Annotated in this window: 40 protein-coding genes, 1 other RNA gene and 2 pseudogenes; 24 read left to right on the top strand and 19 right to left on the bottom strand. The window is 63.7% G+C overall.

Annotated elements, in window-relative coordinates; genetic code table 11:
* Positions 1-424: 424 nt before the first annotated feature.
* Positions 425-1624, bottom strand: a complete 1200-nt coding sequence (locus N5D91_RS18150) for an MFS transporter (RefSeq protein WP_164162773.1) — start codon at positions 1622-1624, stop codon at positions 425-427.
* Positions 1625-1696: 72 nt separating this feature from the next.
* On the opposite strand from N5D91_RS18150, the gene N5D91_RS18145 reads away from it, so the two are divergent.
* Positions 1697-2494: a helix-turn-helix transcriptional regulator gene (locus N5D91_RS18145; RefSeq protein WP_180854959.1), complete on the top strand. Its 798-nt coding sequence runs from the start codon at positions 1697-1699 to the stop codon at positions 2492-2494.
* A 100-nt stretch (positions 2495-2594) separates the two neighbouring features.
* Here the strand turns inward: N5D91_RS18145 and dnaJ are convergent, their stop codons facing one another.
* The 4 genes from dnaJ to hrcA form a co-directional block, all read right to left on the bottom strand.
* The gene (dnaJ, locus tag N5D91_RS18140; protein ID WP_014036853.1) at positions 2595-3719 is read right to left on the bottom strand and encodes a molecular chaperone DnaJ; all 1125 of its coding nucleotides are present in this window, start codon (positions 3717-3719) and stop codon (positions 2595-2597) included.
* A gap of 154 nt (positions 3720-3873) precedes the next feature.
* Complete coding sequence (gene dnaK, locus N5D91_RS18135) at positions 3874-5799, bottom strand: molecular chaperone DnaK (RefSeq protein WP_110711990.1); 1926 nt, start codon at positions 5797-5799, stop codon at positions 3874-3876.
* A 182-nt stretch (positions 5800-5981) separates the two neighbouring features.
* Positions 5982-6497 carry a nucleotide exchange factor GrpE gene (gene grpE, locus N5D91_RS18130; protein WP_180847157.1) on the bottom strand — a complete coding sequence of 172 codons (516 nt, stop codon included), beginning with the start codon at positions 6495-6497 and terminating at the stop codon, positions 5982-5984.
* A 63-nt stretch (positions 6498-6560) separates the two neighbouring features.
* Entirely contained in the window at positions 6561-7625 is a 1065-nt protein-coding gene (gene hrcA / locus N5D91_RS18125; protein WP_008266321.1) for a heat-inducible transcriptional repressor HrcA, read from the bottom strand.
* Between the two features lie 115 nt (positions 7626-7740).
* Here hrcA and recN point away from each other — a divergent pair, with 115 nt between their 5' ends.
* A complete protein-coding gene (gene recN / locus N5D91_RS18120) occupies positions 7741-9402 on the top strand; it encodes a DNA repair protein RecN (RefSeq protein ID WP_180854958.1) in 1662 nt (553 codons plus the stop codon).
* A gap of 125 nt (positions 9403-9527) precedes the next feature.
* Here the strand turns inward: recN and N5D91_RS18115 are convergent.
* A pseudogene (locus tag N5D91_RS18115) lies at positions 9528-10442 on the bottom strand (LysR family transcriptional regulator); the annotation flags it as partial.
* A 97-nt stretch (positions 10443-10539) separates the two neighbouring features.
* On the opposite strand from N5D91_RS18115, the gene N5D91_RS18110 reads away from it, so the two are divergent.
* Positions 10540-11805, top strand: coding sequence for an SGNH/GDSL hydrolase family protein (locus tag N5D91_RS18110; protein ID WP_279907323.1), 1266 nt, complete (start codon positions 10540-10542; stop codon positions 11803-11805).
* Between the two features lie 64 nt (positions 11806-11869).
* On the opposite strand, the gene fur is transcribed toward N5D91_RS18110, so the two are convergent.
* Positions 11870-12277 carry a ferric iron uptake transcriptional regulator gene (fur, locus tag N5D91_RS18105; RefSeq protein ID WP_005409235.1) on the bottom strand — a complete coding sequence of 136 codons (408 nt, stop codon included), beginning with the start codon at positions 12275-12277 and terminating at the stop codon, positions 11870-11872.
* Positions 12278-12380: 103 nt separating this feature from the next.
* Here fur and bamE point away from each other — a divergent pair, with 103 nt between their 5' ends.
* On the top strand, positions 12381-12773 hold the full coding sequence (gene bamE, locus N5D91_RS18100; protein WP_010484453.1) for an outer membrane protein assembly factor BamE: 393 nt from the start codon (positions 12381-12383) through the stop codon (positions 12771-12773).
* A gap of 36 nt (positions 12774-12809) precedes the next feature.
* On the opposite strand, the gene N5D91_RS18095 is transcribed toward bamE, so the two are convergent.
* Together N5D91_RS18095 and N5D91_RS18090 are read right to left on the bottom strand one after the other, a co-directional pair.
* On the bottom strand, positions 12810-13067 hold the full coding sequence (locus N5D91_RS18095; RefSeq protein ID WP_110711986.1) for an RnfH family protein: 258 nt from the start codon (positions 13065-13067) through the stop codon (positions 12810-12812).
* A gap of 3 nt (positions 13068-13070) precedes the next feature.
* Complete coding sequence (locus N5D91_RS18090; RefSeq protein ID WP_087922269.1) at positions 13071-13496, bottom strand: type II toxin-antitoxin system RatA family toxin; 426 nt, start codon at positions 13494-13496, stop codon at positions 13071-13073.
* 57 nt (positions 13497-13553) lie between these two features.
* Between N5D91_RS18090 and smpB the strand changes: the two genes are divergently transcribed.
* On the top strand, positions 13554-14057 hold the full coding sequence (gene smpB, locus N5D91_RS18085; protein ID WP_005409231.1) for an SsrA-binding protein SmpB: 504 nt from the start codon (positions 13554-13556) through the stop codon (positions 14055-14057).
* 125 nt (positions 14058-14182) lie between these two features.
* On the opposite strand, the gene N5D91_RS18080 is transcribed toward smpB, so the two are convergent.
* Complete coding sequence (locus N5D91_RS18080) at positions 14183-14755, bottom strand: hypothetical protein (protein ID WP_164162780.1); 573 nt, start codon at positions 14753-14755, stop codon at positions 14183-14185.
* Between the two features lie 219 nt (positions 14756-14974).
* Between N5D91_RS18080 and ssrA the strand changes: the two genes are divergently transcribed.
* The 3 genes from ssrA (at position 14975) to N5D91_RS18065 (ending at position 16585) form a co-directional block, all read left to right on the top strand.
* Positions 14975-15328, top strand: a transfer-messenger RNA (tmRNA) gene (gene ssrA, locus N5D91_RS18075).
* 304 nt (positions 15329-15632) lie between these two features.
* Entirely contained in the window at positions 15633-16112 is a 480-nt protein-coding gene (locus N5D91_RS18070) for a hypothetical protein (protein WP_239496547.1), read from the top strand.
* A 62-nt stretch (positions 16113-16174) separates the two neighbouring features.
* On the top strand, positions 16175-16585 hold the full coding sequence (locus N5D91_RS18065) for a hypothetical protein (RefSeq protein ID WP_153855106.1): 411 nt from the start codon (positions 16175-16177) through the stop codon (positions 16583-16585).
* A gap of 1571 nt (positions 16586-18156) precedes the next feature.
* On the opposite strand, the gene N5D91_RS18060 is transcribed toward N5D91_RS18065, so the two are convergent.
* Positions 18157-19068 carry a hypothetical protein gene (locus tag N5D91_RS18060; protein ID WP_110711965.1) on the bottom strand — a complete coding sequence of 304 codons (912 nt, stop codon included), beginning with the start codon at positions 19066-19068 and terminating at the stop codon, positions 18157-18159.
* Positions 19069-19287: 219 nt separating this feature from the next.
* Positions 19288-21006 carry a MobA/MobL family protein gene (locus N5D91_RS18055; RefSeq protein WP_180854956.1) on the bottom strand — a complete coding sequence of 573 codons (1719 nt, stop codon included), beginning with the start codon at positions 21004-21006 and terminating at the stop codon, positions 19288-19290.
* A gap of 353 nt (positions 21007-21359) precedes the next feature.
* Here N5D91_RS18055 and N5D91_RS18050 point away from each other — a divergent pair, with 353 nt between their 5' ends.
* Together N5D91_RS18050 and N5D91_RS18045 are read left to right on the top strand one after the other, a co-directional pair.
* The gene (locus N5D91_RS18050; protein ID WP_180854955.1) at positions 21360-21689 is read left to right on the top strand and encodes a conjugal transfer protein TraD; all 330 of its coding nucleotides are present in this window, start codon (positions 21360-21362) and stop codon (positions 21687-21689) included.
* Between the two features lie 2 nt (positions 21690-21691).
* On the top strand, positions 21692-23431 hold the full coding sequence (locus N5D91_RS18045; RefSeq protein ID WP_180854954.1) for a type 4 pilus major pilin: 1740 nt from the start codon (positions 21692-21694) through the stop codon (positions 23429-23431).
* Positions 23432-23634: 203 nt separating this feature from the next.
* On the opposite strand, the gene N5D91_RS18040 is transcribed toward N5D91_RS18045, so the two are convergent.
* Positions 23635-24216 carry a hypothetical protein gene (locus N5D91_RS18040; RefSeq protein ID WP_110711961.1) on the bottom strand — a complete coding sequence of 194 codons (582 nt, stop codon included), beginning with the start codon at positions 24214-24216 and terminating at the stop codon, positions 23635-23637.
* Positions 24217-24527: 311 nt separating this feature from the next.
* Here N5D91_RS18040 and N5D91_RS18035 point away from each other — a divergent pair, with 311 nt between their 5' ends.
* Positions 24528-24689 carry an integrase arm-type DNA-binding domain-containing protein gene (locus N5D91_RS18035; RefSeq protein WP_219635146.1) on the top strand — a complete coding sequence of 54 codons (162 nt, stop codon included), beginning with the start codon at positions 24528-24530 and terminating at the stop codon, positions 24687-24689.
* Between the two features lie 566 nt (positions 24690-25255).
* Here the strand turns inward: N5D91_RS18035 and N5D91_RS18030 are convergent.
* Positions 25256-25642 carry a hypothetical protein gene (locus N5D91_RS18030; RefSeq protein WP_228756329.1) on the bottom strand — a complete coding sequence of 129 codons (387 nt, stop codon included), beginning with the start codon at positions 25640-25642 and terminating at the stop codon, positions 25256-25258.
* Here N5D91_RS18030 and N5D91_RS18025 point away from each other — a divergent pair.
* The 3 genes and pseudogenes from N5D91_RS18025 (at position 25641) to N5D91_RS18015 (ending at position 28524) form a co-directional block, all read left to right on the top strand.
* Positions 25641-26168: a CPBP family glutamic-type intramembrane protease gene (locus tag N5D91_RS18025; RefSeq protein WP_258011590.1), complete on the top strand. Its 528-nt coding sequence runs from the start codon at positions 25641-25643 to the stop codon at positions 26166-26168. The two genes, N5D91_RS18030 and N5D91_RS18025, sit on opposite strands and share 2 nt — an antisense overlap.
* 256 nt (positions 26169-26424) lie before the next feature.
* Positions 26425-26646 (top strand): annotated as a pseudogene (locus tag N5D91_RS18020) (hemolysin D); the annotation flags it as partial.
* A gap of 372 nt (positions 26647-27018) precedes the next feature.
* Complete coding sequence (locus N5D91_RS18015; RefSeq protein ID WP_232528308.1) at positions 27019-28524, top strand: S8 family serine peptidase; 1506 nt, start codon at positions 27019-27021, stop codon at positions 28522-28524.
* Between the two features lie 48 nt (positions 28525-28572).
* Here N5D91_RS18015 and N5D91_RS18010 read toward each other — a convergent pair whose 3' ends face one another.
* Complete coding sequence (locus N5D91_RS18010) at positions 28573-30006, bottom strand: MFS transporter (RefSeq protein ID WP_279907309.1); 1434 nt, start codon at positions 30004-30006, stop codon at positions 28573-28575.
* A gap of 108 nt (positions 30007-30114) precedes the next feature.
* On the opposite strand from N5D91_RS18010, the gene soxR reads away from it, so the two are divergent.
* Both soxR and N5D91_RS18000 read left to right on the top strand, forming a co-directional pair.
* A complete protein-coding gene (gene soxR / locus N5D91_RS18005; protein ID WP_032128280.1) occupies positions 30115-30585 on the top strand; it encodes a redox-sensitive transcriptional activator SoxR in 471 nt (156 codons plus the stop codon).
* Between the two features lie 93 nt (positions 30586-30678).
* A complete protein-coding gene (locus tag N5D91_RS18000) occupies positions 30679-31164 on the top strand; it encodes a hypothetical protein (protein ID WP_125895152.1) in 486 nt (161 codons plus the stop codon).
* A 14-nt stretch (positions 31165-31178) separates the two neighbouring features.
* Here N5D91_RS18000 and N5D91_RS17995 read toward each other — a convergent pair whose 3' ends face one another.
* The gene (locus N5D91_RS17995; protein ID WP_164162386.1) at positions 31179-31640 is read right to left on the bottom strand and encodes an isoprenylcysteine carboxylmethyltransferase family protein; all 462 of its coding nucleotides are present in this window, start codon (positions 31638-31640) and stop codon (positions 31179-31181) included.
* A 153-nt stretch (positions 31641-31793) separates the two neighbouring features.
* Here N5D91_RS17995 and N5D91_RS17990 point away from each other — a divergent pair, with 153 nt between their 5' ends.
* The 6 genes from N5D91_RS17990 (at position 31794) to N5D91_RS17965 (ending at position 37858) form a co-directional block, all read left to right on the top strand.
* Entirely contained in the window at positions 31794-33809 is a 2016-nt protein-coding gene (locus N5D91_RS17990; RefSeq protein ID WP_180854951.1) for an alpha/beta fold hydrolase, read from the top strand.
* Between the two features lie 62 nt (positions 33810-33871).
* On the top strand, positions 33872-34855 hold the full coding sequence (locus N5D91_RS17985; protein WP_180854950.1) for a hypothetical protein: 984 nt from the start codon (positions 33872-33874) through the stop codon (positions 34853-34855).
* A gap of 105 nt (positions 34856-34960) precedes the next feature.
* Complete coding sequence (gene hchA, locus N5D91_RS17980; protein WP_110711953.1) at positions 34961-35833, top strand: glyoxalase III HchA; 873 nt, start codon at positions 34961-34963, stop codon at positions 35831-35833.
* Positions 35834-35838: 5 nt separating this feature from the next.
* On the top strand, positions 35839-36543 hold the full coding sequence (locus N5D91_RS17975; RefSeq protein ID WP_180854949.1) for a PA1136 family autoinducer-binding transcriptional regulator: 705 nt from the start codon (positions 35839-35841) through the stop codon (positions 36541-36543).
* A gap of 108 nt (positions 36544-36651) precedes the next feature.
* Entirely contained in the window at positions 36652-36864 is a 213-nt protein-coding gene (locus N5D91_RS17970) for a hypothetical protein (RefSeq protein ID WP_306308741.1), read from the top strand.
* A gap of 139 nt (positions 36865-37003) precedes the next feature.
* The gene (locus N5D91_RS17965) at positions 37004-37858 is read left to right on the top strand and encodes an endonuclease/exonuclease/phosphatase family protein (RefSeq protein WP_180854948.1); all 855 of its coding nucleotides are present in this window, start codon (positions 37004-37006) and stop codon (positions 37856-37858) included.
* 19 nt (positions 37859-37877) lie between these two features.
* On the opposite strand, the gene N5D91_RS17960 is transcribed toward N5D91_RS17965, so the two are convergent.
* Positions 37878-38141, bottom strand: coding sequence for a hypothetical protein (locus N5D91_RS17960; protein WP_110711949.1), 264 nt, complete (start codon positions 38139-38141; stop codon positions 37878-37880).
* 247 nt (positions 38142-38388) lie between these two features.
* Between N5D91_RS17960 and N5D91_RS17955 the strand changes: the two genes are divergently transcribed.
* Positions 38389-39597: a PAAR domain-containing protein gene (locus N5D91_RS17955; RefSeq protein ID WP_219635140.1), complete on the top strand. Its 1209-nt coding sequence runs from the start codon at positions 38389-38391 to the stop codon at positions 39595-39597.
* 4 nt (positions 39598-39601) lie between these two features.
* A complete protein-coding gene (locus tag N5D91_RS17950; protein WP_180854947.1) occupies positions 39602-40078 on the top strand; it encodes a hypothetical protein in 477 nt (158 codons plus the stop codon).
* A gap of 78 nt (positions 40079-40156) precedes the next feature.
* Here N5D91_RS17950 and N5D91_RS17945 read toward each other — a convergent pair whose 3' ends face one another.
* On the bottom strand, positions 40157-41581 hold the full coding sequence (locus N5D91_RS17945) for an efflux transporter outer membrane subunit (RefSeq protein ID WP_110711946.1): 1425 nt from the start codon (positions 41579-41581) through the stop codon (positions 40157-40159).
* Positions 41575-42285, bottom strand: coding sequence for an SDR family oxidoreductase (locus tag N5D91_RS17940; RefSeq protein WP_279922719.1), 711 nt, complete (start codon positions 42283-42285; stop codon positions 41575-41577). The genes N5D91_RS17945 and N5D91_RS17940 overlap by 7 nt, the downstream gene beginning before the upstream one ends.
* Between the last annotated feature and the right edge of the window lie 2 nt (positions 42286-42287).

Genomic DNA, 42287 nt, shown 5'->3' with positions numbered 1-42287 from the left:
GGCATCCATGCCGCTGACACCCCGCAATCCGACACCGCCCCACCTTCGACAGGTTCACACGGCTGTTGGTAACTGCGGCTGTTGTTCCGCGCGGCTGTTGGTAGGTGTCGACCTTGGTCGACACATCTGTCAGACATCGAATGAGTCATCCACGCATGGCGTGGATCTACCGTGTCGACCAAGGTCGACACCTACCAGAGCAGTAAGCCGTTCCGGCAGATCACGGAAAACTGTCGAAGGCGGGGTGGGTCCGGTTGCAGGGGTGTCCGCGGCATGGATGCCGCGGCCAAGCCCCCAGGGATGGGTTTACGGCGTCCCCTGCAACCGGACCCACCCCGCCAACCCACGGATAGCCCGCTTCTGCTGTTGACGTTGAAGTTGCCTCTGCGGGTGCAGGGCTGCAAGCCCTGCAAACCCAACCCCCTCAGTGAGCAGCAGGCCGCGACGGTGGCAGCCAGGCCGCCACGATGCCGAGCAGCGGCAGGAACGCGGTCAACTGGTAGACGTACTCGATGCTGGTCTTGTCCGCCAGCAGGCCCAGCACAGCAGCGCCCAGCCCGCCCATGCCGAATGCGAAACCAAAGAACAGGCCGGACACCATGCCGATGCGGTGCGGCATCATCTCCTGCGCGTACACCACGATCGCCGAGAACGCCGACGACAGCACGAAGCCGATCAGCACCGCCAGCACGGTCGTCCACAGCAGATCGGCATGCGGCAGCATCAACGCGAACGGGGCCACGCCCAGGATCGAGGTCCAGATGATCGGCTTGCGGCCGATGCGGTCACCCAGCGGGCCACCAAGGAAGCCGCCGGCGGCGGACGCTACCAGGAACGCGAACAGATGCAGCTGGGCCTGCGCCACCGGGATGCCGAAGTGGTGGATCAGGTAGAAGGTGAAGTAGCTGCCGATGCTGGCCATGTAGAAGTACTTGCTGAAGATCAGCACCAGCAGGATCGCCAGTACCTTGGCCACGGTGCGCGGCGGATGCCGCGGCGCCATCGCAGCCGTGCTGACCGGTCGAGGCGTACCCAGATGCAACGCGTACCAGCGACCGACATAGGTCAGCAATGCGATGCCGATCAGGGCAGCACCGGCAAACCACGATGCAGCGTGCTGGCCATACGGCACGATCACTGCGGCGGCGATCAACGGGCCAAGCGCTGTTCCGAAATTGCCACCCACCTGGAACACCGACTGCGCGAAGCCGTGACGGCCGCCCGAGGCCAGTCGCGCGATGCGCGAGGCTTCCGGATGGAAGATGGCCGAGCCAATGCCGACCATCGCCGCCGCCATCAGCACCACCGCGTAGTTCGGTGCGAAGCCGAGCAGCAGCATGCCGCACAGGGTCGAGGCCATGCCGATCGGCAGCGAGTACGGGGCTGGGCGACGGTCGGTGGCCATGCCGATCAAGGGCTGGAAGATCGAGGCGGTAAGCTGGTAGGTCAGCGTGATCAGGCCGATCTGGGTGAAGCTGAGATTGAAACCGCCCTTGATCACCGGATAGATGGCCAGGATCAGCGACTGCATCATGTCGTTGACGACATGCGAGGTGGAGATGGCGGCCAGCACGCCGGGGGCCACCGGGCGTGAGGTCGTTGCGGGAGAAGCCAGGGTCGACATGGACACAGTCAGGTTGGGGGCGAGCCACGCATGCTACGGTGGGCTCCTCCTCCCTTCTGCCGCGTTCGGGTCATGGCATATCGCAAAAAGGACACTCCCTGCCCGGTCCGCGAGACTGCGCCGTGGAACGAGGTTCCGGTGCACCGTCCGGTGACCTGCCGCGCCCGCCACTACAAACCCGGCACCCACATCGCGCCCCACCGGCATCGCCGTCACCAGCTGGTGTTCGCCATGTCCGGACTGATGGTGGTGCGTGCGGATGGCGGCCGCTGGGTCGTACCCTCGACCCGCGCGATCTGGGTGCCGGCCGGCATGGCGCATGCGGTGGACTGCATTGCCGAAGTACACATGCGCAGCCTGTACGTGGAGCCGGATTTCGCGCCCCATCTACCGGACGAAGCGTTCGCGGTGCAGGTGGCGCCGCTGCTGCGCGAACTGCTGCTGGCCGCCAGCCTGATCGAGAGCGCACACGAAGAGGACAGCCGGGATGGCCGCGTGGTGCGCCTGCTGCTGGACGAGCTGCACCGCATGGACGTGCTGCCGCTGCACCTGCCCTCGCCCACCGACCCGCGCCTGCAGCGGATCTGCCAGCACATCCAGAAGCATCCCGGCGACGACGCCACCCTGCAGGACTGGGCGCAGGCGCTGCAGGTGGACGTGAAAACCATCCAGCGTCATTTCGCCAGCGAACTGGGCATGACCTTCGGGCAGTGGCGGCAGCAGGCGCGGCTGCTGGCCGCCCTGGAGCGACTGGCGGTCGGCGACAAAGTCATCGATGTCGCGCTGGCGATGGGTTACGACAGCCCCAGCGCGTTCACCAGCATGTTCAAGCGGCAGCTGGGGCAGACGCCAGCGGCGTTCTTCCGCTGATCCTTTGAACGGCATCCACGCATGGCCTGGATCTACTGCACCACAAACGACAACGCCGGGCATGGCCCGGCGCTATCGTTCATCGCTTCCGTCGAAAAACTCAGGACGTCATCCGGTCCCAGAAGCCCTTCACGCCATCCATGAAAGTGGCCGACTTCGGCGAATGCTTGCGCGCTTCCTCACCGACGAAGGTGGCTTCGAACTGCTCCAGCAGCTTGCGCTGTTCGTTGGTGAGGTTGACCGGGGTCTCCACCACCACACGGCAGTACAGGTCGCCCTCGCTGCGGCTGCGCACCGAACGTACGCCCTTGCCACGCAGGCGGAACAGCTTGCCGGTCTGGGTCTCGGCCGGGATGCGGATTTCCGCTTCGCCGCCGAGGGTCGCCACGCGCACGGTGTCACCCAGCGCCGCCTGCGAGATGCGGATCGGCACTTCGCAGTGCAGGTCGTCGCCATCGCGCTGGAAGATCGCATGCTCGCGCACGCGCACTTCCACGTACAGGTCACCCGGCGGCGTACCGGCCGGGCCGGCCTCGCCCTCGCCCTGCAGGCGGATGCGATCGCCGGTATCGACGCCCGCCGGCACCTTCACCGACAGCACCTTGTCTTCCTCGACACGGCCATTGCCGTGGCAGGTCTTGCAGGGCTTGGCGATGATCTGGCCGCGGCCGCCGCAGTTGTGGCAGGCCTGCTGCATGGCGAAGATGCCGCGCTGGATGCGCACCTGGCCGCGGCCATGGCACACGTTGCAGGTCTCGACCTTGCCGTCTTCGGAGCCACTGCCATCGCAGTCGCCGCACTCGGCCAGGGTCGGGATCTCGATCCGGCGCTCGACGCCGCGCACGGCCTCTTCCAGGTCCAGTTCCATCACGTAGCCGATGTCGGCGCCGCGACGGGCCTGGCGCGGACCACCGCCACCACCGCCAAAGATGTTGCCGAAGATATCGCCAAAGATATCGTTCATGTCCGGGCCGCCCGGACCGCCACCGCCCATGCCGTGCTCGAACGCGGCGTGGCCGTGGCTGTCGTACATGCGGCGCTTGTTGCCGTCGGACAGCACTTCGTAGGCTTCCTTGCACTCCTTGAAGGAGGCTTCGGCCGCCGCATCACCCGGGTTGCGGTCCGGGTGGAACTTCATCGCGCAGCGACGGTAGGCCTTCTTCAGCTCGTCGTCGGTGGCGGTGCGGGCAACGCCCAGCACTTCGTAGTAATCGCGCTTGCTCATATCGTGAATCGGGTTCCGGAAAGTCGGGATTCGTCAAAGCGGAAGAGCGGAACCAGGTCCGCTCTTGCGTCGGGCGCCCCGACACGCCGGTGGGCGGTCAGGACCCTGATGCGACAACGGGACGCTGATGGCCAGCGTCCCGTGTCGGTCCGGATCAGGACTTCTTGTCGTCCTTGACTTCGGTGAACTCGGCGTCCACCACGTCATCCTGCGGCTTGCCCGCATTGCCGGCGTCGGCACCCGGGGCGGCACCGCCCTGGTCGGCCGAAGCGGCCGCGAACAGCGACTGGCCGGCTTCTTCCAGTGCCTTCGACTTGGCTTCGATCTGCGCCTTGTCGTCACCCTTCATCGCGGTTTCCAGGTCGGCCAGCGCCGCCTCGACCTTGCCGATCACTTCGCCGCCGACCTTGCTGCCGTGCTCGGTGATGGCGCTACGGGTGCCGTGGATCAGGGCGTCGGCCTGGTTGCGGGCCTGCACCAGCTCCTGGAACTTCTTGTCTTCTTCGCGGTTGGCTTCCGCGTCGGCGACCATGCGCGCGATCTCTTCCTCGGACAGGCCCGAACCGGCCTTGATCTCGACCTTCTGTTCCTTGTTGGTCTTCTTGTCCTTGGCCGACACGTGCAGGATGCCGTTGGCGTCGATGTCGAAGGACACTTCCACCTGCGGCAGGCCACGCGGGGCCGGTTCGATGCCGGACAGGTCGAACTTGGCCAGCGACTTGTTGAAGCGGGCCTGTTCGCGCTCACCCTGCAGCACGTGCACGGTCACGGCCGACTGGTTGTCCTCGGCGGTGGAGAACACCTGCGAAGCCTTGGTCGGGATGGTGGTGTTCTTCTCGATGATCTTGGTGAACACGCCACCCATGGTCTCGATGCCCAGCGACAGCGGGGTCACGTCCAGCAGCAGCACGTCCTTGACGTCGCCGCCCAGCACGCCGCCCTGGATCGCAGCACCCAGTGCCACGGCTTCGTCCGGGTTGACGTCCTTGCGCGGTTCCTTGCCGAAGAACTCGGTCACCGCCTGCTGCACCTTCGGCATGCGGGTCTGGCCACCGACCAGGATCACTTCGCTGATGTCGCTCGAACGCAGGCCGGCATCATTCAGAGCGACGCGGCACGGCTCGATCGACTTCTTGATCAGGTCTTCCACCAGCGCTTCCAGCTTGGCGCGGGTCAGCTTGATGTTCAGGTGCTTCGGACCCGAAGCATCGGCAGTGACGTACGGCAGGTTCACTTCGGTCTGCTGGGCGCTGGACAGCTCGATCTTGGCGCGCTCGGCGGCGTCCTTCAGGCGCTGCAGGGCCAGCGGATCCTTGCGCAGGTCGATGCCCTGGTCCTTGTTGAACTCTTCAACCAGGTACTCGATGACGCGGTTGTCGAAGTCTTCGCCGCCCAGGAAGGTGTCGCCGTTGGTGGCCAGCACTTCGAACTGCTTCTCGCCGTCGACGTTGGCGATCTCGATCACCGAGACGTCGAAGGTGCCGCCGCCCAGGTCGTACACCACGATCTTGCGATCCTTGTTGTCACCCTTGTCCAGGCCATAGGCCAGCGCAGCCGCGGTCGGCTCGTTGATGATGCGCTTGACGTCCAGGCCGGCGATGCGGCCGGCGTCCTTGGTCGCCTGGCGCTGGCTGTCGTTGAAGTAGGCCGGCACGGTGATGACCGCTTCGGTGACCTTCTCACCGAGGAAGTCCTCGGCGGTCTTCTTCATCTTCTCCAGCACCTTGGCCGAGATTTCCTGCGGGGCCATCTTCTTGCCGTCGCTGGTGGCCACCCAGGCGTCGCCATTGTCATGGGCCAGGATGCTGTACGGGACGTGGGCGATGTCCTTCTGCACTTCGGCGTCGGTGAACTTGCGGCCGATCAGGCGCTTCACCGCATAGAAGGTGTTCTTCGGGTTGGTCACGGCCTGGCGCTTGGCCGAGGCGCCGACCAGGACTTCGCCGTCCTTGGTGTAGGCGACGATCGACGGGGTGGTGCGATCGCCTTCCGAATTCTCGATGACGCGGGCCTTGCCGCCGTCCATGATCGCCACGCACGAGTTGGTGGTGCCGAGGTCGATACCAATGATCTTGCCCATGGGGGAGACTCCTGAGGATGCTTGTTGGGGTCAGTCCGGCCGCTCGGCCGGTGGATGAATACGATGTGGGGGAGGCTCGTGGAACATTCAAGCCATCTCCCGAACGCTGTGTTCAGCGCCTGGAAAACCTTGCCAGGCATGGCCTGGCACGACCGGGACCGGGCATCGCCCGGCCCGGCCGATCAATCGGCGGCCACCACCACCAGCGCCGGCCGCAGCAGGCGCTCGTTGAGCAGGTAGCCCTTCTGGAACACGGTCACCACGCTGCCCGGGGCGGCGCCCGGGGTCGGCACCTGGCTGATCGCCTGGTGGTGTTCCGGGTTGAACGGCTGGCCGATCGGGTCCAGCAGGACCAGGCCATTGTCGGCGGCGACCTTCAGCAGCTGCTTGTAGGTCAGCTCCAGGCCTTCGCGCAGCGGATGCGGGTCGTCGCCCGCGGCCTTCAGGCCGGCATCCAGGCTGTCGAACACCGGCAGCAGCTCGCCCAGCAGCTTCTCGTTGGCGAACTTGCGGGCCTGCTCGATGTCACGGGCAACGCGCTTGCGCTGGTTCTCGAGGTCGGCGCGCTCACGCAGCGCATCGGCCTTGATCTGCTCGACTTCGGCGCGCAGGCGCTCCACTTCGTCGTTGACGCTGGCGGCGGCGGCCGCATCGGCGGCCGTCTGCTGGGATTCGATATCTGGATGTTCGTGGTTCATGTCTGGGTCCCTGGCGGTCAATCTCCGCCTCCACCCACCCTAGTGTGGGCGGGATGCTGCGTTTCAAGCGTCGGATGTTCCGGGAGTGCGCCCGGCCGGTGAAAAGGCCGCGCCGAGCACATCGGCGGTGGCCTGGACCAGCGGAATCATGCGGTCGTAGGCCATCCGCTTGGGGCCGATCACGCCCAGCACGCCCAGTACCTGGCCATTGGCGGTGTACGGGGCGGTGACCAGCGAGACCCCCTGCAGCGGCATCATCCCGGTCTCCTCGCCGATGAAGATGCGCACGCCCGGGGCCTGGATGGTCCGTTCCAGCAGCTGCAGGATCTCGCGCTTGCTGGAGAACAGCTCGAACAGCTCGCGCAGGCGCTCCAGGTCGGACAGGTCCTGCACCCCCATCAAGCGGGTCTGGCCGGCCACCAGCATGTCGTCAGCGGCCGGCTGCAGGGCCTGCTCGGCCAGTTCGATGCTGTGTGCCAGCAACTGCTCCAGTTCCGAACGGGCATCACGCAGCTCCAGCAGCAGACGGGTGCGGATCTCGGCCATCGGCAGGCCAGCGAAATGGGCATTGAGGTAGTTGGCGACCTGCTCCAGCTGGCCTGGCGCGAACTCCTGGCGGGTCTCGATGACGCGGTTCTGCACCTCGTTGTCGGCAAACACCAGGATCGCCAGCACCCGGCGCCCGTCCAGCGCCACGAAATCGATCTGGCGGAACGCGAACTGCTCGCGCCGCGGCGCGCTGACCACGCCGACGAAATGGCTCATCGCCGACAGCAGCTCCGAGGCGCTGCCGAGCAGGGCCTGGGTGCTGCCGCCGCCGGCCAGTTCCTGGCGCAACCGGGCCAGCTCGCCCTCGCCCGGCGGCTGCATCTGCAGCAGGCTGTCGACGAATACCCGGTAACCATGCGCGGTCGGGATGCGCCCGGCCGAGGTGTGCGGCGAGGCCAGCAGCCCCAGGTCTTCCAGGTCGCCGAGGATGTTGCGGATGGTGGCCGGGCTGACCTCCAGGCCAGCCACGCGCGCCAGCGTCTGCGAGCCGACCGGCTCACCGTCCTGGATGTAACGCGCGATCAGCGTGCGCAGCAGATGGCGCGCACGCGGGGCAAGCTGGTCGGGAGAACCGTGCATGGAATCAACCTGTGAGACACGGACACTAGATAATGGCGGCGCATCACCTTGGCAAGTCATTGGACCTCCCTCGCCCGCGTGCTAGCGTTGCGCGGCTGCTGATACCCCCTTACCCATGCTCAGACATCTTTCGATCAAGGATTTCGCCGTCGTCCGCGCCACCGAACTGGAGTTCGGGCCAGGCATGACCGTGGTTTCAGGCGAGACCGGCGCCGGCAAGTCGCTGATGGTCGACGCGCTGGGCTTCCTGTCCGGCCTGCGCGCCGACAGCGGCGTGGTCCGCCATGGCGCCGCGCGCGCCGAGCTTTCCGCCGAATTCGCGCTGGACCAGCTGCAGGCCGCGCGCCAGTGGCTGGCCGACAACGAGCTGGACGACGAGGAACAGTGCCAGCTGCGCCGCGTGATCCGCGCCGATGGCGGTTCGCGGGCGTGGATCAATGGCCGCCCGGTGACCCTGGCCCAGCTGGGCGACCTGGCCTCGCTGCTGGTGGAGATCCACGGCCAGCACGAACAGCAGGCCCTGCTGACGCGCCCGTCGCAGCTGGCCCTGCTGGATGCTTATGCCGGCAACGAGAACGAGCGCCGCCAGGTGCGTCGCGCCGCTGCGGCCTGGCAGGCCCTGGTCGACGAATCACTGGCGCTGTCGCAACAGGGCGACGTCAGTGACCGGATCGGCTTCCTGGAGCACCAGCTGCGCGAACTGGACCGCGAGGACCTGGAACCGGAGTCGATCGCCGCGCTCGGCGCCAGCCACCGCCGCCAGGCCCACGCCAGCGCCCTGCTGAGCGCCTGCCAGGCGGCCAGCAACCAGCTCAATGGCGACGACGGCAGTTCCGCGCTGGACCTGCTGCAGCAGGTGCGCCATGAGCTGTCGCGCCTGATCGAACACGACCCGCGCCTGGGCGAGGTGGACGGCCTGATCGAGAATGCCTCCATCCAGCTGCACGAAGCCCTGTCGCTGCTGGACCGGGTGCACGACGACCTTGATGCCGACCCGGAGCAGTTCGAGGAGAACGAGCGTCGCCTCGGCCGCCTGCACGACCTGGCCCGCAAGCACCGCGTGCCGATGGACGAGCTGGGCGCGCAGCGCGAGCGCATGCATGCCGAAGTGGAACAGCTGCGCGGCGCCGACGAACGCCTGCAGCGCCTGGCCGGCGAGATCGACAAGGCCGCCGCCGCCTGGCGCGTACAGGCCGAGGTGCTGACCGCCAGCCGTCGCAGCGCCGCTGCCGAACTGTCGGCCACCACCACCGGCATCATCGCCGAGCTCGGCATGGGCGGCGGCCAGTTCCTGATCGAGCTGGAACCGCAGGACGCCGGCAAGCCCGATCCGCAGGGTGCCGAACGCGTGGAATTCCTCGTCGCGGCCAACGCCGGCCAGCCGCCGCGCGCCCTGCGCAAGGTCGCCTCGGGCGGCGAACTGTCGCGCATCTCGCTGGCCATCGAAGTGGCCGCGCTGGACCTGGATGCAGTACCGACCATGGTGTTCGACGAAGTCGACTCCGGCATCGGTGGCGCGGTGGCGGACATCGTCGGCCAGAAGCTGCGCGCCCTTGGCGAGAAGCGCCAGGTGCTGTGCGTGACACACCTGCCGCAGGTCGCCTCCAAGGGCCATGCCCACTACCGGGTCAGCAAGGCGCCGGTGGACGGCATGACCCAGAGCGCAGTGGAGAAGCTGGACAGCAAGGCACGCGAGGAAGAACTGGCGCGCATGCTCGGCGGCGTGGAAGTGAGCAAGGAAGCGCGCGCCGCCGCACGCAAGCTGCTGCAGGTCTGAGGCCTGTTCGCGGTTATCCACGCATGGCGTGGATCTACAACGCGCGAGGTAGTACCGGCCGCTGGCCGGCAACGCAACACAGGTGAACGAAGATCATGAGGTTGCCGGCCAGCGGCCGGCACTACCCCCTGTGGCCGCGCCAGATCCACCGTTTCCACCAGAAAATCAAGGAAGGCGCGCACCCGCAGCGGCAGGTAGCCGCCCTGCCCCAGGAACACCGCATGCACCTCTTCCAGGTCACCGGGGTTGGCGTCTTCCAGCACCGGCAACAGGCGCCCGGCAGCGATGTCCTCCTGCACCTGGTAGGTCGCCAGCCGCGCCATGCCCAGCCCACCCAGCACCAGCTGGCGCAGCGCATCGCCGTTGCTGGCGCGAGCATTGCCACTGGGCAGCAGCATGCGTTCGCGACCGTCCTGCAACAGCGGCCAACCCTGCATCGCACGTGCGTGGCCGATGTCCAGCCGGTTGTGCGACTGCAGCTCCTCGGCGTTGCGCGGCAGGCCGTGCCGCTGCGCATAGGCCGGCGCGGCCACGATCATCATCCGCGTCGCGCCCAGCCGTCGCGCCACCAGGCTGGAGCTCTTCAGCGGGCCGGCCCGCACCGCCACGTCGGTGCGCTGCTCAAGCAGGTCGATCACCTCGTCGTTCAAGGTCAGATCCACCCCCACCTGCGGATTGCGCTCCAGGAATGCCGGCAGCAGCGGCAACAGGAAGTGCTGGCCGAACGGCACGTTGGAGTTGACCCGCAGCCGTCCGCGCGGCTCGGCATGGGCGCTGGCACAGCGCTCGGCCTCTTCCAGGTCGGCCAGCACGCGCAGGCCGCGCTCGTAGAACGCGCAGCCTTCCGGGGTCAGCTGCAGCTGGCGGGTGGAGCGTTGCAGCAGGCGCGTACCCAGCCGCTGCTCCAGCCGGGCCACCAGCTTGCTCACCGCTGATGGCGTCATGTCCAGGGTGCGTGCGGCGGCGGAGAAGCCACCGGTCTCGATCACCCGCACGAACACTTCCAGTTCGCCGGATCGGTTGATGTCAGGCCGCGCCATGATGATGAATCCGATTCATAGATGATTATCCATGCGCAGTCTAGTTCACAGATGAGCGGGAAATCACCATGGCGCTCCCTCCTCCCGGGATTGCCCGATGAACCGCTTCAACCAGCTCACCACCACCGCATTGATCGTCCTGTCCAGCGCAGCCAGCGCCGCCCCGGCCCCGCACTGGGTCGCCAGCTGGCAGGCCAGCCCGCAACCTGTCTGGGGCGCCGAATTCCTGTTCCCGACCCTGGTCCCGGCCACGCTGCAGGACCAGACGTTCCGGCAGACCGCGCGCATCAGCCTGGGCGGGCCCCGGCTGCGGGTGCGGCTGAGCAATGCCTACGGCACCCAGCCGCTGCGGATCGGGGCGGCCAGCGTGGCCGCACACGCGGGTGCCACCCCGCAGCCGCTCAGTTTCGACGGCCAGCCCGGCGTATCGATCGAGCCCGGTCAGGAACGGCTGAGCGATCCGCTGCCACTGGCCACGGAAGACCGCCAGGCGTTGCAGGTCAGTGTCTTTGTGCCGAGGCCGACGCCACTGCAGACCTTCCATTGGGAGGGCCGCCAGACCAGCTGGATCGCCGGCGCTGACCAGACCCGGGCACGCGACCTGCAGGGGGCCAGTTCCACTACCACCCGCCTGTTGCTGACCGGGATCGAGGTCGAGGCCGCCCACAGCGCACGCAGCGTGGTGGTGATCGGCGACTCGATTACCGATGGCGCCACCGCCAGCCTCGATCAGGACCAGCGCTGGACCGACCACCTGGCCGTACGCCTGGCTCCGCGCGGTGTAGCCGTGGTCAACGCCGGTATTTCCGGGGGGCGGCTGCTGCGCGATGGCATGGGCGAATCCGCCCTGGCCCGCTTCCGGCGTGACGTGCTGGATCAACCAGGCGTGGTCAGCGTAGTCGTGCTGATCGGCATCAATGACATCAGCTGGCCCGGCACCGCCTTCGCCCGGAACCAGGCCCGGCCCACGCTGGCCGAACTGCAGGCGGGGTATCGCACCCTGGCCGAACAGGCCCATCGACGGGGTCTACGCATCCTCGGTGCCACCCTGACGCCGTTCGCCGGCGCCCTGCCCGGCACGCCGCTGGACGACTACTACCAGCCGGAGAAGGAAGCACTGCGCCAACAGCTCAATGCCTGGCTGCGCAGCGACAGCCCGTTCGATGCGGTGATCGACCTGGATGCGGCGCTGCGTGACCCGTCCGACCCGTCACGGATGGCTGCCGCCTACGATTCAGGCGACCACCTGCACCCGGGCGATGCGGGCAACCGGGCGATGGCCGAGGCGGTGGATCTGGAGGTGTTGCTGGGTGCATCCGAAACCCCTGGGGTCAGAGCCCTTTCCCAGGGGAAAGGGCTCTGACCCCACCCAATGAAAAACCCCGGGCAAGCCCGGGGTTTCGTCGCATCCAGCTGGCTGGAACGGCTTACTTGCGCTTCTTGCGCACGTACAGCACCAGCGAGTGCTCTTCCAGCTCGTAGCCGTGGTCGGCCGCGATCTTGCGCTGCAGCTCTTCGATCTCGTGGCTTTCGAACTCGATGATCTTGCCGCTGTCCACGTCGACCATGTGGTCGTGGTGGCCGCCACGGTCCAGCTCGTAGACGGCCTGGCCGCCTTCGAAATTGTGCTTGAGCACGAGGCCGGCGGCCTCGAACTGGGTCAGCACCCGGTACACCGTGGCCAGGCCGATCTCGTCGCCGTGCTCCAGCAGCTGGCGGTAGATGTCTTCGGCGGTCATGTGGTGCTGGGCATTGCGCTGCTCGAGCAGCGCCAGGATCCGCATCCGCGGATGGGTCACCTTCAGGCCGACTTTACGCAGGTCGTGGGTTTCCATAGGTCTCCGTTCATTGGCGATTTAGCGCCAGCTGCCTCGGATTGGGTCGCGGTGGCACGCCGGGAGTGTATCATCGGTTTGATTTCCCCAACCGCCAGTCCCGATGCGCAATCTCCTGTTGGTCGCCGCCGTCGCCCTGTCCACCACCGGGTGCGGCATCATCTACAAGCAACCCATCTATCAGGGCAACCTGATCCGGGAAGATGCCGTGGCCAAGCTGCAGGTCGGGCAGAGCAAGCAGCAGGTCACTGCGCTGCTGGGCACCCCGTCCATTCCAGACCCGTTCCACGCCCAGCGCTGGGACTACACCTCCAGCCAGCGCGTGAACCGCCTGGGCCGTACCGAGGTGAAGAACTTCACCGTGTTCTTCGACAATGACAACGTGACCCGCTGGGAAGGCGATTACTTCCCGGGCAACGACAAGGCCCTGGCCCAGCAGACCGTGCGCCAGTTCGGCCGCAACCTGCCGAAGGACAAGAAGAAGAAGGGCCGCTGAGGCCCCCTGCCCGTCCTCGCGGACGGGTCGCGGGAATCAACCGCCGAGCGCGCGTCGCCGGCGGTTGTCCTTGGGGTCGGCCAGCAACGGGCGTAGCAGTTCGATACGGTCGCCATCCAACAAGGCCTGCTGCGGACGTGCCAATACGCCATGCACGGCCACCGCCGGGCAGTCGGCAGTGCCGTCCAGCGCGGCAGCAGCAATGGCATCGGCCACGGTCGCGCCCTCGTCCAGCTGCAGCCGGCACGACAGCACCCGCTGCGGCCAGGCCAGCACCACCTCGACCTCGATCATCGCTCAGGCCTCGTCGGCGACGCGGACGAAATCATTGACCATCCGATCGGCCAATCCCTGGAAGCCGATCGCCAGGGCCGGACCGAGCAGGCGCGAGCTGGGTTCGAATTCCAGGGTGAGGGTGACCTTGCAGGCATCTTCGGCCAGCGCATGGAATTCCCAGCGACCGTGCAACTGCTTGAACGGGCCGTCGCGCAGCTGCATATCGATGCTGTGCGGGCGCTGCAGGGTGTTCTCCGTCTGGAACCAGGTGCTGAACGAACCCAGGCCCAGGTCCAGGCGCGCCACCAGGCGGTCCTCGCCCTGCTCCAGGATCTGGGCAGCCGAGCACCAGCGGAAGCGGCGCGGATAGGCCTGGACGTCGTTGACCAGGTCGAACATGCGCGCGGCCGAATGTTCGACCAGGGCGCTGCGGCGGATAGTAGGCATGAATACAGGACGTTTCGGCAATCGACCGGGCGGGCCCGAATCGGAGACAATACGGAAATGAGCAAGAACAGCGGCAAGGATAAAGCAAAGAGCGCGACGGCCAACAAAACCATCGCGTTGAACAAGCGTGCCCGCCACGAGTACCACATCGAAGAGCGCTTCGAGGCCGGCCTGGCCCTGCAGGGCTGGGAGGTGAAGTCGATCCGTGCTGGCCGCGGCAACATCATCGACGCCTACGCCTATGTGAAGCACGGCGAGATCTTCCTGATCGGCGCGCAGATCACCCCGTTGATCCAGGCCTCGACCCATGTGGTGGCCAATGACCGGCGCGAGCGCAAACTGCTGCTGCACCGGAGCGAGATCGACAAGCTGGTCGGCAAGGTCGAGCGCGATGGCTATACGATCGTGCCGACGGCGATGTACTGGAGCAAGAACAAGATCAAGCTCGAAGTCGCGCTGGCCAAGGGCAAGCAGACCCACGACAAGCGCGATGCCGCCAAGGACCGCGACTGGGCGATCGAGAAACAGCGTGTGATGCGTCGCGGGAACCGCGACGCATAAGGCGGCTGCACACGACCATGTAGAGTCGAGCCATGCTCGACTGCCTTGGCTTTCTGTAGAGCCGAGCCATGCTCGGCTTCGGTAAGAAAAGCAGTCGAGCATGGCTCGACGCTACAAAAGGCAGGTCACCCCGCCAGCATGCCCTGCCTGCGCATCCGCGGCGCCAGCGCCGCGTGCATCACTGCCAGGTGCATCACCACCGCCAGTTCCGGCGCATAACGGTCATCGCCCGCCCGCCACTTCCGGGCCAGTTCGGCCGCATCGGCCGGCAGCAGCGCCAGCAACTGGGCGTCATCCAGCGAATCCGCCGCGCCCTGCAGCTGTCGGGCCATCTGCCGCGACTGCCAGACGTGCACACCGATACTGAGACTGGCCAGCGACATCAGGACCACGGCCAATCCGTGCTCGAACCACTGCGACAGCACTTCCGGCCCCCATAGCAGGGCCGCCAGCACCGCCAGACCCGGCAGGCGCCACCCCAGCCAATGGATGCGGCCGCGCTGCGACCAATGCACCACCACCGCGCTGGCCACCAACGCGGCGGCGGCGGTGGCCGGCAGCTCGGTCAGCCACGTGGCCGCCAGCAGCACCGCCAGCACCGCCCAGACCCAGCCGGGCGGCAGCGCACGCCGCTGGTAGTCGGCACCGACCGGCCCGATCAGCTGTCGCAGGCTGCGTTGTTGGCTTGCATCGGTCACCCACAGTCTCCGTGTCTGTCCTGGCCCGGATGGTCGTCGCCAGTGTGTCGCAAATTCGTGCCAATGACGTTACCAATCCGCTATGGCGGTGGCTCTACGACTTACTGCGGATTGCCGGGGTGACTGTTCAGCTGTTTTACCGTAGCATTGCAACCGTTGGGCAGGCCCCGACCGTGGCGACACGGGAATGGCCCTGTACCTTGCAGCGCTGTAGAAACCGGGGGTGCATTGGTTTCGACGGGGGTTGTGAAGTCGCCTGGCGCATGCCGAGGGGGTAGCTTTCCTCGTAAATCCAGCTGCAAAACTCTAGTTGCCAACGACGACAACTACGCTCTGGCCGCTTAAGGCCTAAGCCTCGAAACCGCTTGTGTCCATGCTCGCGGTGTAGAGTCACTATCATGGAATCGCGCTGGGTGGCTGCCTGTCAGTCCGGCACTAGAACACAACAGGCTGGTTCCCGGATGCGCTTTGCGCACCGTGCTGTTCGGGGACGAGATCCAACGGTGAGCTAAGCATGTAGTGCTGGGGATGGAGTGCCTTCGGACGGCGGTTCAATTCCGCCCACCTCCACCAACTGCTTGCAAAATCTATCACTAAGTGGCTGATTTTGCAAGGGTTTTGGCATCGGAGTGATACACGAACTGAGCCTGTCTGCAGGTATCAAAGTAGGTATCACTCCGTGCCAAAGCCATTTTTTCTGCGCAGACCGAGCGGGCTATACGTCCGTTTTTTTGTGCCTACGGATCTGCAGCCTCTTGTCGGCTCCCGTTATCTGGTGCGACGCCTGCCCCCTGCTTCAATCGATCTGATGCGGCTTACAGCGGCGAGCGCCGCTGTGGCACTCTCTCAGGCATTCGACCGCATGAGACGCAGTCCAATGACCGAGAAGGATCGGGACGCCCTGCTGAGAGCGTTGGCCGGAACCATTGACCGCTGGACCGGCAACATCGAGCTGCCCAACGGCACCAAACTGACTGACCTCCAGGTCAATGGCCAGGATGATGCCCAAGCACTGCTCCACACCATCAATGGCTTGTCCTCCACCCAATTTGCAACTCGCGGCGCCGCACTGCCCTCGATCATCGAGCCAGTCCCAAACGACAGCCTCGCTACGCGAATTGACTTGTATCTGCAGGATCTGAGGAATGCGAAGACCTCTAGCGGCAACCTGCTGGACAGCGAAAATACGCTGACAATCTTCAAGGAAATTGCTGGCCCAGATGTTCCAATGTCGCAGCTGAGCCAGACGCATGTGCGTGCGTTTCTTAGTGGGCTTCACGACTGGCCCAGCAACGCAAGGAAAAAGACAGCCTACAAGGACCTGTCAGCGCTTCAAATCATCGCCATGGTCAAGTGACGCGCACCGAACGGCCTGGCGACTTCCTACGCTATGCCTAGGTGCCAGCAAGGAAGACCCTAATGGCAAGCCTCGCCTACGACCTCCTGATGGCATTGATTCCCGGCACGGCCGCTGGATACTACTCGGGCTTGCTGATGGCCAAGCTCTCAAAGTTCAATGCGCTGAAATACGAGGCACTTCGAGCTATTCGATCAATCAACTACATGGGCGATGCCAGTAACACACAGATCATCAGTTCAGATAAGAGTGAAGAGCTTCACCTGATAGCATCCGAGCTCTTCCTTCTCAAGCACAAGCGCGCCGGAGTTTCTTTGATGGAAGTTAACAATGAGCTTCTAAATTCAATAGCAGCATGCAAGCACTCGGCGTATCCCGTCGATACCTTCATAAAGCAGATCAGTGACTGGCAAGCCCGAATTCGCGCCCTGAAGGTAGGGCGACGCTTCTTCCTTCCTTGGGGTCAGATCTGATGTCTCTTTGAACCAGCATTGAAAAATTCACCGGCGCCCGAAAATTCTCGGCGCGCTCCGTTTTTCTGCTGAAGAACTCCAAGTGCTCTTTTACCGACAAGGCCACCTCCGGCATCTAATTCAGGACACATCCTCCTGCTGACTCAGGACACTATGGGCCCGCTGTTTTGCCTCGGTCTTTGCTTCTAACCGCCGACCGACCGAGGCAAAGTCTCCCCCGACCCACAATAAGCGAGTCTGGGGACCTTTGCCGGGTCGGTCTACTCTTGCCTGGGCAGAGGACCATCGTCGGCGCTGTGATCACTGTCAATGCACAGCTACGGCAGGTTCACGCCTGACATGGCGCCGGGGCTGGGGTCCTGCCACCAGCATTCACTGGCGTCTCTCCCATGGGCTTTGACCCGTGATCAGGCTGTCGCCTGACGCTATCCAATCTTGCCCTTCGCATACATGGCCAACCCGAGACGGGGCACACAATCCAAGACCAGCTAGGGAACCCATGCCTTGGAACCTCCGCGACGCAGAAGCCATGCTGCCGGATGTGGACGTATTCCTCCACGGTTCAAGGCCGCCACCCGCGTCCTACGGATAGCCCCGGATTGTCACCGGGCGCGAACTAATCGGACCTCCGTGCGATAGCCATTGCTTCTAGCTGGGTTGCGAGGGGTTGCGCTCTTCCCGATGTCGGCTATGTTGTTGCTTGGGGCCGATGCCTGGGCGTGTAGAGCTGCTTTCTACCTACTCGCAGCCGTTGCTGTTAACAACGCGCTGCCGCTAAAAAACAGCATGAGGCCAACGCCAATTCTGTCAATGCCCCCGAAGAATATTCGGGGGCATTGTTTTCCAGCTCCAGAGGCATGAAACGTCAATCGCGCCTTAACTATCCGGGGGGCAGCTCTGCCATAAAAAAGGCCCCAGTGCACAGGGGCCAACCCGATGAAAATGAAAAGAGGAAGGAATTTGCTATTAACCAGGATGAAACACGAGAATTGCCGGGACGCGCGCGTTGATTAAGACACCGCAGGCAGCTCGGAAGCTACCGCCAGCACTCTTCGGATCTTGTAAATCATTGGACCATCGTTGGCGGGTCTACAGTTACTCTGCCACAGCAAGACCCGCCACCGCCGCCGGTACCGCCACCAATCCATCCACCACCACCACCACCGCCACCGCCACCGCCACCGCCTCGTGCGGGGGGCGGAAGGATGTTCGACACTTCCTTGCCGGAGTCGAATTGCTCACCGCGCCAAGTATACTCAACACAGGAAATGCCATTGCAGACGGTAACGATGTCGCCCACCAGAATTCGGTCGGGCCGTGAGACATTCCAGACTTTCCCTCTTGTGGGGTTGCGACGATCTATCTCATCGGCAAGAAGTTTACTTGTCCCCTCATCTGGATTTGGAGTGCTTAAAGTGCAACCTATAGCGCACTGAATTACTCCTGGGTGTTTTCTCGCCAGGAGGTCTCCAGATGCCAGCAGCAGCGCGACCCCGAACAGCGTGGAAATGGACGCATTGCTAACACGGAAAATACCCCCCACACTCATGGCTTGCATAGATCATCCTTTATCATGGGACACAACAGTTATGGAAGATTTTTTCAGACAACGCTAGCGCATCGGCTCGCTCCCTACTGCTGAGATCGCTCTCCGCTTTGATAACGTCGTCGCTGGTGTAAAGTCGAGGATTGATGCGACTAAGCACACGGGTATAGGCCGTTGCTGCGACCGGGTCTCTTTCTCGGGTCCGCCCATAGGTGTAGGCTCTTTTTAAACTTCCCAGCGCGGCAAAATTTCCTTGGCTTTCCATCTCATTGAGATATCTAGATGAATTCTCTTTCCATTGAGCAAGCTTCTCTGGATCATGAATAACGTCATCGAGCGATCCGATAACTTCCTGTGGCGATACTGAATAAGCGAGCATCGCCTCCTGCGACCCCATGGCCGCGGCCTTTGAGAGCCAATCGGCCCGGTAAATTTTTTGATCCAGCACCAATGATTCACACTCCTTGAGAAGCCGCTCTGATCTTTCAAGGAACCAACCGCCTGATCCGAGACTCGAGGCAGAATCGGCCAACTCGTCGGCCCGATCTGATGTGAAGGTTCGGCACTGATCAATGGTTAGATATATTTCGTAGGTTGCCGTGGCGTCGCCCGATTCGGATCGTTGAATCAACTGCTTAACATGGGCCAGTGCGTCGCCGGGAGGACGGAATTCACGACCACGGATGATCTCGTAGGCTTTAGGGCCCAGAGCCTTATATGATCCGGGCGGGATCTTTTTCTCCAGTTCCAATTTACGTGCGCTTGTTGCGGGAAAGGCGGGTGAATCGCCCCTTCCAATTGGTGCATTCTCTTGGACCTCCTTCTCCTCAGATTTTCGCTGCGCATCATTTGCTTGCAGTCGGTGGCCGAAAACTGCACCAATCACGACAGCCCCTGCTGCTGCGGCTACAAAGATTCCAATTAGCTTCTTCTTCATCTATCGATCTCACTTCTCCGTCGAAACGGAACAATTACAAGGGAAGGAAGGCAAGGTTCTAGGTCTTCCGCCGCCTTGTACAGAGCAAAAACGCTGAACGAAGCGCATCACCCCCGGTGCAACCCGAGGCCATATTCATCATTCATTCATAATTTTGCGTGGAGCTGAGAAAGCGCGTGCCACTTCACTTGGTGCTCGGCCACCCAAGGATCCTAGGTATCAGAGGCAAGGCCCGCGCTGTTTGCCTTGGCTCACCTGCTGCCCGCTCCTTGTCAGTTGCTCCGTAAGCGTGCGCGTTGGGGTCGTTCCAGGGCGCTGCGATTTGTGCGGCTGTGCTGTATCGGCAGTGATGGGATAGCGCTTCAGCATTGATGCTGCGAGCTTATCCAAAGCTTCTACACTCGTAGCTGCCTGTGCCGCATACTTCACCTGTGCTGCCAGGCCTGTCGCTAGACGCGCAGCATCGCGCCGCGTCCGGCGTCGCTCAATGCGCTCTTCACCACTCCGACGCCGCTGCGCCCAATCGCGCCTGCTACCGCTCCAGAGCGACGGCTTGGGATTCTTCCTCTCCCATGTCTCCAATTTCATTTTGGCTTCCGTGAGTGAAATGTCTGCCTTAACTTCGGCCTGTAACCTGCGCTCCCATCGAGTGGTGTCACGAGCCACCTGTTTCAATGAACTGTGAAGCTCGCGCATATCGTTTCGATATGACGCCCTCTGGGGGTAGGCGCCCGCCCTGCTCGACATGTCAAAGAGCTTGGCGACCGTCGAAAGGCTCCGCCGAACGGTCGCATCTATACCCTCCAGCCACACCCGCCTTGCTTCCATCTCCAGCTGCTCTATTTCGGCTTCGTAACGAGCCATGGCCTCGTCTGCTTGCTTGTTCGCAACCTTGCTACGAAGGCGGCTAGCCGCCTTCATCAAGGCTGGCTTGAGACTTGGCGGAAAGCGCGAGGCGCCCGACCCCATTCGCCCAGCGCGGTGCGCTACTGATACTGGTCCTGTTCGCGCTCGTGGGGGCGCCACCGCAAACTGCCCGAGGTGTGGTTGCCGCACTTCTTTTCCAACCGCTGCAAGCCTCTCACGTTGAGCTGCTTCTTGCGTATGGGAGCGTGGCGTCGCCATCACCCTTCCCTCTTTCTCCAAGCGTTCCAGGTAGTCGCGCAGTTCAACGCGATTGGCGTTTTGGATTTGGTTGTTTACCGTGCCCCGCTCGCTATCTTCACCCCTCCTACGCATCGCGGTTGCTGCCTTACCCTCGTGCTGGGCGGCTTCACGAGCCAACACGGCTGCGAACCCAATATGGCCATCAGCTTCGGCGGCATGCGCTTGCTTAGCCAGACTGCGATGATCGACACGTTCAGCGACCTGTGCTCGTTCCAGATGCGAATTGATACGTTCAGCAACCGCTTCACGAAGAATGCGGATAGCCTCCGGACCTGCACCACCACGCGCATCAAATTCAGCACATGCACGTGCACCCAGGCCTTCAGGACCGATCTGACGCGGTGTCATCAGGAGATGCACATGATGATTGCGCTCATCCCCCTTCTTATCGGGCTCATGGACTGCAACAAGCACCGCAACCTGATAGCGGTCAACCAACATCTGACCCAGATCGCACGCGAGCGCACGACGCTGCGCTTCGTTCAGTTCTGCAGGCAGAGCAACTTCAAGCTCTCGCGCCGTCCTGGCGTTTAGCCGGGTCTCGGCCATTTCCGAGCGATTGAAACAGGCGACCGGATCTCGCGCCCATTCGGGGGCATTTTGCGGAGCCAACATATCAACCGAGGCAACGCCACTGCGCCTTGTGTAGTCGTGTTTGATACCGGTCAACTCGTCATTAATCACAATGCCCGCACGATACGCCGCAGCGGCAGTAGAGGAATGACCCTTGCCGCGCGAAAAGGCTTTGACGGTGGCGTGATGAATGGCCATTTCGATTTTTGTCCTTGCTCCTATTCTTGTTTTTGGCGACGCCCCCAAGGGGGCTAGCATCGGGGCGGCCTGCGAAGCGGGCCGGGGTCTGGGGCGGAGCCCCGGCGCACGGTTTCCCGCAGGGAAACCATAAGTGCGCTCCTGCTTTGATCCTTGCCGCCACTATTCGTGACGGCTTCGGGCAAGAGACCGGGGCTCGCTTCGCTCGCGTTTCCCGCTGGGGCTGGCTCGCTCTCGCTCGCCTGTGCCCCTCTAATTCAGGATGACAGGGAATTGCAATATGACAAGTCGATGACTTGCCAATAGCCGATTTTCTGTTTGCATGAGGTGTAGGACATTACGAGAACTCAACAATGGCAACACGCTCTATACAAGAACAAATCACCGCCGCTACTGAGCGTCTCGCAAAATTGAAAGCACGGGAGATGCTGGCCGAGCAAAGATCAAAAGCAAAGACAAGAGCTAGCGAACGCAAAGCAGACGCGCACCGCAAGATTCTCCTGGGCGGCGCGGTCATCGCCGCTGGGGCTGATTCACTGGATGAGACTGAGCTTGTTGGCCTACTACTTGGGTATCGAGAGCACATCTCAAAGCCGGCCTTCGTTCAACAACGAAATGAGATGCGCACGCGCGGGCGAATGCATCTAGCCGAGCGAGAAGCATCCCGCGCAAAGAAGCGCTAACCATGAAGCCATCAAGCCGCCCACATCCGCAACGTGGCATCTCATTGATCGAGCTGATGTTTACGGCGAGTGCTATGACACTTCTTTCCGGTGCGGCTTTCGCTATCTATCATTCATCGGCAAACAACGCAGATGTTCGCGCAGAACAAGCGAATATTCACACCATCGCTCGCAATGCAGACATGACGTATGGAGCGCTCGGCTCCTATGCGGGACTGACAACCGCTCAGGCTATTGCCGACCGCGTTCCACCCGTTTCAATGAACTCTGGCGTTGGCCTAACGAGCCGATGGGCGCAACCCGTTATTCTTGAGCCTGCCACTATTGATGACCGCCCCAACGCAGGGTTGAAGATTGTTTACCACGCGGTTCCAACGCGTGCGTGCCTAAAGCTAGCTGCTGCGGCGAGTGGAGGCATGTATGACCTCGAAATAGACGACACATCGGTCTTCAATCGCGGCAATAATCATCGTCCGACCCAATTGGACATCCAGGCCGCGACTCAACGATGCAGGAATCCAGCACGGCTCGCGTTCACATACTACGGCGGCGCTACTGGCCTGTCTGCGCAAGTTCTCACACCCGTTGCACTGCCACCGCCCCCTCCAACATCAGCTCCGCCACCACCGGCCCCGGTGGTGGCGCCACCGCCCGTAGCTGTTACTCCACCTGCTCCATCTCCTGGCTGCGGAGCGGCTCCCACGGCTCCAGCCACAGGAACGGCACCTGCGGGTCAAACGTGTTCGTTTATTTGGAATTCGGTAGCTGCTCCTGCTTGCTGGTCTCCGCTGGCGTTATGCGTGCCAATCGCCGCTCAACCTCCAATTCCAACCGCACCACCGGCGCCACCCGCCGTCACTCTTCCTATTGTCCCTCCCGTCATCACACCCGCCTGCTCAGCGCCATTACCGTTGAGCGAAAGCGCGGCGCAAACGGGCGTTTGTCCTTCAGGCACTCTCACCATCAGTGGCGCCACTTCTTTTCCGCAGACCCGCACCCGCACTACGACGTATTCATGCCCCGACCCGTTCGCAAGCCCAATCGCGCTGACGGGACCATGGTCAGCCTGGTTACCGGCAGCAGCGAGTATCTGTGCTCCCGCATGCACGTCTGCGCCGCCAACCAGCGTTGCAATCACGCGCGCCGCGCCAGCAGAGAGCCAGAACGTGGGTTGCCCGGCTGGGCAGGCAGGTCAGCACTGGCAACAACGCAACCGCATTGAGAACGGCACGCGCACCACGTCCTGGTCCTGCCCGGCCGCGACCGGGTCCCCGGTGTCGAGCACCTCAGAGAGCTGGAGTGGCACCTACACGGCATCCAGTGGCTGGGTTACCACCTCCAACACCTGCACGCCTCCGGCAAGAACCTATCCGACCTACACCGGAAAATCGTGGATTTCCTGGGGCGACGGTGGGCTTTACGGCTGGGGCGTGTTCTGCTCGGTGTCGCAGTTCCTCGCTGACCAATTTCACTGCACGCAGAGCGTTAATACCAACGATGACGCGACGTTTTCGGGCGGCCTCGCGAGGCCTCAAGAACAGACATTGACGCCAGAGCGCCGGACCTGCGTCGCCGCACTTAAACAGAAACTGACTCCAATGCCTGGATTTGGTTCCCCAAGCACCGGACCAGTCAATTGGCCAACAGAGTGCGCCTGTGATGTGGTCGGGAATGGCTCGGCGTTCTACTGGCAAACCGTGGGCGCATCGGACTGGTCAGCCTTCGAGTTCCAATGCCAGTAAACGGCCATTGGTTCACTCCGTGGAGAGGGAGACCAGGCCAAGCCGCGCCAAGCCAAAAAAGCAAAGCCCCCGCGTGAGCGAGGGCTTTGGGTATCGGCGGGCAAAGCAATTTCTCTAATTTTTCTAAGCTGCCCATAGGGCAGTGAACTGCCGACGTTCCAAATCTAAGGCAGCTCAAGGCGTTGTCAAGCCATCGACCTGCATCACTCCGTGGAGAGGAAGACCGGGCCAAGGCGCTCGGTCTTTCCGTTGACCAGATGCAGCAACTGCCCGCCAGCAATCAGCCAACCGTCTCCGTTAGCGCGGTCGGCTCTGCTAAACCCTACTGCTCCGTCGTTGCGCAGGGTCGGGGCCCCGGCATTGCCGTCCTTGTAGAAATGGCTCCACGCCCTGGCGGCCGGTGTCATCGTCAGCACCTTCTGCCAAGGATGGCTGTGGATGGTTTCGCCGGTGAAAGCAGAACCTTCCATCACCTCGCTGGTCCGTATGGCACAGCCGTGTGGCACACCATCTGTGTAGAGGCGCAGGGAAAAACGCTGGCCGTCGCTGGCAATCGCGCCACAGGCCTCGTTCCCGCTCTGGCGGGTGTAGTCATGAAGCACTCGCCCGGTGCGCCGGAGGAAGTCCGGTAAAGCCTCGCCGGGTTCGCTGACATGGTCGCCCAGATGCTGGCGCTCCCAACCCTGTTTGGTTCCGGCGGGCGGAACTGAACCGGCCTGCGCCACGGCCTCACCACACGCTCCAAGCCAAATGGTCAACACCACCATCACCGATGCAATGCGCACAACTGCTCCTAAGCAGTTGTGCTTTGCACCTCGGCCCCATGCCGGGTATCATCAGAGGCATCAAAATTTGCACCTTTTGGAAGCCAAATATCTTTTGCTTTCAATAGGTTGCAAATAGGCGCAAATGGCTCCGCCCACCTCCACCAACGAACGGTTCGTCAAGGACCGGAGAAGCCCGGAAACCCCCGCATCACAAGGGTTTCCGGGCTTTTTTCTTGTCCGCAGCAGACCGGGGCAATCCGTTTCAATCCATGAGACGGTGGGGGTATATCAGGGGGTATCCGACCGCACCCACTGAAGCGATACCCCCAATGCCTCTGACCGACGCAGCCATCAGGCGCGCCAAGCCGCAGAAGATCACCGACGGCGGCGGCCTGTACCTGTACCTCTACCTCACCCCGACCGATGCACGCAGCGGGCGCTGGAAGTACCGCATCGCGGGCAAGGAGAAGCTGCCGTCGATTGGCCTGTAGCCGGACCAATTTCTGAATCGGTTGCCCGCCTCCAGCTGGTCAATCCCTACGACCATTGCACCAGCTTCGGTCGCTCTCACGCACCCTCCCACTTCACGCCCGGCGGGAGGTCTGCACTTCGTTAGCCGGGGAGATCCAGTACCCGACCCCGTCGTTGCACACCACGGCATAGTTCAGCTCGAAAGTGACGTCTTTGGCCCAGACTGGCCGGACAATGTCGCTAAAATTCATGATCTCCGACATCAATTCTGACCCAAGGCGCGCCTACTAATTGGGCTGCAGAACAATTTGGTGTCGCCTTCGACCACATCCACCCTGCCGCCCCAACGAGGATTCAGCACTAAAGTCGCTGCATCTCGAATTCCATCGAGCATCGTAGAACTGGAACTCGCCCCATATTCTGAAGCCATCGCTGCGGAGATTTCAGATCATTTTTTTGGCGAAGTTCACGTCTCGGCGGCGGCGCTGCGAGAAACGAAATCTCACAACACGGTTGACAGGTCCAGAGGGGGCTCGCAAGGATGACCACCCCAACAACGGGGAAACAAGGATTCCATATCCGTGATCTAAATAGAACTGAAGTTGCAGAGATTTCGGGTGGTTCGGGTAGCATTCAATTCCAGATTGGTCGGAGCAACGGCACTCACGTGCGCGGAAACTCCGAGAAAATCGGAGAAATGGCGTACCGCTATGGCCGAATCGCACCATTCAGTGGAATCGGCGCTGCAGGGATGATCTGGAAGCACATCATGATGAAGTGATGCAGTAACCAAAGCCCCGACCTGAGTCGGGGCCTGGAACATGGGAACAACATTTGTGATCAACAAGATAGCGCTCTGGAAGCCTCGCCCCATCGCAGAAAACAAAATATTCGCGGCGGCGATCGCAATAGTCAGCGTCGGTGCGGCGCAAGGAATTCTAAACCATTTCGACGTTTTCGGATCGAAAGCCATGACCGAACTTCTAGCCTTCCTTGTCTGCGTTTGGCTTTTCCCCAATGAGCCGGGGAGAAAGTGGACATTCCCCCTTGGATTGAGCTTGGTGACTATCGGGCTATTGGGAGGGGCAATTTGGGTTTTTTTCATTGGATTCCCCCAGAGGCACGAAACCAACTTCCCCCTCCTATCGGACGTGCCCTTGAAGTTCTATATCCTCGGTCTAGTGACAAGCTGCATCGTAGCTCCACTATTTGAGGAGAAGACTGTGAGGCATCTCCTTTGGGATGGAGCCTCCCATTACTTTGGGAAACTGGCAGCCACCATCGGCGTAAGCGCGCTATTTGCAGCGGTTCATGTCGATGGAATGATTTCGGCCTTCCTCGTCTCGGTAACCCTCTGCATCGGAACGCAATTCTTCAATCTCAACTCAGCGCAGCGATCAATAATTCACGGCATCATCAATTTATCTATGCTGCATTGGGTTCTTCTGTATCCGACACTCCGTGAATCTATTCAGTCAACCTTTGGTTCGTCATCGTAACCACAGGAGCGGGGTTGGCGCTTTTTTAGAATAATTTATCGCTAAAGCATGGGGAACGGGAACCATCAATTGCCTCCCCTGCTTCTGCCCGCTTGGCGATTCTGACAGCACCATCGCTTTGCGTCTCCGCTGCCTTCTCTTTCCATCCCAAGATCACATTATTGAGGGTCTAGCCCATTGAAGTCGTGATTCAATCCGAGGCAGCTGAATGCGGGCTCGCCTGCCTGGCCATGGTCGCCTCGCATCATGGCAACACTCTCGCAGCGCCTTGACGGGGAACCAGAAGGACGGCGACACGAAGCAGTCTCTATATCGAGTCCTGGTCTCGTTGGATCAGCAGGGAGTGCTGGCATACGGGAGGATGGAGCCGCTTCGCCCTGGCATGCAACTCGAGGCAGATATCATGGGGGAGCGTCGCAAGCTTTATGAATGGCTGCTGGAACCGCTCTATTCTGTGTCCGGAAGGCTGAAGGGCTAGTACGCGATGGCTCGATTGGACCGGCAGCAGTAAACGGTTCGTCACGAACCGAAGAAGCCCTGAAATTCCACCAGCGTGGGTTTCCGGGCTTTTTCATTTCCCGACCAGCTTCGCTGTGAAACTCCCTGAAAAGGCGCCACATAGATCGAAGTCCGACAGGACATGTCGGCATCGGTCATCTTCTCTCGCTTTCGACATCACTAAACCACTTCAGAAATTTCCTACCCTCTCCTTGGGGGGGATGTGTCCGCGAAGCCGTTCGTCCTTGGTCGCCATCAAAAGGAGACCACGGGACACCTGCACCCTTCACATCCAAGCCGAGCCCGAAGGGCACGGCCTGTTCGACACATCTTCCACAAAGGAACTGTATCCATGCGTACGTCGCTTCGGGTTTCCCTTGCCAGCGCCATCACCCTGGTCCTGGCCAGCGCCCCCGCCTTCGCCCAACCCACCGAACGGGTATGGACGCGAGGCATGGCCAGCAACGAGCAGTACAGCAGTTTCATCGTCAAGTACCGGGACGGCAGCAGCAAGCGCGTCTCCGCCACCACCGCGCAGGATGCGCTGAAGAAACGCCTCGGCGTCCAGCAGCGCAGCAAGCGTTCGATCGGAAGCGCACCGCCAGCAGCCGCGTCCGTAACCCATCAACGCCGCATGGGCGGCGGGGCCGACGTCGTTACTACGGACAAGCCACTGGACCTCCCGGAAGCGCAGATCCTGATGCAGCGCATCGCCGACGATCCGGATGTCGAGTATGTGCAGCCGAACTACATGATGAGCGCATTCGCCACACCGAACGACCCACGCTACGGCGAGCAGTGGCACTACAGCAATCCGACCAGTGGCGCGCGCCTGCCCGGCGCGTGGGATCGCTCCACTGGCCAGGGCGTGGTGGTGGCTGTGGTCGATTCGGGCTACCTCAACAACAACGACCTGCAGGCCAACCTGCTGCCGGGCTACGACATGATCTCGTCGACCCGTCCGTTCAGTGATTGGCAGTGCATCATCGGCGGAATGAATCCCGGCTGTGGCGGATCCGACGATGGCGATGGACGCGACGCCGATGCCTTCGATGCCTCGGGCATCGCACACGGCACCCACGTCGCCGGAACGGTCGCTGCGGTGACCAACAACCAGATCGGCGTGGCCGGCGTGGCCTACAACGCGAAGGTCGTGCCGGTACGCGTACTCGGCAACCAGGGCAATGGCGGTTCCGCCGACATCATCGATGGCATGCTCTGGAGTGCCGGTATCAACGTGCCCAACGTCCCGGCCAATGCGAACCCGGCCGAAGTCATCAATCTCAGCCTGGGCGGCCGCCGCGCCTGCTCGCCGGCCGAGCAGGATGCAATCGACGACATCACCGCGCAGGGCACGATCGTGGTGGTCGCCGCCGGCAACAGCAATCTGGATGTGTCCGAGTTTGCTCCGGCGAACTGCAAGGGCGTGATCGCGGTGGCTGCCAACGATCAGGGCGGGCGACGCGCGTTCTACTCCAACTATGGCGCAGGCATCCATATCACCGCACCCGGTGGTGAAACCTGGTCCTGCCGCGCGTCCGTCGGCGAGTTCCTGCCGCTGGCCACGCCGCCTAGCCAGGCCAACTGCGCCCCGACCCGTCAGCATCCGGCGCAGGGCATCCTGTCCACGGTGGGTAACAACGCCTTCGACTTCATGTCCGGCACTTCGATGGCGGCGCCTCACGTCGCTGGCATCGTCGCGCTGATGCAAGCGGTGGCGCCGGTGCCCAAGACCACCGACCAGGTCAAGGACATCCTGCGTCGCACTGCGCACCCGATCGCCGCAGCGAACTGCCCGGGTGGCTGCGGGCCAGGCATCATTGACGCGGCCGAAGCCGTGAAGGCAGCCAGCAACTGATGGCATGGCGCAGCGGCCCGGCAAGGTCGCTGCGCCCTCCTCCGTTCCTCAGTTCACGTCTGCCGGAAAGCGGCATCGCTTCACCAGCAGCATGCCCAGCATCGGCGCCAACGCGAAGGTGGCAAACAGCCACCGGGCCGCACGCGCGGTTCCCTCGGCCCCGCCCAGCTCGATCAGTCCCGCTGCATTGGCGACCATCCCGGCAAGCGCTGCCCCGGCCGCGGTGGCGAACAGCTGGATGGTGGTGATCGACGCACCGGCGCGCTCCTGTTCCTCCGGCGGTGCAGAGGTCAGAACACGTGTCAGCAGGTGAGGCCAAGCCAGACCCACGCCGATCCCGATGACGGCCAGCGCCACGCAGATCGGCACCATCTGCAACCACGTACCGCTGCCCGCAGCCGGCACCCGCAGCGCCAGCCCGATCATGCCCACCCACCCCAGCGCCGGGCCGATCATCAACGCCCGGTCAACGGCGCGCCCGCTGAAGCCGGAGCCGACCAACGACCCGAGCGTCCAACCGGCCGCCATCAGCGCCGCGAGGTAGCCCGCAGCAAGCGGTGATTGCTGATGCAGCACCTGCAGGAACAGTGGCACGAAGACCTCGCCGCTGGTGATCATCACCACCAGCAGCGACATCAGCCCATACAACGCGGCCAGCCGCGAGCGGAGCCGGAGAGCGCCGGAAGGAAGCAGCGTCTGCTTCGCTCGGGACTCGATCCTCATCAGCACCACTGCGAGGAACACGGCCATCACGATGCCAACGAAATTGTTGACTGCGCTCGAGGATGTACTGCCAAGGGAGACGCTGATGACGGCCAGGGTCAGCAGCAGGATCTGCAGCCACGGGACCGAGGACCTGGCCGCAGCTGAAGACGATGCCTCCCTCTGCGGAAGGACGTTCGACGCCAGCAGCGCGAACAACACGGCAACCGCGGTGACCGACCAGAATGCGGCCCGCCATACGCCCCATTCGGCGAAGACGCCGCCCACCGCAGGCCCGATCAACGTCGCCACGCCCCACATCCCCGAAACCAGGGCCATCGCGCGGGGCCAGAGCGGTTCTTCGAACGCGAGCCGGATCATGGCGTAGGCCAGTGCGAACAGGAAGCCGCCGCCGACACCCTGCACCAGCCGCCCCACCAGCATCATCGGCATCGAGGTCGCGAGCGCGCAGATCACGGCACCGGCTGCGAAGATGAGCGTCGCCAGTGCATAGCTTCCACGAGGCCCGGCACGTTCAAGCAGCTTGATCGACAATGCCGACCCCAGGATGGACGCGACCACGAAGAGCGTGGTGTTCCATGCGTAGAGATCCAGGCCACCGATGTCCTCCACCACGGTTGGCAACATGGTGGTGGCGATGTAGACGTTGACCGCATGCAGTGCGACCCCGCCCGCCAGGGCAAGTGAGCGCACTGCATTGCGGCCGGACAGGAGATCGCCCCAGCGGGTGCCGGGGACGGCGATGCCTTGCTGTTCCATTTTCGTTCAAACCTATGATTCATGACCTGCAGCCCAGGGTTCACATGCAGGAAAAAGGGAACTGCCTTATAAAACCTCATGTATTGATGAGGTCAAGGAACCCCGGCCATGAAGATCGATGTCAGCGTTCCGCTTTCCGTGGGCGAAGTCGCGCGTCGCAGCGGGGTCAGCATTGCCACCGTCCACTTCTATGAAGCCAAGGGACTGATCCATGGCTGGCGCAACAACGGCAACCAGCGCCGCTACCGCCGCGACGTGCTGCGGCGCATTGCCGTGATCAAGGTCGCACAGCGTGCAGGCGTTCCCTTGGCCACGATCAAGATCGCGCTGGATGATCTTCCAGCCGAACGGGCGCCCAGTTCGAAGGACTGGGCAAGGCTGTCCAGCAACTGGCGCGACATGCTGAACGAGCGCATCCGCAGCCTGGTCCAGCTGCGCGACCAGCTTGACGGCTGCATCGGCTGTGGTTGCCTGTCACTGAAGGACTGTCCGTTGCGAAACCCTGGCGACCAGTTGTCACAACGCGGCGACGGGGCCGTCTTGCTTGAATCGGACGACGGCAGCCGGAATGGGTCATGATCCATTGCTGCACGCGGTACTGACTGGAACATCGCACAATGAGGCGGCATCCTCCGTCCGTGTTGCTGTCCACTACCTACAGAAGGACCTGCGATGAGAATCGTGATCATCACCTCTGCCCTGCTCCTGGCTGCTTGTGCCGCGACCCCGGCTGCGCACGCGGCTGCACCCGCCATCGCGCCGCCCGGCACCGCAACACTCGAAGCCCTGCTGGCCTGCAAGGCAGGCTCGACCTTCAGCGAAGCCGAGGCCATCGATGCCCTGCAGGCAGCCGGCCTGGCCAGGAAGCCTGGTGGCACGTTCGAGCCGGAAACCACGCCGGTCGCCCTGTTCGGCGGTACCGTCACCCATGCCGACGTGAATGTCGCCGAGGGCGAGAAGAGCATCTTCGTCTACTTGAACGGTGTCGACCCCAAGCGCCTGGCCAAGACCTGGTCGGTGACCACGGTCAACGAATACGCCAACACCGAAGCACCATCCTACGTGAAGCGCGTCGACAAGCACCACACCCTGCACGTGATTGCCGGTGATGATTACGAAGGCTATTCCGCTGCCGTGAAGTGCCAGATCACACCGTGACGGCCTGACCCGCGCTAGAGCCAGCGCCGTATCCGCTGGCGGAAGGCTGCGTATGCCTCGGGAAAGCGGGCCGACAGTGCCCGCTCTTCCGGCATGATCTGCCATCGGTTGATGTACAGCACGAACAACGGCACGGCCAGCAGTGCGGTCAGGTTCTGCAGGTACAGCATGGCACCTGCCAGGACAGTGGCCTGGCCCAGGTACATCGGGTTGCGCGTGTGGCGGTACACGCCGTGCGTGACCAGCACGCTCGACGTCGCAGGCCGCAGGGGGTTGACCGTGGTGCCCACGCGCCGGAAGGCCAGCTTCGGCAGCAGGTTCAATACCACGCCGAAGGCCATCACCAGCCCCGCAAGCAACTCCAGCACGGGTAGCTGCAGCGCCGCGCCCGGCTGCCATCGGCTGCCCATATAGCCGATGGCGGCGCACAACAGCATCACAAGAGGCGGAGGAACACGGGTCTCAAGCCATCGCATCGCAGTCCCTGCATCGTTCCGTTCACCTCAGTGTCACACGGAACTGCCTGAATCGCTTGCGTGGCAGCAGTTGCCAGGCACAAACCGACCGCCCGGTATCTTCCGCTTTGACATGCCGACCGCTAGAGTGGCGCCACCGCGCAGGAGGATCGTATGGCAACCACGGGCTTGGGCTTCATCGGCCGCACGACCCTCATCATCACCGTGCTGCTCACCCTCGGTGGCTGCGCGACGCTGCGCCAGTTCGGACCGTCGGTGCAGGTCGCCTCGGTCACGCCCGGCCAGTACATCGCGCTCAAGCGCGGTGACATCCTCACCACCGGCAAGCTCAGCTCGGCGACCACGGAAACCCTGCGCGTGGCCGGCCTCGACGAAGGCGTCTGCGCCAAACCTGGCCTGCCCTGCATCGAAGCGATGGAAGCCACCATCGTGGTGCGCGAGGAGGACAAGCGCTCGAGCCTGGCCGAGCTCTGGCTGCAGTATGCGATGACCCTGCCCGCCCCCAAGCGCGAGTACTCCACCTCGGGCCGTGCCAAGAGCGCGATCACCGAGCTGGACGCCGACTTCCAGCCGCGCCTCGATGCGTGGATGCAGGTGGCGCGCCAGGCGTATGCCTATCTGTTCTTCACCGAGCGCACCGCCAACCAGCGTGGCTTCGAAGACCGCCAGACCCAGGTGCGCGACTACTACAACCTGGCCGTGCAGGAAGCCTCGGTGCAGTTGTACAACGCCTATGCCACCGGGCGTGTCCGCAACGATGCCAGCCACCTGACCCTGGGCCGCTGGACCTTCGTGCTGGCGCCGTCCACCGATGCGTCACCGTTGGACACGCGTACGCCGACCGAACTGGTCCCCGCCGCATCGCTGTCGTTCACCGGCACGCTGCGCAGCGTGCACCGCCGCGATGGATTCGGTGCCGAGCTGGTAGCGGTGATGGACGACCCAGCCAGCGTCACGGCCTCGCCTGCAGCGACGCCTGCTGCGCAGGCCACCGCTTCGCCGAAGCAGAGCTGGAGCGAGATGCCCTCGCCGTCGATGACAGTGCTGCTGCGCTTCTCCGGAAAGAACCTGTGGGAAGTGCTGCACGACGACGAGCCGGAACTGGAGATCCACGATCCCTACCAGGTCACCGAAGTCACCCTGCACGGACAAGAAGTGCCACTGGCCGCGAACTTCACCGCTGGCTACGCGCTGTGGCTGGCCCGCTCGAACTTCAGCCACCAGTCGCTGCGCTCACTGTTCGGCGGCAAGGGCGGCATCGAAACGCCGCATCTGTACATGATGCAGCCCTACGATCCGAATCGCCGCGTGCTGCTGATGATCCATGGCCTGGCCAGCAGCCCGGAGGCCTGGGTCAACGTCGCCAACGAGCTGATGCGTGACGACGAGATCCGCCAGGATTTCCAGATCTGGCAGTTCTACTACCCGACCAACATGCCCATCGCGATGAGCCACGATGCGATGCGTCATACGCTGGCCGAGGTGTTCAAGCACTTCGATCCCAGCGGCAAGGCGCAGGCCTCGCATGACATGGTGCTGGTCGGGCACAGCATGGGGGGCGTGATCGCGCGGCTGATGATCTCCTCCTCCGGCGATCATCTGGTGGACACCCTGCTGGCAACGGCGCAGATGACACCGGCGCAGCGCGAACTGCTGCGTACCAAGGGCGCACCGGTGCTGACCTTCCTGCCCGAACCGGAAGTGTCGCGGGTGGTGTTCATCGCCACGCCACACCGCGGTACCGATGTGGCGGGCACCCGCCTGGGCCGCTGGATCGGCCGCCTGGTGCGGTTGCCGCTGACCGTGCTGGAAGACGTAGCCACCATCGCCAACGACGGTCAGATCGATCGCAACGATGGCAAGCACGGCTACCAGATGAACAGCATCCAGAACCTGGACAAGGACGATCCCTTCGTCCGCGCCGTGGCCGACCTGCCGATGTCGCCGAAGGTCCACTTCCACTCGATCATCGCGCGCGCCAAGGCCGACGGCCCGCTGGAGAAGACCGACGATGGGCTGGTGCCCTACTGGAGTTCGCACCTGCCGCGCGCGGAGTCCGAGAAGGTGATCGTGTCCGGGCACAGCGTGCAGGAAGCCACGCCGGCCATCGTCGAACTGCGCCGGATCCTGCACGAGGACATGCAGGAGCACGGTGCCGCGGCGAACTAGCGCTACCGGGACGCCACCACAGCGTGTGGGCTGCCCTCGTTTCAACAGAACAAGGCAACGGAATGCATATCAAGGACATCATCGGCCTGATCGGCCTGCGCGGTTCCGATCCGGCGCTGGCCGCCTGGTTCGCGCAGCACGGACTGGCATCTCCACCTGCCACGATCACCGCCAACCAGGGCCAGAAGTCGGCCAGGGACAAGGCACATGGCATGGAGTACCACTTTGCCTTCGACATCATCCATGATCGCTTCTACCCACCGCGGGAGGCCAAGCGCGGGAGCTGGGCGAGCCATCTGAAGTCGGTCACCCTGTATTCCCATCGGCCGCGGAACGCTCCTGCCCTGCCCGCGGGATTCTGGAGTGGATACGTCGGACCGGAGGCATCGCTTCAGGAGTGCCTGGACGGGTTCGACGGCCAGATGCAGGACTTCGGTGACACGGCCTACTTTGAGAAAGTGCTCGCTGACGATGTGCAGATGAAGCTCTGGTTCGATCAGCGCCACCGGCACGTGCAGGAGCTGCAGATCAATCTGGTCGAGGACCGCCAGTTCATCGGCCATCACGATTTCGACCCGGACAACGAACACAACACGTTCAAGCAGGCCTCGACCCTGCTGGTGCGCTGGCTGTTCGAACGCGGGCATCTGAAGCTCACCGATGCCCTCCGGGCCGCAGGACCGGGTGAGGACCATGAAGCCATCCTCCATTTCACCAAGCAGCGCCTCCACAATCACGTCTGGAAGAGCCAGGTGCAGGATGACCCTTCCCTGCATGCTGTGCTGGCACATTCGCAGACCACGCGCCCGCTGATCCTCAACGACGGTACCCGGTTGCCGCTGTATGCGCCGTGGATGCTGCTGAAGGCCGCTGATTGCTGGGACGCACACCAGTCGCTGTACAGCGACGACGCCCTGCCGGACTGGAGCGAACGCCTGACGGCCTTCGAACGCTCGGTGACGTTGGATGCGGCGCAGCAGCAGGCGTTCCTGTCCGCGCTGGATGAAGCCTACCGCTGCGTGAAGTCGGCACAGGGGGCCGCCTGAGGCCTGCCCGCCGCCACGGAAGCCCGTGGCGCTTGAGGGAATTCCCTCATCGCGCGTGCGCAGCGGGCCTTCTATGCTGGCCACACATTGCCGCAGGAGATCCGCATGAACACGCAAGAGCCCAGCCGCCAGCCCAGTCCCGATCCGGCCGAGCGCGACGCCTTCTTCCCGTCTCCGTACTCGCTGTCGCAGTTCACATCGGCCAAGAGCAACCTTGCCGGTGCCGATTATCCGGACGCACGCCGGGATGGTCGGTGGAAGGTGCTGATGATCGCCGCCGACGAGCGCTACCTGCCGACCGCCAATGGCCACCTGTTCTCCACCGGCAATCATCCCGTGGAAACGCTGCTGCCGATGTACCACCTCGACAAAGCCGGCTTCGACATCGATGTAGCCACGCTGTCGGGCAACGCCGTCAAGTTCGAGTGGTGGGCGTTCCCGCGCGAGGACAAGGAGATCGGCGGACTGTATGAGCGCTATGAAGCGCGCTTCCGCCAGCCGCTGCAGATGGACGACGTGGTGGCCGGCCTCGGCGCCGATTCGGACTACGCGGCAGTATTCATCCCCGGTGGCCATGGCGCATTGATCGGCCTGCCGGAAAGCCGCACGGTGAAGGCCACCCTGCAGTGGGCGATGGCACAGCAACGCCACATCATCACCCTCTGCCACGGCCCGGCCGCACTGCTCGCTGCTGGCGTGGACGAGGCCGATGGTGGTTCACTGTTCCGCGGCTACCGCATCTGCGCCTTCCCCGATGCGATGGACCGGCAGACGCCGGAGATCGGCTACATGCCGGGACAACTGCAGTGGTTCTTTGGTGAGCGGCTCGCGCAGCAGGGCGTGCAGATCGTCAACGACGGCATCGACGGCAGTGTGCTTCAGGACCGCCTGCTGCTGACCGGCGACAGCCCACTGGCCGGCAACGCGCTGGGCAAGCTGGCTGCACGTACCCTGCTCGACGCGCTGGCCGGGCGCTGACCCGGATGAGCGATCTGCTGCAGGCATTGTTGGAGCTGGAACGCGCCCGCTCGCTGAGCGAAGTGGGCGCGGTACTGCGCAGCATCGCGACACCCCTCGGCTACGACCGCGTGCTGGTGTTCGCCACCGGCACCGGGCTGGAGCGCAACGCGCAGCGCGTGTACTGGATAGAGGGCGACTGGCTCGGCGATGGCAGTGATACCAACCTCGCCCGCTATCTGCATGCCTGCCCGGTCAATCGCCACGTGCTGGACAGCGACGCGCCATTCTTCTGGAGCAAGCGCCAGGGCGTGCGCGGCGAACGCTACCAGATGGTGAAGCAGCCCCGTGGCGAAGGACTGCACGGCCTGCAGGTGCCGGTGTTCGGCACCACCGGCCTGGAGGGTGCGATCAGCTTTGCCGGGGCCGCGGTCGATGCATCCGCACGCGCGCGCCTGCTGCTGGAGGCTGTTGCGACCGCAGCATTCCGCACGGCGCGACGATTGGCCGAAGCCCCCGCCGAACTGCCGGTCGGCGCACTGAGCACGCGAGAGCGCGAGGTACTGCGCTGGGTCGCTGCCGGACGTCGGCAGGCGGAGATCGCCGCCACGCTTGGGCTTTCCGCACGCACAGTGGAAAATCATCTGCGCCGCGCGCGCCAGCGCCTGGGAGTAGCGACCACCGCACAGGCGGTACGCGCTGCCAGTCGCCGCGGCGAGATCGAGGACTGATCGCGGCCAAGCACTTCCGGCGGTCTGGTTCGCGTGTTACACACGCCATGCGCATGTGCGCGATTGCAGAAAGCAAGGATGACGCTTATGAAACTGCAACTGGCCTCAATGGCCGCACTGGCCGTGGCCCTCGCCGGAATGGTGTCGACCACCGCAACCGCCGCCGAAGTCGTCGAGGTTCTGGAAGAGTGCGTGCCCTTCCGCATCAGTGGCAACGTGTTCCACCAGCGCTGCACGTCGTACGTGGTCTACGACGATGGCACCCGCGAAGTCACCAGTCACTACAACCGGGACGAGAACGGGATGATCTACGATCCCTGATTGCCCCGCGCGCGATCCGTCGGGCGGTGCTTTCACCGCCCGCCCGGCATCCTCCATCCGCCCGTCCCGGCATACCACTGGCCCCATCGTCCATGGCATGCTCCATGAAACCGTTTTCATGGAATGGAGGGATTCCACGATGTTGTCGCGTTTCCGTCGCCCTGCGCTGTGCGCGCTGCTGGCGCTTGCTCTGCCTGTCGCCACCTGGGCCGCCACACCGGCGCCGCTGAAAGTGATGTCGTTCAATGTCCGCACCCCGGCCGATACCGAACCTGGCAAGCGTTGGCCGGACCGTCGCGATGCGATGGTCAAGGTCATCCTCGACGCGCACCCGGCGGTGATCGGCACCCAGGAACTGGTGAAGGAGCAGGCCGACTACCTGTCCGAACACCTGCCCGGCTACCGCTGGTTCGGCGAGGGTCGGCGTGGCGGCAGCGGCGACGAGCACATGGGCGTGTTCTACGACAGCAAGGTGCTGGCGATCGAGCAATCAGGCAACTTCTGGTTGTCCGACACGCCGGAGGTACCCGGCAGCATCACCTGGGGCAACCTGTACCCGCGCATGGTCACCTGGGCCCTGTTCCGGCGCCTCGATGACGGCCGTCGCTTCTATTTCATGGATACCCACCTGCCCTACCGCGACGAGGACGAGCCGCGCCGGGTGAAGGGTGCCGAACTGATCGGCACGCGCCTGGCGACGCTGCCGGCCGATCTGCCGGTGGTGTTGACCGGTGACTTCAACAGCGAGCCGGGTGGCGATACGTACAAGGCATTCACCCGCGCGCTGCAGGACACCCGCACCCAGGTGAAGGCACCACAGGGGCCACGTCTGACCTTCCACGATTTCACCGGCAATGCCACCACGCAGCTGGACTGGGTGCTGGTGCGCGGCTTCCACGCGCGCAGCTTCCTCACCGATGACCGTCGCATCGACGGCGTGCTGCCGTCGGACCACTTCCCGCTGGTGGTCGAGCTGGACTGGCCAACGCACTGAACCTGCGTCGCCGCCGCCACTACGGCGGCGGCCGCTTCGACAACAACCGGTACAGCGCCTGGTGCTGGTTGCGTGCCTGGCAGATGCGGGCGCCGATGGCGAGGAACACGGCGATGCCGATCAGCCCCAGCCCAACCAGTGGATCCGGCAGGCGCGCGAAGCCAATCGCCGCGGCCATCGTCGCCAACACCAGCAGCACCACTACGGCCACCGAAAGCCCCGCTCCGGGCGGGCCCGGATCACCGAACAACATGCGTTGGGTATCCCCTCTGCCATCAATCATCGTTTGTCCTCCCAAGGGCCTGCCTCATTAGTTACAGGGCAGGCCCAGGTTAGGGCAGAGTCAGATGCGTCATAACCGTGACGGTTGCCACATCTCATGGGCGCGCTAGCGTTCTGCCCCCTCAATTGCGCGTCGGCCAGCCGACCGGCCTCACGGCAGGAGCCTGTTCATGAATGTCAGTTCGCGGTTTGCGCGATAGCATGGCACCGGCAAGGATTCGCGGCTTCATTCACAGGGAGCGTGCTCGATGGCAAGAAACTGGATTGTGCTGGGTGATCCCCTGAGCAGCGGCGGCCAGGTGCTGCAGGGATCCCCGATGACGGATATCGACGGCAAGCCGGTCGCGCGCATCGGCGATCCAGCGCTCTGCAAGCGTCATGGCCCCACCCGCATCGCCTCCGGCGACAGCACGGTGATCATTGATGGACAGCCCGTCGCACGTCACGGCGATCTCTGCGCATGCGGATGCTCGCTGATGTCCAGCCAACAGACCCACGTGTTCCTCGAACAGGGCGGTGGCGGTGGCGCGGCAGCGGGAGGTTCGGCTGCGGCAACACTGGGCAAGGCCGCGAGCGTGGCCGGTATCGCCACGCGCCTGATGGGCAAGCGTGAAAGCGGCCTGTTCGACCAGGCACTGCGCTTCCTGACGCGCTCCAGGGAACCCCTCTCAAACGTGCCCTATACCCTGGAGCTGGACAACGGCGAGCAGGTCAGCGGGACCACCGACAGCAACGGTGCCACCGCGCGCGTGCAGACTGACAGTGCGGTGCGCATCGTGCGCGCGACGTTGAGCGAGCCCAGTGGTTCGGCCACCTGCTGCAGCAGCGTCACCGGCGCCGAAGACAAGGTCAGCTTTGCGGTGGACGGCGCCGCAACGACCGAAGAGGCCTATGGACAGTCCGTGGTGGAGGTCGAGGCCAAGGGCCACGAACGCAGCCTGACCGCCGGCGAAATCGACATCGCGCGCAAGGTGTTCGGCACCAGTGTCGACTATGCCCGGGTCAAGGTACACAACCATGGGTACTGGTTGTTCTTCGGGTTCCAGGACAAGAACACCGCGGTCACGCCCAACGGTGAGATGTACTTTCCGAAGGGCGTTCATGAGGACGACTATTCAGCATTGGGCGTGGACAAGCAGCACTGGTTCATCCACGAGATGGTGCATGTGTGGCAATACCAGCTGGGCTACTCCATCAAATGGGTCCGCATGTTCCGTCCCAACATGAAATATGACTACGCGCCATCGAACGACAAGCGCCTGTGCGATTTCAACATGGAGCAGCAGGGCGACATCCTTGCGGACTACTTCGTGGCAGCATTCACCAGCGAGGCGTACCAGGCCACCATCGCCGCACGTGTAGGAGCCTCCAACATGGCCGCAACACTGGCCCCGATGCTGTCCGATTTCCTGGCCGATCCGGCTGCAGCGTCCAACCTGCCCAACACCAAGGAATGACCCGATGCGCACCCTGCCCCTGCTTGCCCTGCTGTGCATGCCGGCCCTTGCGGGCGCGGCGACCTCGCGTCATGCGTCGGCACAGGTGAAGGATCAGCAAGGCACGCCCTGCGCGACGGCGGGCGATGAGCGTGCGCCAGTGACCGTGGACCACGTGCAGCTGTTCGAGCGCAGCGCTGGTCGCGAACGACCGTTGGCTACCGCCGAGCTTGGCGGCGACGGCCAGACACTGGCACCGGGCCACTGCCTGCGCCTGGACGAGCAGCCTGCGCTGCGCAGCGTCGCGCTGTCGCCCGGCCAAGCCTATGGCGTGGTGCTGATAGCGTCCGTACCCGGCCCGGAGGGTCCGTCACGGCGCTGGTACCGCGGCCTGTTCTGCGTCGTGGGTGAAGGCGCGCAGCGCCACGTGCTGCCCCTGCGGGATACCCCACGCGAGCGCCAGAAGGACCTTGCCGCCTGCCAGCTGCGGCAGGCCCCCTGACCCGCATCGCTGCAACAGGAAGGCCGGCACCGGCATTTCGCCCGTACCGGCCCAGGGCCTACTGGCGGAGCGTTGCGCTCAGCGCGCGACCGCGACGCTCGGCGCCGCCTGCGGCGCCTGCCCCCAGCCACCCAGCGCCTTGTACACACCGACAACGCTGACGTTGACTTCGGATTCGGCCGCAGCCAACGCATCATCCGCCGCCAACTGCGTACGCTGAGCATCCAGCAGGGTCAGGAAGTCCTCCGAGCCCTCGCGATAGCGGATCTGCGCCAGCGATTCGGCACGCCGTGCCGCCTGCGCCTGCTCGACCACGATCGCCAGCCGCGCCTGCTGCTTGGAATAGCGGGTCAGCGCGTTCTCGGTATCTTCCAGGGCCAGCAGCACGGCCTGCTCGTACTGTGCGGCCACGCCCTCGGCCTCGGCCTTGCTGGCACGCAGGCGTGCGCGCACGGTGCCGAAATCAAAGGCCGCCCAGCTCAGCGACGGCGTCAGCGACCAGGCCTTGTTGTTGCCATTGACCAGGCCACTGGCATCGCCGCCCAGGAACCCGACAAAGCCGGACAGCGACAACCGCGGGAACAGATCGGCGGTAGCCACGCCCACGCGTGCGGTGGCAGCGGCCAGGCGACGTTCGGCCACGCGTACGTCGGCGCGCTGGCGCAGCAGTTCGCGGGTATCGCCCAGCGGCAATGCCTTGGCGAACGCCGGTACCTCATGCGGCGCGAGCATCTCGGCCAGCACTTCCGGGCGCTGGCCGAGCAGCACCGCCAGTCGGTTGCGCGACTGCGTCTCGGCGACTTCCAGCAATGGAATGTCGGCCTCGATCGCCTTCAGGCGGGCCCGGCTGCTCTGCACGTCCAGCTCGCTGCCGGCGCCCAGCTCCCAGCGTGCCTCGGTCAGCTTCTGCGTATCACGCAGGTTGACCAGGGTGTGCTGGGCCACGGCGATGCGCTTCTGCGTGCCGCGCAGCTCGAAGTAGTTGCGCGCCACCTCAGCGGCGACCAGCACCTGTGCGTCGGCCAGGTTGGCCTGCTCGGCGTCGAGGTCGGCGCGCGCGGCTTCTGCAGCACGGCGCTTGCGGCCGAACAGATCCAGCTCCCAGCCCGCGTCGAAACCGAGCTGGTAGCTTTCACTGAACACCCGCTGCCCACCCAGCTGCGGATCGGGTTGCTTGCGGCGGTCGTAGCTGCCACCGGCGGTGATGTGCGGGGCCTGGTCGAAACGGCTTTCGACAAACACCGCGCGGGCCTGGCTGACACGGGCCACGGCCACGCGCAGGTCCAGGTTGTCCGACAGTGCACCGTGCACCAGTTCTTCCAGCACCGGATCATCGAACTGCGCCCACCAGCTCGCCACCGGCGAGGTGGTGCTGAACACCGGCTGCTGTGCGCCCTGCAGGACCACCGGTTCCTGCACCGGTGCCTTGTAGTTCGGGCCGACGCTGACACAACCTGCCAGCACCAGGCTGGAGACGGCCATCGCCAACGTGCGGATCACCATGGCAGCACCTCGCCCAGGTAGGTGAAGCTGCCGTTCGGGCCTTCGTGGCCGACCAGAGCCATCTGCACGCTGGAGCGCGCGCCCTCTGCGATTTCGATCTCGCCGTGGCCACCGTTCATGTCGGTTTTCACGTAGCCCGGATGCACGGTGTTGACCTTGATCTGCGTGCTGCGCAGTTCGTGCGCCAGCGCCAGGGTCCAGCTGTTCACCGCGGCCTTGGAAGCGTTGTAGGCCGGGATCTTGAAATCGTAGATGCCTGATGCCGGGTCGGCATGCAGGGTCTGCGAACCGAGGATGCTGGAGACATTCACGATGCGGCCGGCCTTGGCCTGCTGCAGCAACGGCAGGAAGGCCTGGGTCACCGCTACCAGCGCATAGACGTTGGTGTCGAAGGTGCGGCGCCAGGTGTCCAGCGATTGCTCGGACGGCCGCTGCGCCGGATTTTCCAGCAACACACCTGCGTTGTTGACCAGGATGTCGAGGCGGCCATGGCGCTCGCGCACCTGCTGCACAGCCTCGGCGATGCTGGCGCCATCGGTGACGTCCAGCTGCAGCGCTTCCACTGGCAGGCCCTCGGCCTGAAGCTTCAGCGCCTGCTCCACGGCGGTTTCGCGCTTGCGGCCGGCCAACAGCGTATGCACGCCGGCCTGGGCCAGCTGGCGCACGGTCTCGGCGCCGATGCCGCGGGTGGCGCCGGTGACCAGCG

This window comes from Stenotrophomonas sp. GD03794, from assembly GCF_029842145.1.
GTDB classification, from domain to species: Bacteria; Pseudomonadota; Gammaproteobacteria; order Xanthomonadales; family Xanthomonadaceae; genus Stenotrophomonas; species Stenotrophomonas riyadhensis.
Note: the sequence above shows the minus strand (reverse complement) of the source record. Positions and strands in the feature narration are given on the sequence as shown.

What these genes read in the sequence shown, in the direction of transcription:
- smpB (WP_005409231.1), top strand. Translation starts at nt 13,554, where the DNA reads ATGAGCAAGAACAGCGGCAAGGATAAAGCAAAGAGCGCGACGGCCAAC.
- N5D91_RS18010 (WP_279907309.1), bottom strand. Translation starts at nt 30,006, where the DNA reads ATGGAACAGCAAGGCATCGCCGTCCCCGGCACCCGCTGGGGCGATCTC.
- N5D91_RS17955 (WP_219635140.1), top strand. Translation starts at nt 38,389, where the DNA reads ATGGCAAGAAACTGGATTGTGCTGGGTGATCCCCTGAGCAGCGGCGGC.
- N5D91_RS18110 (WP_279907323.1), top strand. Translation starts at nt 10,540, where the DNA reads ATGAACCGCTTCAACCAGCTCACCACCACCGCATTGATCGTCCTGTCC.
- hchA (WP_110711953.1), top strand. Translation starts at nt 34,961, where the DNA reads ATGAACACGCAAGAGCCCAGCCGCCAGCCCAGTCCCGATCCGGCCGAG.
- N5D91_RS17965 (WP_180854948.1), top strand. Translation starts at nt 37,004, where the DNA reads ATGTTGTCGCGTTTCCGTCGCCCTGCGCTGTGCGCGCTGCTGGCGCTT.
- N5D91_RS18095 (WP_110711986.1), bottom strand. Translation starts at nt 13,067, where the DNA reads ATGATCGAGGTCGAGGTGGTGCTGGCCTGGCCGCAGCGGGTGCTGTCG.
- fur (WP_005409235.1), bottom strand. Translation starts at nt 12,277, where the DNA reads ATGGAAACCCACGACCTGCGTAAAGTCGGCCTGAAGGTGACCCATCCG.
- N5D91_RS18015 (WP_232528308.1), top strand. Translation starts at nt 27,019, where the DNA reads ATGCGTACGTCGCTTCGGGTTTCCCTTGCCAGCGCCATCACCCTGGTC.
- dnaJ (WP_014036853.1), bottom strand. Translation starts at nt 3,719, where the DNA reads ATGAGCAAGCGCGATTACTACGAAGTGCTGGGCGTTGCCCGCACCGCC.
- N5D91_RS18145 (WP_180854959.1), top strand. Translation starts at nt 1,697, where the DNA reads ATGGCATATCGCAAAAAGGACACTCCCTGCCCGGTCCGCGAGACTGCG.
- N5D91_RS17985 (WP_180854950.1), top strand. Translation starts at nt 33,872, where the DNA reads ATGCATATCAAGGACATCATCGGCCTGATCGGCCTGCGCGGTTCCGAT.
- N5D91_RS18150 (WP_164162773.1), bottom strand. Translation starts at nt 1,624, where the DNA reads ATGTCGACCCTGGCTTCTCCCGCAACGACCTCACGCCCGGTGGCCCCC.
- hrcA (WP_008266321.1), bottom strand. Translation starts at nt 7,625, where the DNA reads ATGCACGGTTCTCCCGACCAGCTTGCCCCGCGTGCGCGCCATCTGCTG.
- N5D91_RS17970 (WP_306308741.1), top strand. Translation starts at nt 36,652, where the DNA reads ATGGCCGCACTGGCCGTGGCCCTCGCCGGAATGGTGTCGACCACCGCA.
- N5D91_RS18060 (WP_110711965.1), bottom strand. Translation starts at nt 19,068, where the DNA reads ATGAAGAAGAAGCTAATTGGAATCTTTGTAGCCGCAGCAGCAGGGGCT.
- N5D91_RS18050 (WP_180854955.1), top strand. Translation starts at nt 21,360, where the DNA reads ATGGCAACACGCTCTATACAAGAACAAATCACCGCCGCTACTGAGCGT.
- bamE (WP_010484453.1), top strand. Translation starts at nt 12,381, where the DNA reads ATGCGCAATCTCCTGTTGGTCGCCGCCGTCGCCCTGTCCACCACCGGG.
- N5D91_RS17950 (WP_180854947.1), top strand. Translation starts at nt 39,602, where the DNA reads ATGCGCACCCTGCCCCTGCTTGCCCTGCTGTGCATGCCGGCCCTTGCG.
- N5D91_RS18065 (WP_153855106.1), top strand. Translation starts at nt 16,175, where the DNA reads ATGGCAAGCCTCGCCTACGACCTCCTGATGGCATTGATTCCCGGCACG.
- soxR (WP_032128280.1), top strand. Translation starts at nt 30,115, where the DNA reads ATGAAGATCGATGTCAGCGTTCCGCTTTCCGTGGGCGAAGTCGCGCGT.
- N5D91_RS18030 (WP_228756329.1), bottom strand. Translation starts at nt 25,642, where the DNA reads ATGGCTTTCGATCCGAAAACGTCGAAATGGTTTAGAATTCCTTGCGCC.
- N5D91_RS18000 (WP_125895152.1), top strand. Translation starts at nt 30,679, where the DNA reads ATGAGAATCGTGATCATCACCTCTGCCCTGCTCCTGGCTGCTTGTGCC.
- N5D91_RS17990 (WP_180854951.1), top strand. Translation starts at nt 31,794, where the DNA reads ATGGCAACCACGGGCTTGGGCTTCATCGGCCGCACGACCCTCATCATC.
- N5D91_RS18090 (WP_087922269.1), bottom strand. Translation starts at nt 13,496, where the DNA reads ATGCCTACTATCCGCCGCAGCGCCCTGGTCGAACATTCGGCCGCGCGC.
- recN (WP_180854958.1), top strand. Translation starts at nt 7,741, where the DNA reads ATGCTCAGACATCTTTCGATCAAGGATTTCGCCGTCGTCCGCGCCACC.
- N5D91_RS17945 (WP_110711946.1), bottom strand. Translation starts at nt 41,581, where the DNA reads ATGGTGATCCGCACGTTGGCGATGGCCGTCTCCAGCCTGGTGCTGGCA.
- grpE (WP_180847157.1), bottom strand. Translation starts at nt 6,497, where the DNA reads ATGAACCACGAACATCCAGATATCGAATCCCAGCAGACGGCCGCCGAT.
- dnaK (WP_110711990.1), bottom strand. Translation starts at nt 5,799, where the DNA reads ATGGGCAAGATCATTGGTATCGACCTCGGCACCACCAACTCGTGCGTG.
- N5D91_RS18055 (WP_180854956.1), bottom strand. Translation starts at nt 21,006, where the DNA reads ATGGCCATTCATCACGCCACCGTCAAAGCCTTTTCGCGCGGCAAGGGT.
- N5D91_RS18045 (WP_180854954.1), top strand. Translation starts at nt 21,692, where the DNA reads ATGAAGCCATCAAGCCGCCCACATCCGCAACGTGGCATCTCATTGATC.
- N5D91_RS18035 (WP_219635146.1), top strand. Translation starts at nt 24,528, where the DNA reads ATGCCTCTGACCGACGCAGCCATCAGGCGCGCCAAGCCGCAGAAGATC.
- N5D91_RS18070 (WP_239496547.1), top strand. Translation starts at nt 15,633, where the DNA reads ATGACCGAGAAGGATCGGGACGCCCTGCTGAGAGCGTTGGCCGGAACC.
- N5D91_RS17960 (WP_110711949.1), bottom strand. Translation starts at nt 38,141, where the DNA reads ATGATTGATGGCAGAGGGGATACCCAACGCATGTTGTTCGGTGATCCG.
- N5D91_RS18025 (WP_258011590.1), top strand. Translation starts at nt 25,641, where the DNA reads ATGACCGAACTTCTAGCCTTCCTTGTCTGCGTTTGGCTTTTCCCCAAT.
- N5D91_RS17975 (WP_180854949.1), top strand. Translation starts at nt 35,839, where the DNA reads ATGAGCGATCTGCTGCAGGCATTGTTGGAGCTGGAACGCGCCCGCTCG.
- N5D91_RS17995 (WP_164162386.1), bottom strand. Translation starts at nt 31,640, where the DNA reads ATGCGATGGCTTGAGACCCGTGTTCCTCCGCCTCTTGTGATGCTGTTG.